This is a genomic window from Enterobacter cloacae complex sp. 394F7 (assembly GCF_057320385.1).
Genome location: NZ_JBXWCS010000017.1, coordinates 55,664 through 100,470 on the forward strand (window position 1 = coordinate 55,664; position 44,807 = coordinate 100,470).

Annotated in this window: 45 protein-coding genes (1 of these 45 cut by a window edge); 24 read left to right on the forward strand and 21 right to left on the reverse strand. The window is 55.3% G+C overall.

Annotation, left to right across the window (positions count from 1 at the left end):
• From AC2FAK_RS20665 to AC2FAK_RS20680, 4 genes are all read right to left on the reverse strand, one after another.
• Positions 1-78, reverse strand: the 5' portion of a protein-coding gene (locus tag AC2FAK_RS20665) for an efflux transporter outer membrane subunit (RefSeq protein WP_095455667.1). 1,287 nt of this gene lie to the left of the window's left edge; the window shows 78 of its 1,365 coding nt (coding positions 1-78); the start codon lies at positions 76-78; the stop codon falls past the left edge of the window.
• Positions 78-3,188: an efflux RND transporter permease subunit gene (locus AC2FAK_RS20670; RefSeq protein WP_095455668.1), complete on the reverse strand. Its 3,111-nt coding sequence runs from the start codon at positions 3,186-3,188 to the stop codon at positions 78-80. The genes AC2FAK_RS20665 and AC2FAK_RS20670 overlap by 1 nt, the downstream gene beginning before the upstream one ends.
• Positions 3,188-4,309 (reverse strand): efflux RND transporter periplasmic adaptor subunit, encoded by a 1,122-nt coding sequence (locus AC2FAK_RS20675; protein WP_095455669.1) that lies wholly within the window; start codon positions 4,307-4,309, stop codon positions 3,188-3,190. Before AC2FAK_RS20675 ends, AC2FAK_RS20670 begins: the two co-directional genes overlap by 1 nt.
• Positions 4,310-4,457: 148 nt before the next feature.
• Entirely contained in the window at positions 4,458-5,027 is a 570-nt protein-coding gene (locus AC2FAK_RS20680) for a TetR/AcrR family transcriptional regulator (RefSeq protein WP_013094828.1), read from the reverse strand.
• Positions 5,028-5,214: 187 nt separating this feature from the next.
• Between AC2FAK_RS20680 and AC2FAK_RS20685 the strand changes: the two genes are divergently transcribed.
• From AC2FAK_RS20685 to nlpA, 4 genes are all read left to right on the forward strand, one after another.
• Positions 5,215-5,634, forward strand: coding sequence for a GNAT family N-acetyltransferase (locus AC2FAK_RS20685; RefSeq protein WP_020686446.1), 420 nt, complete (start codon positions 5,215-5,217; stop codon positions 5,632-5,634).
• Positions 5,635-5,761: 127 nt separating this feature from the next.
• The gene (locus tag AC2FAK_RS20690) at positions 5,762-6,022 is read left to right on the forward strand and encodes an antitoxin (protein WP_020686447.1); all 261 of its coding nucleotides are present in this window, start codon (positions 5,762-5,764) and stop codon (positions 6,020-6,022) included.
• 3 nt (positions 6,023-6,025) lie between these two features.
• Positions 6,026-6,424: a type II toxin-antitoxin system VapC family toxin gene (locus AC2FAK_RS20695; protein WP_020686448.1), complete on the forward strand. Its 399-nt coding sequence runs from the start codon at positions 6,026-6,028 to the stop codon at positions 6,422-6,424.
• Between the two features lie 140 nt (positions 6,425-6,564).
• Complete coding sequence (gene nlpA / locus AC2FAK_RS20700) at positions 6,565-7,365, forward strand: lipoprotein NlpA (RefSeq protein ID WP_029881865.1); 801 nt, start codon at positions 6,565-6,567, stop codon at positions 7,363-7,365.
• Between the two features lie 12 nt (positions 7,366-7,377).
• Here the strand turns inward: nlpA and AC2FAK_RS20705 are convergent, their stop codons facing one another.
• Complete coding sequence (locus tag AC2FAK_RS20705) at positions 7,378-8,058, reverse strand: EAL domain-containing protein (RefSeq protein WP_058650563.1); 681 nt, start codon at positions 8,056-8,058, stop codon at positions 7,378-7,380.
• A gap of 69 nt (positions 8,059-8,127) precedes the next feature.
• A complete protein-coding gene (locus AC2FAK_RS20710) occupies positions 8,128-8,739 on the reverse strand; it encodes a helix-turn-helix transcriptional regulator (protein ID WP_013094832.1) in 612 nt (203 codons plus the stop codon).
• A 417-nt stretch (positions 8,740-9,156) separates the two neighbouring features.
• Between AC2FAK_RS20710 and AC2FAK_RS20715 the strand changes: the two genes are divergently transcribed.
• Positions 9,157-9,822 carry a LuxR C-terminal-related transcriptional regulator gene (locus AC2FAK_RS20715; protein ID WP_020686451.1) on the forward strand — a complete coding sequence of 222 codons (666 nt, stop codon included), beginning with the start codon at positions 9,157-9,159 and terminating at the stop codon, positions 9,820-9,822.
• A 41-nt stretch (positions 9,823-9,863) separates the two neighbouring features.
• Here the strand turns inward: AC2FAK_RS20715 and AC2FAK_RS20720 are convergent, their stop codons facing one another.
• The 4 genes from AC2FAK_RS20720 to AC2FAK_RS20735 are packed head-to-tail and all read right to left on the reverse strand — an operon-like array spanning position 9,864 to position 14,781.
• Positions 9,864-10,928, reverse strand: coding sequence for a fimbrial protein (locus AC2FAK_RS20720; RefSeq protein WP_020686452.1), 1,065 nt, complete (start codon positions 10,926-10,928; stop codon positions 9,864-9,866).
• 12 nt (positions 10,929-10,940) lie between these two features.
• On the reverse strand, positions 10,941-13,436 hold the full coding sequence (locus AC2FAK_RS20725) for a fimbria/pilus outer membrane usher protein (protein ID WP_095455670.1): 2,496 nt from the start codon (positions 13,434-13,436) through the stop codon (positions 10,941-10,943).
• Between the two features lie 15 nt (positions 13,437-13,451).
• Positions 13,452-14,144 carry a fimbrial biogenesis chaperone gene (locus AC2FAK_RS20730; RefSeq protein WP_013094837.1) on the reverse strand — a complete coding sequence of 231 codons (693 nt, stop codon included), beginning with the start codon at positions 14,142-14,144 and terminating at the stop codon, positions 13,452-13,454.
• 52 nt (positions 14,145-14,196) lie between these two features.
• On the reverse strand, positions 14,197-14,781 hold the full coding sequence (locus tag AC2FAK_RS20735; RefSeq protein ID WP_013094838.1) for a fimbrial protein: 585 nt from the start codon (positions 14,779-14,781) through the stop codon (positions 14,197-14,199).
• Between the two features lie 374 nt (positions 14,782-15,155).
• Between AC2FAK_RS20735 and AC2FAK_RS20740 the strand changes: the two genes are divergently transcribed.
• The 14 genes from AC2FAK_RS20740 to AC2FAK_RS20805 all read left to right on the forward strand — a co-directional run bounded on the left by AC2FAK_RS20740 (position 15,156) and on the right by AC2FAK_RS20805 (position 29,370).
• Complete coding sequence (locus AC2FAK_RS20740) at positions 15,156-15,956, forward strand: winged helix-turn-helix domain-containing protein (protein ID WP_023620608.1); 801 nt, start codon at positions 15,156-15,158, stop codon at positions 15,954-15,956.
• Positions 15,957-15,960: 4 nt separating this feature from the next.
• Positions 15,961-16,446 carry a hypothetical protein gene (locus AC2FAK_RS20745; protein WP_013094840.1) on the forward strand — a complete coding sequence of 162 codons (486 nt, stop codon included), beginning with the start codon at positions 15,961-15,963 and terminating at the stop codon, positions 16,444-16,446.
• A gap of 229 nt (positions 16,447-16,675) precedes the next feature.
• Positions 16,676-17,299, forward strand: coding sequence for a common pilus major fimbrillin subunit EcpA (locus AC2FAK_RS20750; protein WP_013094841.1), 624 nt, complete (start codon positions 16,676-16,678; stop codon positions 17,297-17,299).
• Between the two features lie 45 nt (positions 17,300-17,344).
• Positions 17,345-18,022, forward strand: a complete 678-nt coding sequence (locus AC2FAK_RS20755; protein ID WP_045293126.1) for an EcpB family pilus assembly chaperone — start codon at positions 17,345-17,347, stop codon at positions 18,020-18,022.
• A gap of 6 nt (positions 18,023-18,028) precedes the next feature.
• Complete coding sequence (locus AC2FAK_RS20760) at positions 18,029-20,623, forward strand: CS1-pili formation C-terminal domain-containing protein (RefSeq protein ID WP_095455671.1); 2,595 nt, start codon at positions 18,029-18,031, stop codon at positions 20,621-20,623.
• The gene (locus tag AC2FAK_RS20765) at positions 20,601-22,199 is read left to right on the forward strand and encodes a receptor (RefSeq protein WP_095455672.1); all 1,599 of its coding nucleotides are present in this window, start codon (positions 20,601-20,603) and stop codon (positions 22,197-22,199) included. Before AC2FAK_RS20760 ends, AC2FAK_RS20765 begins: the two co-directional genes overlap by 23 nt.
• A 6-nt stretch (positions 22,200-22,205) precedes the next feature.
• A complete protein-coding gene (locus AC2FAK_RS20770) occupies positions 22,206-22,859 on the forward strand; it encodes a hypothetical protein (protein ID WP_013094845.1) in 654 nt (217 codons plus the stop codon).
• A 72-nt stretch (positions 22,860-22,931) separates the two neighbouring features.
• On the forward strand, positions 22,932-23,126 hold the full coding sequence (locus AC2FAK_RS20775) for a hypothetical protein (RefSeq protein WP_013094846.1): 195 nt from the start codon (positions 22,932-22,934) through the stop codon (positions 23,124-23,126).
• A gap of 22 nt (positions 23,127-23,148) precedes the next feature.
• On the forward strand, positions 23,149-23,334 hold the full coding sequence (locus AC2FAK_RS20780) for a hypothetical protein (protein ID WP_013094847.1): 186 nt from the start codon (positions 23,149-23,151) through the stop codon (positions 23,332-23,334).
• A gap of 64 nt (positions 23,335-23,398) precedes the next feature.
• The gene (locus AC2FAK_RS20785) at positions 23,399-25,495 is read left to right on the forward strand and encodes a peptidase domain-containing ABC transporter (RefSeq protein ID WP_020686461.1); all 2,097 of its coding nucleotides are present in this window, start codon (positions 23,399-23,401) and stop codon (positions 25,493-25,495) included.
• Positions 25,492-26,241 (forward strand): hypothetical protein, encoded by a 750-nt coding sequence (locus AC2FAK_RS20790; protein WP_014830094.1) that lies wholly within the window; start codon positions 25,492-25,494, stop codon positions 26,239-26,241. The genes AC2FAK_RS20785 and AC2FAK_RS20790 overlap by 4 nt, the downstream gene beginning before the upstream one ends.
• Positions 26,242-26,247: 6 nt before the next feature.
• On the forward strand, positions 26,248-27,498 hold the full coding sequence (locus tag AC2FAK_RS20795; RefSeq protein ID WP_095455673.1) for an HlyD family secretion protein: 1,251 nt from the start codon (positions 26,248-26,250) through the stop codon (positions 27,496-27,498).
• An 89-nt stretch (positions 27,499-27,587) separates the two neighbouring features.
• Positions 27,588-28,367, forward strand: a complete 780-nt coding sequence (locus tag AC2FAK_RS20800; RefSeq protein WP_023621567.1) for an MBL fold metallo-hydrolase — start codon at positions 27,588-27,590, stop codon at positions 28,365-28,367.
• Between the two features lie 25 nt (positions 28,368-28,392).
• Positions 28,393-29,370, forward strand: coding sequence for a GlxA family transcriptional regulator (locus AC2FAK_RS20805; RefSeq protein ID WP_058683022.1), 978 nt, complete (start codon positions 28,393-28,395; stop codon positions 29,368-29,370).
• A gap of 60 nt (positions 29,371-29,430) precedes the next feature.
• Here the strand turns inward: AC2FAK_RS20805 and AC2FAK_RS20810 are convergent, their stop codons facing one another.
• From AC2FAK_RS20810 to AC2FAK_RS20830, 5 genes are all read right to left on the reverse strand, one after another.
• Entirely contained in the window at positions 29,431-30,162 is a 732-nt protein-coding gene (locus tag AC2FAK_RS20810) for a carbonic anhydrase (RefSeq protein ID WP_013094853.1), read from the reverse strand.
• Positions 30,163-30,277: 115 nt separating this feature from the next.
• Entirely contained in the window at positions 30,278-31,366 is a 1,089-nt protein-coding gene (locus tag AC2FAK_RS20815; protein ID WP_013094854.1) for an AAA family ATPase, read from the reverse strand.
• Positions 31,367-31,511: 145 nt separating this feature from the next.
• Positions 31,512-32,471, reverse strand: a complete 960-nt coding sequence (locus tag AC2FAK_RS20820) for a YbgA family protein (protein WP_029881877.1) — start codon at positions 32,469-32,471, stop codon at positions 31,512-31,514.
• A gap of 102 nt (positions 32,472-32,573) precedes the next feature.
• Positions 32,574-32,984: a hydroxyisourate hydrolase gene (gene uraH / locus AC2FAK_RS20825; protein WP_013094857.1), complete on the reverse strand. Its 411-nt coding sequence runs from the start codon at positions 32,982-32,984 to the stop codon at positions 32,574-32,576.
• A 99-nt stretch (positions 32,985-33,083) separates the two neighbouring features.
• The gene (locus AC2FAK_RS20830) at positions 33,084-33,809 is read right to left on the reverse strand and encodes a MerR family transcriptional regulator (RefSeq protein ID WP_095455674.1); all 726 of its coding nucleotides are present in this window, start codon (positions 33,807-33,809) and stop codon (positions 33,084-33,086) included.
• A 117-nt stretch (positions 33,810-33,926) separates the two neighbouring features.
• On the opposite strand from AC2FAK_RS20830, the gene AC2FAK_RS20835 reads away from it, so the two are divergent.
• Positions 33,927-34,451 (forward strand): lipocalin family protein, encoded by a 525-nt coding sequence (locus AC2FAK_RS20835; protein WP_029881878.1) that lies wholly within the window; start codon positions 33,927-33,929, stop codon positions 34,449-34,451.
• Positions 34,452-34,454: 3 nt separating this feature from the next.
• Here the strand turns inward: AC2FAK_RS20835 and AC2FAK_RS20840 are convergent, their stop codons facing one another.
• Genes AC2FAK_RS20840 through AC2FAK_RS20865 form a run of 6 tightly spaced genes read right to left on the reverse strand, consistent with a single transcriptional unit; the run spans position 34,455 to position 40,487 of the window.
• Positions 34,455-35,465 (reverse strand): fimbrial protein, encoded by a 1,011-nt coding sequence (locus tag AC2FAK_RS20840; RefSeq protein WP_095455679.1) that lies wholly within the window; start codon positions 35,463-35,465, stop codon positions 34,455-34,457.
• The gene (locus AC2FAK_RS20845; protein WP_048972227.1) at positions 35,465-35,980 is read right to left on the reverse strand and encodes a fimbrial protein; all 516 of its coding nucleotides are present in this window, start codon (positions 35,978-35,980) and stop codon (positions 35,465-35,467) included. The genes AC2FAK_RS20840 and AC2FAK_RS20845 overlap by 1 nt, the downstream gene beginning before the upstream one ends.
• The gene (locus tag AC2FAK_RS20850; protein ID WP_095455675.1) at positions 35,971-38,493 is read right to left on the reverse strand and encodes a fimbria/pilus outer membrane usher protein; all 2,523 of its coding nucleotides are present in this window, start codon (positions 38,491-38,493) and stop codon (positions 35,971-35,973) included. The genes AC2FAK_RS20845 and AC2FAK_RS20850 overlap by 10 nt, the downstream gene beginning before the upstream one ends.
• 23 nt (positions 38,494-38,516) lie before the next feature.
• A complete protein-coding gene (locus AC2FAK_RS20855) occupies positions 38,517-39,194 on the reverse strand; it encodes a fimbrial biogenesis chaperone (RefSeq protein WP_023621016.1) in 678 nt (225 codons plus the stop codon).
• Positions 39,195-39,247: 53 nt separating this feature from the next.
• Positions 39,248-39,832, reverse strand: a complete 585-nt coding sequence (locus AC2FAK_RS20860) for a fimbrial protein (protein WP_013094864.1) — start codon at positions 39,830-39,832, stop codon at positions 39,248-39,250.
• 52 nt (positions 39,833-39,884) lie between these two features.
• Complete coding sequence (locus AC2FAK_RS20865) at positions 39,885-40,487, reverse strand: LuxR C-terminal-related transcriptional regulator (protein ID WP_095455676.1); 603 nt, start codon at positions 40,485-40,487, stop codon at positions 39,885-39,887.
• 710 nt (positions 40,488-41,197) lie between these two features.
• Between AC2FAK_RS20865 and AC2FAK_RS20870 the strand changes: the two genes are divergently transcribed.
• From AC2FAK_RS20870 to AC2FAK_RS20885, 4 genes are all read left to right on the forward strand, one after another.
• Positions 41,198-41,989, forward strand: a complete 792-nt coding sequence (locus AC2FAK_RS20870; RefSeq protein ID WP_095455677.1) for a winged helix-turn-helix domain-containing protein — start codon at positions 41,198-41,200, stop codon at positions 41,987-41,989.
• A 1-nt stretch (position 41,990) separates the two neighbouring features.
• The gene (locus tag AC2FAK_RS20875) at positions 41,991-42,473 is read left to right on the forward strand and encodes a hypothetical protein (protein ID WP_013094867.1); all 483 of its coding nucleotides are present in this window, start codon (positions 41,991-41,993) and stop codon (positions 42,471-42,473) included.
• A gap of 238 nt (positions 42,474-42,711) precedes the next feature.
• Complete coding sequence (locus tag AC2FAK_RS20880; protein WP_040021051.1) at positions 42,712-43,599, forward strand: GlxA family transcriptional regulator; 888 nt, start codon at positions 42,712-42,714, stop codon at positions 43,597-43,599.
• Positions 43,600-43,684: 85 nt separating this feature from the next.
• Complete coding sequence (locus tag AC2FAK_RS20885; protein WP_095455678.1) at positions 43,685-44,683, forward strand: class I SAM-dependent methyltransferase; 999 nt, start codon at positions 43,685-43,687, stop codon at positions 44,681-44,683.
• The last annotated feature ends 124 nt before the right edge of the window (positions 44,684-44,807 follow it).

Consider the following 44,807-nt stretch of genomic DNA (forward strand, 5'->3'; position numbering starts at 1 on the left):
CGGGCGCTGATACGTGGGATCTAAAGAGACGCAGCCCGCGCTCATCAGCGCTAACACAAAAACAGATAAACGAAACATTATGACCTCCGGTTGCTGTGTTTACCGGAGAACAGACGTTTCACCAGTACAAAGAATAACGGAACGAAGAAGATCGCCAGCAGCGTGGCGGCCAGCGTCCCACCAATAATGCCGGTACCGATCGCCACCCGGCTGTTGGCCCCTGCACCGGTGGCAATCGCCAGCGGCGTCACGCCTGCAATAAACGCCAGCGAGGTCATGATGATGGGGCGCAGACGCGTCTGGGCAGCACGCAGCGCCGCACGTGTCAGGGAGTAGCCTTCGGCGACTTTCGCCTCGGCAAATTCAACAATCAGAATGGCGTTCTTCGACGACAGGCCGATGGTGGTCAGCAGTGCCACCTGGAAGTAGACATCATTGTTCAGGCCGCGCAGGGAGGCGGCAATCGCCGCGCCCAGCACCCCAAGCGGGATCACCAGGATGACGGAAATCGGTACCGACCAGCTCTCATACAGCGCCGCCAGACACAGGAACACCACCAGGATCGAGAGGGCATACAGGCTCATGGCCTGGCCGCTCGCCAGTTTTTCCTGTAAGGACAACCCGCTCCACGCCCAGGTGCTGCCGGACGGCAAATTATTCGCCAGCTGCTCCATTTTGCTCATCGCCGTACCGGAACTGGCGCCACTGGCGTTCTCGCCCTGAATTTCATACGCCGCCGAGCCGTTGTAGCGCACCAGGCTTTCCGGGCCATACTCCCAGCGGGTGGTGGCAAAGGCGGAGAACGGGGTCATGGTGCTGTCGCTACCGCGCACATACCATTTGTTGAGATCGGACGGCACGGCGCGATAGTCGCTGTCGCCCTGGATATAGACCTTCTTCACGCGGCCGCGATCGATAAAGTCGTTCACATAGGTGCCGCCCCATGCGCTGGAGAGGGTGTCGGTAACGTCGCTCAGGGAGAGCCCCAGCGACACGGCTTTATTGTTGTCGATATCCACCTGAAGCTGCGGCATCTGCGGCAGATCGTTGGCGCGCACCGCGTGCAGGGAGGCATCCTGATTCGCCTCGCCAATCAGCTGGTTACGCAGCTTGAGCAGCGTGTCGCGGTCGGTGCCGCCGCTCGCCATCAGCTCAAAAGTAAAGCCATTGCTCTGGCCCAGGCCGTCCACCGCCGGTGGCGTCATGGCAAAGATGGTCGCATCGCGGAGGGTGCTCAGCTCCTGCGTGGCGCGCAGGGCAATGGCCTGAGCGGTGTTTTCATCCCCCTTACGTTCGGACCAGTTTTTCAGGGAGACAAACGCCATCCCGGCGTTCTGGCCGCTGCCGCTAAAGCTGAAGCCCTCAATGGTGAAGATAACGTTGGTGTTGGCTTTCTCTTTGGTGAGGAACCACTCGCGCACCTGGCGGCTGACTTCGGCAGTACGGACCGTCGTCGCGCCTGCTGGCAGGGTGTACTGCACCATGATTTCGCCCTGGTCTTCCGTCGGCAGGAAGCTGCCCGGCAGTTTCAGCATCGCGAACCCCATCGCGCCGCAGAGCAGGACGTAGATGACCAGCATGCCGCCGGAGCGGCGCAGCGCGCGCAATACCTTGTTCTGGTAACCCTGCTCGGTCTTGCTGTAGAAGCGGTTAAACGCGCCGAAAAAGCCCTTCTTATGTGGGGCGGTGTGGCTCAGAATCGAGCCGCACAGCGCAGGCGTCAGGGTTAATGCCACCACCACGGAAAGGAGCATCGCCGAGATAATGGTGACCGAGAACTGACGGTAAATCACCCCGGTGGACCCGCCAAAGAAGGCCATCGGCAGGAACACCGCAGAGAGCACCAGGGCAATCGCTACCAGCGCACCGGAGATTTCGCCCATCGATTTTTCCGTGGCTTCCCGGGCGGGCAGCCCTTCGTCGCGCATAATACGTTCGACGTTTTCCACCACCACGATGGCATCATCCACCAGCAGCCCTATCGCCAGCACCATCGCAAACAGGGTCAGGGTGTTGATGGAGTAGCCGAACAGCGCCAGTACGCCAAAGGTGCCCAGCAGAACCACCGGAACGGCCAGCGCCGGGATCAGCGTGGCGCGGATGTTTTGCAGGAACAGGTACATCACCACGACCACGAGGATAATGGCTTCGAACAGAGTCTGAATGACATCCTCAACGGAGATTTTGATGAACTCGGTGCTGTCTTTCGGGTAGGCCACGTCGTAGCCTTCCGGCATCGACTTTTTGAACTCGGCGATTTTCTCTTTCACCGCCGTGGCGGTATTGAGCGCGTTAGCGCCCGGTGAAAGCATCACCGCCATCCCCGCGGCCGGGTGGCCGTTCAGCTTCGCGGTGGAGGTGTAATCTTCGCTGCCCATCTCCACGCGTGCAACATCGCTGATGTGTACCACCGCGCCGTTAGACTGGCTCTTGACGATGATATTTTTGAACTGATCGACCGTCTGCAGGCGCGACTGGGCGCGCACGGTGGCGGTCAGCTGCTGGGCGTTCGACGAAGGCAGCGCGCCGATTTTACCGGCGGAAACCTGCACGTTCTGCGCTTCAATCGCACTTTGCACATCTGACGGCATCAGCGAGTAGGACGCCAGCTTCGCCGGGTCGAGCCAGATACGCATCGCGTATTCCGCGCCAAACACCTGCAGACTCCCGACGCCATCCACGCGCGCCAGCGGATCCTGCATATTACTGACCAGCCAGTCGGCGATATCCGAGCTGCTGGCGGTGTCGGTTTTGTCGTACACCCCCATGATCAGCAGGAAGTTGCTCTGCGATTTCTCGACGGTGATCCCGGACTGCTGTACTTCAGTCGGCAGGCGTGATTCCGCCTGCTGGACTTTGTTCTGCACCTGGACCTGCGCGGTGTCCGGGTCGGTCCCCTGTTCAAAGGTGACAGTAATGCTCACCGAACCGTCCGAACTGCTGGTGGAGGTGAAGTAGAGCAGGTTATCCAGCCCGGTGAGCTGCTGCTCGATCACCTGCGTCACGCTGTTTTCCAGCGTCTGCGCGGAGGCACCGGTGTAGGTGGCGGAGATCTTGATCGACGGCGGGGCGACGTCCGGGTACTGCGCAACCGGCAGCGTGCGGATCGCCAGTATCCCGGCGAGCATTATGAGGATGGCGATCACCCAGGCAAAGACCGGGCGACGCACGAAGAAACGGGAAAACATCAGGCATTCCCTCCGCTGGATTTCATCTCTTCGGCCTTCACCTGTTGGCCGGCGGTGACTTTGTCGGTGCCTTCCACAATCAGCCTGTCACCCGCCTTCAGACCGCTCAGCACCAGCCATTTATCGCCGTAGGTGTCACCCGTTTCCAGCTGGCGTTGCTCCACCTTGTTGCTGGCGTTCACCACCAGCGCGGTGGCTTTGCCTTTGGCATCGCGGGTAATGCCCTGCTGAGGAGCCAGGATCGCGTCATTCATGATGCCCTCGTCCACGCTGGCGCGGACAAACATTCCCGGCAAAAGCTGATGCTGTGGGTTCGGGAAGACGGCGCGCAGGGTGACCGAGCCGGTCGATTCATCCACCGCCACTTCGGTCAGCGCCAGACGACCCTTTTCGCTGTAGGTGCTGCCGTCTTCTAGGATTAACGACACGCTTAGCGTATCGCTATTGGTGGCAAGGGTTTGCTTGCGTAATCGCAGCAGATCGGCACTCGAACGCGTTAAGTCGACATACATGGTGTCCAGCCCGCGAATGGTGGCTAGCGCGGTGTCCTGCTGAGCGGTCACCAGCGCGCCGGGCGTGACGGAGGAGATGCCGATGCGTCCGGCAATCGGCGCGGTGACGGTAGTCCAGTTGAGGTTAATGCGCGCGCTCTCCTGCGCGGCTTTCTTTGACTCGACGCTGGCCTTGTCCTGCGCGCAGGTGGATTTCGCGTCTTCCGCATCCTGGCGCGACACGCCGTCGTCTTTCACCAGCTGCGCATAGCGCCGGGCTTTCTGGCAGTCGGCCTGCACCAGCGCTTGCGCCTGTTTCAGCGCCGCGGCGGCTTCATCAAACGCGGCGCGGTAGCTGGAGGGATCGATCTGATACAGCGCTTGTCCGGCTTTCACGGTATCGCCTTCGGTGAACAGCCGCTTCTGAATAATGCCGCCCACCTGTGGGCGAACTTCGGCGCTCATTGCGGCGGTGGTACGCCCGGTCAGTTCACTGACGACGGACACCGGCTGGCTCATGAGTGTGACAATCCCCACTTCCGGAAGAGGACGTTGGGGAGCAGATGTTTGCGCATTATCACACCCTGTCAGGAGGAGTAATGCGGCGATGGAGGTTGTTATCTTTTTCATCATCTTTTTCCAGGGTGAACGATGCCCGCCCTGTTAATGGCTTAACAAGGAGGAGGGCGTTTTAAAGGCACAGCGATACCGTATCTCTGGCAGAACCAGAAATGGTAAACCGGGAAATTACCTGTTCCCGTTAATTATTCACATGCGATTACTTCGCAGTGAAAAGCATATTTAAAATATTCTGATAAATCGGCTCTAATTGTTCTGACGGCACGTTTAAAGGCGTAAGTCGACGGTAAATTGTGCCTTCGATCATCACGGCGGTAATCTCCACGCAGCAGCGAATATGTTCATCACTTAAATGAGGAAACTGCTTTTTCAGGTGCGCACAGGCGTTGCTAAACATGCGGGCCTCGGCTGCGGTTAACATGGCGGCCACCTGTGGATTACGCGTCGCCTCGGCGGACATTTCGAGCATCAGCGCATCGTCGTCTTCGTTAATCGTCTGACGCCAGGCGAGCGCCTGCGGCATGCCTTCCACCACCGTTTTGTCCTGCATTCCCTCGATACGGGAATCGATAATCCGGCGGATCATCTCTTCAATAATCGCGTCTTTGTTACTGAAATAACGGTAAATTTGCCCGACGCTGAGTTTCGCCTCGCTGGCGATTTGCGACATACTGGCCGCATGAAATCCACTGGCGCGAAAGCAGCGGCGCGCGGCGGTGATGATCTCGTCCTGACGTTGTTTCTGCCGTTCTTCCAGTTTTGTGCTCATCGTCGATTACCGGGTAAAAAGTGAGAATGATCGTTCTCATTATACGTTTTGGGTGCGTATTGGAAAGGCTTTTTTTATTTACATATTGAATGAATATTTCAGGATTTAAAAAATGGAGGAAATAAGGAGTTTTTATGAAGGTTAACCTGTGAGATATTCAGATTGCGTGGAAAATAAGGAGAAAAATATGCACCTGAGCATAACAGAAAAAGTCACACCCGCAGAAAAAGAAGAGTTATTTGTGGGATTAAGAGCTTACAACGCCCAGTTTTTAGATATGACGAACTTCAGTGGTGATATTGGCGTTTACATGCGAGACGAAAAGGGCGTCATGCTGGGTGGATTAATCGGCGTGCGAAAAGGTGAATGGCTGAATATTGATTATCTCTGGGTGAGCGATACCGTGCGGGGAACCGGCGTGGGCAGCCAGCTTATCAAAACGGCGGAAGAAGAAGCCAGACGTAAAGGCTGTACACATGCCCTGGTCGACACGGTCAGCTTCCAGGCGCGTCCGTTTTATGAAAAACAAGGGTACCAGCTGCAGATGTCTTTGCAGGATTACCCGTACCCAGGCATGCAGCGTCATTATCTGACGAAAGCGCTTTAGGCCCGGTTCTGCATTAGTCATTCCGCTATTTATTGCGAGTCGCTTTCTGAAATTGACGCGTCTCGCTTGCCTCCCTTGAGGGCGATGGCACATGCTTCGGACTGGTCATTCAACCAGGGAGATAGCAATGAAACGTACAGCAAAACTCTTCAAAAAGGGGCGACGTCAGGCAGTGATGTTGCCTGCTGACTTCATGTTTGATACGGAGAGTGTTTACATCCGACGAGATGAGGAAGGGAACGTCATCTTGACTGCGAGATCGGAAAAGGAGCGTCACAGAGATAATTTTTTACGTTTACTGAAGCAGACTGATGTTCCTGATTCTTTCCTGAGCAAAGAGGAACGCAATCAGAGCTATACAACAAGAGATCCATTTGAAGGGTTCTAGAAAATGCTGCATATGTTGGATACAAACATAGTAAGCCACCTCGTCAGGCAACATCCCGGGGTGATAAAGCACTATTCTCGCACCCCAATAGAAAAAATGTGTATTTCAAGCGTGACGGAGGCTGAACTGCTTTATGGAATAGCCAAAAAGCAAAGTGACAGATTACAAAAAACAATACTTGAGTTCCTTAAAACCATCACTATTTGCGACTGGGACAGTGAAGCCGCAGCAACGTACGGTGAACTCCGCGCAGAAATGGAGAAGAGAGGGAGAGTGATGGGCGATCTCGATCAACTGATCGCTGCGCATGCTCTTAGTCGGGGTACAACAATAGTGACCAACGATCATGCATTCAGAATGGTGCAGGCGCTTGCCGTTGAGGACTGGACAACAGCGTCGTGATCGCCGATGCCTGGTGGCGCAGCGTCACCCGGCAATAGACCGCATATAACCTATCCTTCTTATTGATTCCTTTTCGGTTTTTATTTCACCGCCTCGTTGCCGATATAGTCACTGAAACGTTCATCAAAAGGATAGGTCTTGTGAAACTTCGATTGGGTGCTCTGGTTCTCGCGGGTCTGCTGCTGGCAGGATGCGATCAAAGTGGCAGCGATGCCAAACACATTAAAGTCGGCGTAATCAACGGCGCGGAGCAGGATGTGGCTGAAGTCGCCAAAAAAGTGGCAAAAGAGAAATACGGTCTGGATGTGGAGCTGGTCGGGTTTAGCGGTTCGCTGCTGCCCAACGATGCCACCAACCAGGGAGAACTGGATGCTAACGTCTTCCAGCATCGTCCGTTCCTTGCAGAAGATAACAAGGCGCATAACTACAAACTGGTTGCCGTAGCGAATACCTTCGTCTTCCCGATGGCCGGTTATTCCCGCAAAATCAAATCCGTGTCTGACCTGAAAGACGGGGCGACCATTGCCATCCCTAATGACCCCACCAACCTCGGTCGCGCGCTGCTCCTGCTGCAAAAAGAGAAGCTGATTACCCTGAAACCGGACGTGGGCCTGCTGCCAACTGCGCTGGATATCACCGCTAACCCGAAAAAACTGAACATTATGGAGCTGGAAGGGGCGCAACTGCCGCGCGTGCTGGATGACCCGAAAGTGGATGTTGCCATTATCAGCACCACCTATATCCAGCAAACCGGGCTTTCCCCGGTGCATGACAGCGTCTTTATTGAAGATAAAAACTCGCCGTACGTGAACATCGTGGTGACGCGCGAAGACAATAAAGACGCAGAGAACGTAAAGGAATTTATCCAGTCCTATCAGTCACCGGAGGTGGCGAAGGCGGCGGAGACCATTTTTAACGGCGGAGCGGTGCCGGGCTGGTAATGCCCGCGGGATTTACACCGTCACGCTGGCATCTATCCGGCTTTCCGGCCAGAGGAAACCCTGGCCAAACCGTGCTCCTGAGACGCAGGCTCGCTGTAAGTCCTGCGCGGTTTCAATGCCTTCGACGACAACAGCCCGGGCAATCTTCTCTCTGACGAAGTGAACCAGTGCGTCAAAGCGGGCGGGAGAGCTCAGCTCTGAGCGGTCCAGCTTGATGCCATCTACCGGCAGAGCAAGACGCGCATAGTCGTCTGCCAGTTCCTGAGTCAGATCATCCAGCCAGATTTTCCAGCCCGCCGCCTTAAGCTGAAGCAGGGCGTGATGGATGCCGCGTTGCTCTGCGGCACTCATGCGGGTCACGGTTAACGGATCCTGAATTTCTATCGTTAAGCGCTGCTGGTGACGTAGCGCAAGCAACAGGTCGATGGCTTTAGCATCAAGCAGCTGGTCTGCCGGGAGATTAAGCCAGTACTGACCTTTGTCCGGCATCTGCAGCAGCGTATTGGCCTGCCAGAAAAAAATTTGCAGCGCGCTGCGGGTGGGCAGTGAAGCGAAGAGTGCGTCAAGATTCACGTTGTGGATCTCCACCAGAACCTCATGCGCCACCGCCTGGCCGGAATGCAAATCGACTAAAGGCTGAAACCGCAATCCGGTGATGGCATGCAGCAGGGGAGAGGGAAGCACGGTGTACATGACAAGACCTGCAGAAAAAAAGGTTCCCGCGGACACGGGAACAAAGGCAAACGACACACGGTCGGGAAGTTAATTCAGGATCCAGCGAATGCTCTGATAGAACGAGGGGCCCCGCACGGCCTTCAGCTTATTCATGGCATTGTTTTTGTAGAAATAAACCAGCCTGACGTTGCAGCCGAGCTGACGGGCAATTTGCTTGGTTTTCAGGTTACATGAGTAGCCCCGCAGCACGCTCGCTTCCTCGTTGGAGAGCCTTGCAGGGCGCTGCCGCGTCGTAATGCTCACGTTGTAATGGTTTAACGCTTTTGGCGTCTGGCTCATCAGGATTTGCCACATCGCCTTGATATCCCCCAGCGACACGCGCTTATTGATGACCCCATCCACATGCTTAAATTTCAGAAAACCGACGGATAACGAATAGATATAGATCCTCGCCGCTGGCTGTTTTTCTTTAATGCGCAGAATATCTTCATTGGGCGTAATCATAAAACTGCCGATATTCAGTGGATCATAAATGACGATGTCCCAGGTTCGTTCGCTGAGGAGAAAATCTTCAATATTGCTGAACCCATGGAAAATAACATCCCGATGCGCGTCAGGTTCACGGTTGCCAAGATATTGCAGGCCAATCATTGTGAACTCACAACTATCAATAACGGCCACATGTATTGTTTCTTTCATGGTCATTCTCCTTTAGTTGGGCACCCGGTCCGTGTAAGAGAAACAGTGTCGCGAGACATGGCATAAAATGTATGCCAGGGGAATGTATTGCGTAAAGCCAATCCCTTTTATTATCGAAAGATAAAATTCAAAAAATATTTTAAGGTGAGAACTAATATTTTTAATCTTCTTATAATATTAGAGATAGATTTTTATCCTGAGAAATGGCGTTTGTTAAGGTTTGATATGGATAACACGCTCTTTTTATGAGGTTTTTAGGCGGGATTTTAGCACGTTTTGGGTGTTGATTCGCCACTTGTATTGCTTCGCCAGGAATTTTAGCCTCCCGGGCGTTAAAATCCTGGTGGGAATAAGTTGTGAGCATGGGCTTATTACACTACTATCAGTCTCCTTTTATCGTGTTAATAATGAAATAATATGATTTTTTCTGAATTCACTCTCAGGATTATTGTGTTTTATCGGGTCAATATTCTGCAGGAGATGATAAGCGATGCGCTGCGTAAATTACTGCCTGAATATTCTCTGCAAATATCAATAGTGGAATCAACAGAACAGCTCTTTGATGCCATTAGCGACGGTCAGGTCGATATTGTTATGGCCGAGTTCAGTTATCTGTTTAACCATAAATCGTGGAGCGTACAGACCAGTAACCGGCTCAATATGTTATGTCATACGCACCACGTTAAGCGTGTACTTTTTGTGCCTGAATTACAGTACGGATTATTAAAAAGGGTGCTGGAGATGAAATACGAGCTGACCCTTTCCTTGCAGGACGAGCCCGGCGAGCTGAAAAGAGAATTACAGGCGCTGCTCAGAGCAGAAGAGGCCAGGCCGCGTGTCTCATCGTATCTGAAGGGAATGATGCGCGCTGGCGCGCGCTCGCGTTCGGTGCTTTCCGCCCGGGAGTGGGAGGTGCTGCATCTTCTGGTGGAAGGCTACACCGTGACCGAAATTGCCCAGCTGCGAAGCCGCTCGGCCAGTACCATCGCCACCCAAAAGCACAATGCGATGAAAAAACTCAACCTCACCAACCACAGCGAACTCATCAAATACCTGCAGATGGCGGGCCGGATCGGGAGTTAAGCGTCGATTCGCCGGAACGACAGCGTCCCGGCAGATGCGCATCAGGGGTAGATAATATTCAGCGTCGCCGTCGTATTGAGTTTGCCCTGACTGACCTTCGCCGGTGCCCAGACATAATAGGACGCCGCCATGGGCAGGGTGAACGTCTTGCTCAATGCCCCGCCCGCCGCCACGTTGAACAGCAGCGTGGCATTTCCGCGGCTGGTGGTAGAGGTCGAGAAGACGACCGGCTGTTGCGGGTTATTCCGCTGAATCAGCCGCAGCCCCACGCCCTGTGCAGCACCGCTGCTGGTGTCGACCAGTACGGAACTGTCGGTCGACAGCAGCTGCGTGCTGGAGAGGAACATCTCAATCGCCCGGTCAGACGTCCCGTTTGTCCCCAGATTCTGACAGCTCATATTGAGCGTAAAGGGCGTCAGCCCTGGCTGGGCAGAGGCACTCAACTGTGGGATACCCAACGTAGGTAAATGAACCGTCAGCCCCGCGTTGTCGAAAGAGCAGGTAGTCAGCTTCGGCGCATATTTGATGGTCATCGGCTGGCCAAACATATCCCGGTTATCGTATGGCCACTTAAAGCCGTTAAACAGCCACTGCACGATTTTCACCAGCTGATTGATCGGCCAGGTAATGATCTCCCAGAACGACATGCCGCTCATATCGCTGACGAACAAGACATCGCTCATGGTCGCCGTGTCCCCCGAGAGGGTCGTACCACTCTGATCAACCAGCGTAAAGCGCACGGTAAACGGCGTGTTCAGTTCAGAAGCCGTATGGTTACCGCTCGCGCTCAGCGTCTTGTTGGGATGCGTGCTGGTGATCTCCGCCCGCACCCTGTATTTGTCATTGCTGAAGCCCAGAATGGTGGCGTACTTACTGTCGGTCGAGAGGATCGGCGTGTAAGAAAACTCGCTGTTGCCGGTTGAGCAGTTAAACGAGCCGCTGTACTGGGTGCTGAAGCTCCCGGTCCAGGTCGGCGTGGCGGGCGTCAGCTTATCCGACAGATCGACGCTGATCGGCGGGCCATAGGAAATACTGCCCCCGGAACAGGTGGCATAGCTTGCCCCGCTGACGCAGGCGAGAAACAGAAAGGTCAGTAACCGTATCATGTTGATGTTCCGTTAGTAATGGCAAACAGAGGACGGGCTTTCCAGTCCCCACGCCGGTGCGGCGATAGTGCAATTTCCGCCACGCAAATGAACGCTAAGCTCACGTGGTGGTTGTTCCGCGCGAATGTAGAGCACGCTGGCCTGGCCGACATAACCCACCGACTCGCCGCGCTCGTTCAGCACTTCGGTACCAAACGGCAACGGTGCCCCGTCCGGGCGGGTGGCGCGCAGCATCCAGGACTGGCGTTGGTCGGTATCGAAGCGGATATAGTTCACCGCGCCATCGTAAGGGGCGACGTTAGCGATGTTGCCCAGCACTTCTGCCCCGCGGCTGTTCGCCGTTTCGGACAGGGTGATGGCATTTTTACGGTACGGCGTGGCGTAAGGCACCAGCGCCACGCCATCACGGTTGGTCACGATACTTTCGTCGCCGTTAACCATCAGCCCTTCCGCCTGCGGCGCATCGACAATGGTCATGGTGGAGCCGGTTTCGTTGGAGGCAAGCAGATGCCACGGCACGGCCACCAGGCTGCCGCGCCCGTTCAGCCCCATCTGGCGGTAGTCGGAAGATTCACTGTAGGAGCCACCAAGCGTCGCGAAGTTTGCCCGGTATGCGGTGTTCACGCTGGCGGTGTTGTTCCCGCCCCGCGCATTGCTGCCGGAGAGCGTATAGCTCAGGCGGTTCGACGCCAGCGCGTTGCCGCTCATGCTGATATTGCTCTGTTCATAATGCGAGTCGCTGGCCGTCAGGCTGGAGGTGACCCACGCGTTGTTATCAAACAGCGAGAAGGGTAGGCTGAGGGAGAGGTAAAAACGCGTCTCTTCTTCACGCTCGCTGTTGCGCACCCGGCTGGCGGAGACGGTATAGCTTGCCCGGCCGATGGCGTTGGAGTAGCCGGTCTGATATTCGCGCGAGGTTTGGCGGGAATTCCAGTAGTCGCGCTGTGTACCCGAGATAAACACCGTGCCCCAGTTGTCGGGCAGACGCTGGTTCAGGTTAAGCGTGAAGGTGTTTTTAGGCTGTGCGGCGCGCAGGGCATCCCAGGTGCTCATCGTCATCTCCGGGGCGACCCCGAAGCGATCTTCATACTCGTCATACTGTGCTTTCAGGCGTTGATACCCTTCCCGGGAGTAAAGCGCGTCGCTAAAGCTGTAATACCCTTTCGTGGAGTAGCGGTAGGCCGCCAGCGTGAAGTTGGTGGCTGTGGTATCGATAAATTTACTGTACGACACGCGAAAGCTTTGGCCGCTGTCGGTTCTGTCCTGCAGCGTGGTTTTGGCGTGGGTGACATCCACGGATACCGCGCCAAAGGGCAAATTCCAGCCGGTGCCGATAAGCCCCGCCTGATAATTATCGCTCATGATCGTGCCCGTATAGCCGGTCATCAGGTTATTAAAGCCATAGCGCAGCGTGGCCTGCAGGAACGCCGGGTCCGCCTCAAGGGTGTTTTGATGAACCTTCCCCGCCACCACGCTGTACTCGCTCACACCCTCTTTGAGCATGCCGGGCACGGCAGAGAAAGGCACCGTGAATGATTGCTGGGAACCGTCCGCTTCGCGCACGACCACCAGCAGGTCGCCCGCTGAACCGGTCGGCTGAATGCTGTCGAGGGTGAACTGGCCCGGCGGAACGTTCTCCTGATAGATGACGTTACCGTTCTGCATTACCTTCACCAGGGCGTTAGTGCGCGCCACGCCGTGCACTACCGGTGAAAAGCCCTGCTGCGAGTTAGGGCGCATTTTCATATCGGACGCCAGCGACACGCCGCGCACACGAAGGGAATCAAACAGATCGCCGGGAATATAAAAGTCGCCCAGCGTCAGGTTGGATTTCAGCGCCGCCAGCGGGCGGCGCAGGTAGCGGGTGTTATTCTGCCAGCTGCTGTCACCGCTGGCGGATTTGCGCCAGGTACTGCTGTCGCGAAACTGCCAGCCGAGCAGGTTGGCACCGGAATCCAGCCCGGCGTAAAAATCATCGTTGGTCTCTTTGGCGGAACCTTTCGTTCGCGTGTTGTACCAGGTGGTGTTCCAGGAGAGCATCAGCGCCGGGATCCCTTCGTCCCAGAACTGAGGGGCAACATAGCCCTCTTCGGTACGTAAGACGGCCGCCTGTGGCACGGTGAGTGCCAGACTCAGCGTGCTGGTGTCCGTTTTTACCTCGCCGCCCTGAACCAGATCGTGCAGCTGCACCTGGCCGTCAGTAATGGCGGGGGCCGGAATCGCTTTGGTGTTGATCCCCAGCATAAGCGCGTCTTTCCAGGCAAGGCGAACGTCATCCTGTTGCTCGCCGTAGGTCACCGTATAGCGCCCCTTCCAGTCTCCGTTGACGTAAATATCCATCTCCTGGGGACCGGCTGGCATGGCGTTGTTTTCGTAAAAGCGTGACAGATCGGACTCACCGGATGCGCCAGCAAGCAGGGAGGTATCAAACGTTACCGCACCTGATTTATGCGAAAGCAGAAGCGAGCAGACAGCCAGCATGCAGAGCCTGTTTTGTTTCATTTTCATGGTGAGTCTTTCCGATCACTGGCTGGTGAGCGTGCGGGTTTTATACGCACCCAAATCATCCACATACATCAGCTGGTAGGTTTGGCCGCGTTTCACCGCGTTTTTTGTTGCGACGGTGAGTTGACCAAATGGCGCGACCATCGGTGATTCCTGCAGTAATTTGGTTTTGCCCTCGGAAATATTGGCAACCGTAATATGGAAAGGGCTGTCATTAACGATGCGGAACTGTTTACCGCTGGCAATCAACGTCAGTTTTCCCGTTGCGTTATCCAGCGTGCCGGTTAACGAGGCCGGGCGATAAAACATTTTGATGCGTGATTTAATCGCCAGCTGAACGGTATTCTGGTTTTGTATATTTTCCGGCTTTGGCGGAATGTCGAGCACGTTCAGGAAAAAGACCGATTCGCGATCGCCCGGTAAATTCGCTGGCAACTTTTTTATCCGCAATTGCTGACCATTATGTTCGCTGACCTTCACTACCGGTGGCGATAACAAAAAAGGAACGTTTGCCGTTTCCGGGGTGGAGTTAATATCGCCGTCATCAATCCAGGATTGCACCAGCGCAGGGGCATCACCCGTATTGATTAACTGAACAATGACCTCTTTGTTATTCTCAGGATAAAGAACACGCGTGCCATTAATCACAATATTGGCCCATGCGTTGCCCGCGCTGAGCAGCAGAGATGCCAGCATAATAATCTTACGCATATTGGTAACCTTAAATACAGGCTTCGCCGGGACGAAGCCTGATTAACTGAAATTACAGGTAGGAAATGGTGTAGGTCACGTTAGAGCTCAACGCACCGACCGTTGCAGCAGCGGCGTTGGTTTTATAGTAATAAACGTCCAGCGTCAGCGTTTCTGAATCTGGCGCCGCTGAGGTACCCATAATGCTGGTGGTGTAAGCCTGGTTCAGCGTAACCGGTGTAGATTTACCTGGTTCAACTAAGGCGAAACCGACATTACGCGCCACGCTGGCGTCGTTTTCATTAACGCTGTTATTCAGCAGGTATTTGCCGTCGGTAGAAATATTATCGGCGCTGGAGAAATACACTTTCAGCGGCGTACCGGTCGTACCTGCTGCTGGCGTACAGCCAGAGAAGGTTAACGAAATGGATTTTTTATTTTTTGTAATCAGGCCAACCGTTGTTCCGGCATCCTTAACCGAAATGGGGGAGAGGGCGACGGTCATATCCGCGCTTTTCCCGCCATTAATCGTACAGGTGGTATCGGTAATAGCACCGGTAAAGTTAATTACGCCACCCGCTGAGTTATCTGCGGCAATGGCGTGAGTAGAGGCAATGGCTGCGCCAAGCACAGATACGGTCATGATCGTTTTGAACATGATAAACTCCATAATATTTTGTTTTATCTAAGAAAGAATGTTTCCCGGCTGCGCAACACACTGTGACAGGCTTACGCGCATCGCGACCTGAGTACGAGCCTTGACGATATTATGTTGCATCAAAAAGATACATAACAAAACATTATTCCGTTAAGATTAAAATAATGAGATTATAATCTTGCTATAACGTTCTTTTAAGGATCATAACCTAAATGCCTTCATTCGAAGGTCTTAATTAATGAATTAATAATTGTTAATTTATGAAGTTTTCTATGCGGCGTGCTCAAATAATATTTGATGACTTGACCACACCCTCTTTAGACCTATTATTGCGAGGGAAATACAGTCGTTTATAACAGTGGTGTAACAATCATATGAAGTATCTTATTGATCTCGCAATGCTTTATGAAGTGGACTCCGGTGTGATCATGATAAATGGAGAAGAGGAATCTTCCATTAAGTTATCAAATCAGGCGGCACGTTTGTTATATGAACTCATCATTAATAATGGTAAAACCCTCGACAGGGACGACCTGATTAAGAAAGTCTGGGAAGACCGGGGTTTTTCCGGCTCCTCGGTCAGTCTTAATGTTGCCATAAGTGAAATTAGAAAAGCGTTTCGGAGTTTAGGACGTGACCCGCTACTGATTAAGACCATTCGTGGAAAAGGTTTTAGTCTGGCCGCGCATATTGAACATCACACTGTCAGGCCGCCCGTGGCCGCTCCGGAAAAAATGGTGGCGGAAACCGTCGATATTGTGACGCAGCAGCGAGACCCGCCTGAAGGTTTGCGTCGTCGGGACAGCGGCTTTACCACCCTGTTCGTGATGGCGCTGGTGGCAATAATGGGTATTGCCGCGCTGCTGTTCTATCAAAATATGCGCGTCGCCGATCGTCCGAAGGAGTCCGATATCTATCGGCTGGGCAAAATTGACCGCTGTACGGTTTATCTTATCGATAAGAACATGTATCAGCCGCTGCAGGTCTATCTTAACCGCGCTAAAGAGGCGATCGCCCGTCAACATATCGACTGCGAACATCAGGCTGCTGATGCCTATTATTCAAAATTTAAAAAATCACAGCTGGAAAATGATTTTTTGGCCGTCTGTTATCTGCAGGATGGCGCCGATAGCTATAAAAATTGCATCTCTTACAGAAGCCTGACAGGGAGTTAAGATCATGTCGAAGAGACAGATGGGTATATTATTGGGCGTGGTACTGCTGCTTTCCGTTATCGTCATTGCCGTGCTTTACCCGAAAAGAACTCAGGAAGTGGGATTTGGCTGTCAGTCTGATACGGTTTCCAGGAAAAACTATTCCACGGGAGAGTCGACCGCCCTGTCGTTAACCACGCTGTTTCTGTTTAATGGCAGCGATATTGTCACGGTGATCCATAAAGGGGTATTCACCCGCGGCGACAAACGTTATTTGATTGACCGAAACTATGTCCTTAACGTTGAGAAAGTTGCTGGCAGTGATATTTACTATATTAAAGGAAAAAAACTGCAGAAATCTGATGATGACATTGCCCCGGATGGAATTGTCAATGAGCTGCTAATGGACAGTATCGACTTCTTTTATGTTACCCGGGTTAAAGGTCATGCCTGGCTAATTAAAGGGCTGGTATTACCAATAATGATGTGCGTGGCTGTACCCACATCCTGATATTCTGCAGAATGACCAGAATAGATGTTTATCTATTCATCAAAGAGTCTCAATTTTATTCATTATGTAACAACAAGATGCAAAAGCAGGCGGATATTTTTCATCTTTTGCTTTAAAGGGAATGAAATTTTCTGTATTGCCTCGTTATTTTTCGGGTGACTATACTTCGCCCCGAAAAAGGGGCTCCCCTTTTTTAAACATCTGGATTCTTTTTTGAAGGACTAAATAAATGAATAAACTGAACGCTATCGTTCTGGGCTCACTGCTGTCTCTTTCTGCCCTGAGCGTTGCTCATGCAGCGGAAACTACTGCTTCTGCAACCTGGCAAGCTTCTGCAACGAAAGACAGCGATTCCGATCTGGTTGTCACCCCAACACGCGCACTGAATTTCGTTTATAGCGCAAACACGAAAGCCTTTAACACCGACACCGGTCTGTTTGATGTGGCTATTCGTGGCGATCACTCTTCTGCAACCAGCTTCAAACTGGAAGCTATCGTTGATGACTCTGACAACACCCTGTTCAGCGTTGGCGGCGAAGCAACCAAACTGAAAGTGGGCGCGCGCTTTGGCGGGACCGATCTGGGCTCCATCGGTGGCACAGTGGGTACGAAGTCAACGGCATGGACTACCCTGGTTGACTCTTCAAACAACACCGGCGTCTCTTCTGGCCTGTGGAACCTGACCACCAGCGCAGGCGCGACGGCAAACACCGAAGTGACCGGCCAGGACAAGTTTGTGTTCTACGTCGATTCTGCACAGGACAGCACCGGTGCGGCGAAAGAGTTCAAAGACCTGACCAACAGCCTGTGGGAAGGTACTGTCTCCGTTGCGTTCCGCGCAACCTGGGGCTAAGAGCTGACAGTTACAGGGGCGTAAGCCCCTGTTTAGGGAAATATCATGTTTAGCCTCAAACCCATCTTCTTCTCTTTATTATTTATTTCCTCCTCCGCGCTGGCGATTAATGTTGGCAAAGTCACCACCATTATTCCTGCCGATGTGGATTCCACCGCCAAGGAATTAAAAAACGAAGCGGACAGCGTGCGCATTATTTCCATCAGCGCCCAGCGTATCAGCAGCCCGATGGATGAAGGCGTGGTGATTAATCCAGAGCAAACCGACGAGCTGCTGCTGACGCCCACGCGCATGGTCATGCCCGCCGGAACCAGCAATATCGTCAAATTTTACTATCACGGTAAGGCCGACGATCGGGAGCGCTATTACCGCATTACCTTCATTGATGAAGGGGTCAGCGAAGATCTCGACAACGGCACGCAAAAGAATGGCAAAGGGATGACCCGCGCCGTGGTGAGCACCATTCTGGTGGTCCAGCCCCGCAAGAAGAACGTCGATTTCGTCTACGTGGCCGGGAAGATCACCAATAAGGGCAATACCGCGTTTCGCGTGAACGCGAGCGGAACTTGCCTGAAACCCAACCCGGAATCGCCGACCACGCCGTGCGTCAAAAACTTTTACCTGATGCCGGGCACCTCCCGCGCGATCGACGATATCAACGTAACGGACAGCCATTTTCATCTCGGAATTTGGGACCTGAAACAGTTCATTCCTGTTAAGTAAGGATGCATGGTGAAAAATAAATTAGTGTTGCCGGTGATGATGGCGTGCACATCCGGCCTCTTGCCCGCGTATGCGCATGCGGCCTCCAGCTCCGTGGTTATCGCTAATTACCGTTTTCCCGACTCGCTCTATGCCCTGCTGGAGCAGGGGATCAAAATCCCCGTTTATCTGGTCAATACCCGCCCGGGTGCAGTGCAACAGGCGGGCAGCACCGGTGACGTGAGCGAGTATGTCCGTATTGGCGACGTAACGATCTACGCAGAAGACCGGCAGCTCGGGCTGCGCGATGTCCAGGTCCAGGAGTCAGACAACGGTATTCGCCTGTCAAAAGAGATGCGGACGCTGCTGCAAAGCATCAACGGCAAGCAGTTTGACGACCATATGCGTATTCCGGTGAGCGCCGGGTCGGCGTTCGAGTTGGATCAGAAAAAAATGCGCCTGCTGCTGAACCTCTCCCAACGTGACTACGGGGTCAATATTCGTCCGCGTGAGGTGGATATCGATGCCCCTGAATCAGACGATCTGAGCGGCACGCTCTCCTATAACCTGGGGGCGTATCACACCGAGAGCGGCTACGGCGACAGCTGGTCATCCGGCTATCTCAACGCCAAAAGCTGGGTCTCGATGGGGGTCGATCACCTGCTGGTCGATGGCTCGGGCTACGTTAACGAGAACAGCAGCGACACCCAGATGAACGCGGTGATGTGGGAACGTGACTATCAGGGCATGCGCTACGCCGCCGGGATGTTGAACGGCTGGGCGATGCAGTCTCTCGCCAGCGTCAGCGGGATCTCCGGCGGAGAGGTGTACGGCGTCTCCGTGGGGAACCAGGCCAACTCGCGTAAGCGGGACAATACCCTCTCCCTGACGCCGATCGTGGTTTATTTCCCGACCGCCGGAGAAGCCCGCATTCGTCGTGACGGCCAGCTTATTGGTATTCAGCGCTTTGACGTGGGTAACCACGAAATCGACACCAGCGCGCTGCCCTACGGGATTTACAGCGTGGAAGTCGAGGTGGTCAGCGGCAGCCGCACCGTGTCACGGAGCATGTACACCGTGAACAAACCTTTCACTAACAACGTGTCGGAATCGCTGCGCTGGCAGACGTGGGGCGGGATTTATAGCCGCGACAAATCCGTCGTCAACTATAAGAAGTACGCCAAACGGAAAAACGAGCAGGACAACAGCTACTACTACGATTACGACACCAAACATAAAGACACCATGTCGCTGGTCGGCGCCTCCTTCAGCAAGCGCAGCGGGATGGTCGACTGGAACGCCTCCGGCTATATGATGCGCGAACACGTGGTCAGTGAACTGTGGGCCTCCCTGAACCTGACCGGGTACTTCTCGGTGAATACCCAGACGATGGCCGCCTCTGACGGAACGTACCGCGCCAACTACGGGGCTAACGTCAGCCTGCCGTGGAATATCGGTTCGGTCTGGTACTCGCATGAGCAGCTCTCCAGCGGCAAGTTCCTTGATATCTATGAAAACAAAGGCAACACGTGGGGGGCATCGTTCAGCCTGCCGTCGTTTGGCCTGCCGTCCGCCGGCAACCTGAGCCTGATGCGACAGGAAGACGACGTATACCGCTATAAACGCTATCAGGTTGACTACTCCCAGGGGCTGTATGCCGGTCGTTATGGTACGGCGCGCCTGCGGGTGGGGATGTCGCGCAATAAATACGAAGGCTATTACGAAGAGAAAGACCGCTACGTGATGCTCGATTTCTCGATCCCGCTGGGTAACACCGTCTCGGTGGGCGTTTCCCATAACCGCGATACCGGCACGGCGCTTAACGTCAGCGCCAGCCGCCAGTTCGAAGGGGATTACCTGAAGTCGGTTACCGCCAACGTTTCACGTGCCTTCAGCAGCAACCAGGATCGCACCGTGAGCGGCGGGGGCAGCGTGAGCTTCGACACGCCGTGGAACAGCAACATTCTGAGCGTGCAGAGCGGCACCAGCAAAGGCTGGAACTCCACGCTGACCAGCGACGGCAGCGTGGGCTGGTCGAAAGAGGCGGTTGCGGCCGGTAAAGGCACCCACAGCGCAGGGGTGATCGTCAGTACCGGGCTTAAGTCCGACGAGTCGCTCACGCTGAAGCTCAACGGCCGCACGGAGCGCATCAAGGGCGATAAAACCTGGCTGTCGTTACCGGCCTATCAGGCCTATGACCTGGAGGTCATGAACAGTGAAACCGGCACCGAAAGCTATGACGTTGGCGCAAACGCCCGTCGTCATATCACGGTTTACCCGGGGAACACGGTGGTGATGAAGCCGCAGGTGAAAAAAATCGTCACCCTGTTTGGCCGCCTTGTTGATGCCAACGGTAATCCGGTGAGCGCCACGCAAATCAAAAACCACGTGGGTCTGACCCGCACCGAAAACGACGGTCGCTTCGTGATTGACGTGGACAAGAACAATCCGGTGCTCAGCATTGCCACGCCGGACGACAGCGTCTGCGAGGTGCGTCTGGATATTGCGTCCAACCGTGGCGCGCTGTGGCTTGGGGACATCTCCTGCGATAAAGGCGATTTCGTCTGGCAGGAAGCAAAAGGAACACGGGAACGTGACGATGAAAAAGATATTCGCTCTTAATCTGCTGCTGCTAAGCGCGGCGGCGCAGGCGCAGCAGATGCCCTATTTCGCGATCAACAACCCGGACAACAACGGGACGGGCAACACGGCGGCGCTGTTCAGTCTGAACAGCACCTCCACCGCGTTTTTACACGGCTCGCGGGAGTGGCCCACCCTGAGTGCGAAAACCAACAACGGGATTGCCACCTATATTCCGGACAACAGTTTTAACGGCCCGGCAGGCAGCCCGCTGACCATCAACTTCAGCGTCACAGGCTCCAGCGCCTCGCCGTTCTTTAAGGGCACCGCGTGTTCGTCAAGCTGTGGTACCACGGGCTATACCGCGACGACCAGCTATTCCGACACGTCCATGGTGGTGAAACCGCCGGTCATTGAGCCGGGCACCGCTTATGGCCGCTGGGTGCTGGGGGATCCGTTCTTTGATTATCTGCTCAATGCTGCACCTGGTAACGAGGTGACGATTACTTCCACGCCGCAGATCTCCTCTATCGGCAAGGTCACCACCACCAACACGCTGCATAAGGTCGGCACATTGACCATGACCAACTCGCGGGCGCTGGATCTGGGCATTGACCCGATCAGCGGCGAGGTGACCATTGTGGATGGTTCAACCGGGGCGACGTGTACTAAATACACCCGCAATACGGTGTCGGGTGTGCTTTGCGAACTGCTGGAATACACCTTTGTCGGGGAAGATATCACTGGCTACAACCCGGGGCTGGCGCTGACCTCGTCCCGCGTGAACGGCGTGCTGCAATCGCACATGAACGGGGGGACGGGGCTGGCGGCGGAAATCACCTTCGATGAGAGCAACTGGTACAGCATCTCCGGCGGCATCCTGAGCGACACTCGCGTGCTGGCGAATACCTTCCTCGCGGCGCCGCAAAAAAACGGCGGCAAGGCGTACCTGAAAATCTTCCTCCCGAAGGCGCTGATTTTGAGCGTGGCGCAGGCGGGGGATGGTAACAACATCGGCAATATCGTCAGCCTGTGCCTGACGCCGGGTAACAGCTCGCTGGCGGCGGATTTCTGCTTCCAGCCGGGGGGCGGGCTGGTGATTGACCCTATCCAGCCAGGCCTTGCGATCGTGCCGGATAACCCGGATTACACGCTCGACCCTAACGGCCTGGGCGGTTCCGGGAAAGGCACGATTGGCGAGGGGCCGATAGAGATCCCCTACACCATTACCTACAGCGGCGCGCAAAAAGATGCCGCGATTGCGGTCACGGTGAAGGTCACCGGGCCGACGCAGAGTCTGAACGGCGTGGACTACTGTGCCTTTAGCGGTAACGGCTTCACGGTGCCTGTCCCCGGTAACGTGCTGCTGGGCAAAAGCCAAACGCTGAAGACGCATAACTGCAAAGGCGAGGCGCTGTCCATTCCCGCACCCGCCACCCATGCGGAAGAGTGGGACAAGATAAGCTCAGGCGTGACGGACATGTGGCTGTGGAAAACCCCGCTGGTATTGCAGTTTGTGATGAATAACCCGGTATCGAAAACCACCTATGACGGTAATACGTGGTTTGGTGAAGTGACGGCTCAGGGTCGAATTGATGTCAGTGCATCCTGGAATTAAACGTGTATGACTGGAAAATTCCTGGCTATTTTCGCAATAAATTGCTTCATTTCCGCAAGCGCAAATGCTTTAATTATTGAAAATCTAAATATTGATTTTCTACCTGAAAAAGAAGTTGTTTTTCAGCCAATAAAAAACGATACCAGCGTACGACAGAATTATACTGTTTCGCTTATTCAGGTTGATGTCCCAAAAGAACACGGGAAAGAGACTGAAATAAAAGATGGCGAGGTGATGTTCTCGCCAAAACAGTTAACTCTGGAGAGCGGCGAGCGGGCCGGGTTTAAGTTTTATTATACCGGCCCGCACGACAGCAAAGAACGCTATTATCGCGTTAAATTCACCGAGACGCCGCTTCAGGCGCGGGTTGTGATGAGCAAAGGCCAACGCATTCAGTCGGATGTGGTGGTTTCGCTTGAGGCTATTTTAATTGTCCGACCATGGACAAGGCATTTTGATTATACGTTTAGTAACGGGGTGGTGAGTAATACCGGGAATACCTGGTTTAAATATGTCTCTTCTCAGGGATGTAGCTCACAATATAATGACTCAAAATATCTTCCACCGGGTCAACGGCTGGAAATAGATAATTACGCGCAGCCCGCAAGGCGGATGATTATTTATGGAAATAAAATCATCCCGCTTACGCGCTGCCCGTAACAACCGCTTTCCTTCATAAAAGGAAATTATCCTTTGGCGCAAGCTGAAGATTTACAACTACAGGAGAATAAAATGAAAGCGATTTCATTCGTAGAAGCGAAAGATATTATCGGTGGTGCATTAAACCCATTCGCTGGCCTCGTTAAAGGTGCACAGCTGGGTTATGACACCGGTGCAAGCATCATGGGCATGGTAGGCGGCGTGGTTGGCGGAATTCTGGGTGGCGCAATGGGCTTCCTGGGTGCGCTGGTTGGCAGCTACAACTAATTCAACGAACAGGATGACAATCATGCAAGTTATCGATTTCAAAAAAGCACAGGCCATCATCGGTGGCTGGGATCCGTTTGCTGCTGCCCTTCAGGGTGCGAGCGCAGGCTATAACGCAGGCAGCCAGATGTTAGGCGCGCTGGGCGGCACCATCGGTGGTGTGTTTGGCCTGGTGGGCGGCTTCATCGGCGGCTTCTTCAGCGCATAAGTTATCGACCTATGCTTATGGCCCGCTTTGCCGGGCCATTTTTTTATTTCAGCCACGGATAATTATGTTTTCGCTTTTTCAGTATAAAAAAAAGGGTAAGACACCCGTTATTCGCCAGCATGAATATACCGAATGTGGGCTGGCCTGCCTGGCGATGGTGCTGGGGCACTATGAACACCACGTCTCCGTCAGCCAGCTGCGCAGGGAGCTTACCGTCTCTGCCGACGCGGGCACCTCGATGGCGGAACTCATGACCCTCGCCAGCGATAAAAATATGACGGGCCGGGTGCTCAAGGGCGAAATCACTGAAATTGAAAGTGCCGAACTGCCGCTCATCGCCTTCTGGCGCGGCAATCATTTCGTGGTGATCGTGAAGGTTGACGGGCGCAGCGTAACGGTCCACGACCCGGCCAGCGGCGTGCGTCGCTACAGCCTCAAGGAGGCGCAAAAACTCTTTTCCGGCTACGTGCTGGAGCTGAAGCCGACGCCGCGCTTCGACAAAAAATCCCCTGACGAGACGCTCACGCTGGGGCGGCTGGCCAATAAATCCCCGAGCTTGTTTCAGCGGCAGGTGCTGCTGTTTGTGCTCTCGATTTTTACCCTCATCACCATGCTGGCCAGCCCCACTTACGTGCAGCTGATCATGGATGAGGCCATCTCGCGCAACGACAACGATCTGGTGATCTTACTCACCGCCATTTTCGCTATCGTCTTTATTTTTGAAGTCATAGGTAAGTTCCTCAAGCAACTGCTTGAGATCCTGATGCGTAACATCGCCTATGACGACCTCAGCCAGTCGGTTCGCCGCTATATGCTGCGTACCCAGACCGGCTGGTTCCGCAGCCGTCCGCCGGGCATTGTGCTGGCGATTGAAAAATCGCTCCATGCCTGTGCGGAGTTCATCAGCAATGGCTATGTGCAGATCCTCTTTTCCAGCCTGATCGCCTTCACCAGCCTGCTGTTTATGCTGCTGTATAACGTGAAAATCGCCGTGCTGACGATGCTGCTGATGGGGGTGTTCTTCCTGATCCGCTTTTCGCTGATCGGCCCTTACCAGCGCGCGGTGGACGACTCCATCGAGCGCACCGCAAAGTATGAATCGCTGCTGGTGGAGACGCAGAAGGGGATCATCACCCTGAAGGCCAACAACATGGAGCAGGCCCGGGACGCGGTGATGGACAAATCCCAGCGTGAGCATATAGCCGGGCTGATGCGCAAAGAGCGCCTGCTGGCCCGCTTTGATGTTGCCTCGCTGCTGGTGATCAACGCCGAGCAGCTGCTGGTGGTCTGCTTCGGCGCGTGGCTTATCCTGGAAGGGCAGATGAGTATCGGGATGCTCTACGCCTACATCAGCTACAAACGCTATTTCTCCGACGCGATGGTACAGGTGGCGCAAAAGCTGCTGGACAAAAATGCGCTGAAAGGGCCGCTGGATCGCGTGGGCGACCTGCTGTTTGCCCCCTCTGAAGCCAGCCAGTTTGGCCGGAAGATTGTGACTTCACCCGTCAGTCTGGCCTTTGAGGATGTCTCTTTTGCTTATCCGGGACGTGAGGCGACCCTGCAGCACATCAACATGACGCTGAAGCAGGGCGAAGAGGCGGTGATTGTCGGCCAGAGCGGCTCCGGGAAAACCACGCTGCTGCGTCTGATCTCCGGGATGTTGCTCTCCACATCGGGCAGTTTGCGGATCAATGCGATCCCGATCACCGAGTGCGATCTCTCCTCTTTGCGCCAGCATATTCGCATTGTGCATGCGGACGATATTCTCTTTACCGGCTCCATTCTGGATAACCTCTCCTGCTTTGATAGCGCGCCGGACAAAGAGCGGGTGATTGCTGCCTGCCGGCTGGCGGAGATTGACCACGTGGTTGCGCGTCTGCCGCACGGATACGAAACGGAGCTGCTGCCGGGAAATACCTTTTTCTCCGCCGGCGAGATGCAGCGTCTGGTGCTGGCGCGCGCCCTGTACAGCCAGCCGAAGCTGCTGCTGTGCGATGAAGTGACGGCAAACCTCGATAAAACCACGGCACAGAAGGTGCTGGCGAACCTGCGTGGTCTGGGGATTGGCCTGGTGTTTGTCACCCACTCGCCGGAGGTGGTGGGCTGTCACGGACGGCTCTACACCATGGAAAACGGCACGCTGAGGGAGAGTGAGCAATGATGTTTCTGCCCCGTCTCTACGCCCGACTTTGCGCCCGGCAGGCCGGACGCACGCTGCTCGCAAGCCGGATCACGCAAAACTACAGCCAGTTTATGCGCTGCCCGGAGGCTGACGTCCCGCCCGATTTTCTGCGCCAGAATGCCCTGGAGATGAGCGGCTTTCATTTTGTCGAGCAGATCTTCCCGCCCGCGCTGTGGCGGCGCAACGTGCGTTTCGATCTCCACGCCCGGGTGGCGGCATTTACCCGCGAGCAGGATTTCTATTCTCAGCCCCGCACCCTGCTGCTGGGCATGCGCTGGGCCGGGTTTGGCCTGATCGCGGATGCGCTGCTCGCCACCGCGCCAGACGACGTGCGCTTTCAGTTTGTTACCCGCCTTCCCGCGCTGCACAAGCTGATGGCGGCGCACGAGGAGCGGCGGGCAGGGGCGTTTTTCGCCCCGCACCGGCTGGTGACCGTGCTGCTGGTGGATGAGCGCCTCCCGGATGCGCCGCTGTTCATGACCCAGGCGGGCGACCAGAAAGCGTGGTTAACGGACGTGTCGACACGCTTTTTAACGCGCTACGGATACGTGATTCGTACGCTGCTGCCCGGCTGTTCGCTGCACTCGGCGGAATTTGCGCTGGAGAGCCAGACCTATGCCCCTGCGGAGTACCGTCAGGCCGCCACCGCCACGCTGAACGCGTTGCGTAAAACCCCCACGCTCTGGAGTGCATGGGACGATCTTTCAGTGATTTATCATGGATGACATGTCGTGAAATTAAGAAACCGAAACCGACAACGTCGGGCGCTGATCCCGCACCATTTTTCAAAGAGCTACGAGATCAACGCCCCGCGGCTGAAAGGCGTGTTAACGCTGTTTATCTCCTTTTTTCTCTGTCTGCTGGTCTTTTCGATCGTCTTTAACTTTTCGGAAACCACGCTGGCGCGCGGGGTGCTGATCCCGGCCCAGGGGGATGTGGAAGTGCGTGCCAGAGAGTCCGGCACCATCGTGGATTTTGCCGTACGTCCAGGCCAGTACGTGAAAGAGAATGACCCGCTTTTTACCGTGTCGCAGGACTACGGCGGCAAGCAGGGCTCGGTGGTGCAGTTCGATCGCCAGCAGATGGAGGCGGAGAAAAAGCGCAGCGAGCAGCGCGTGCAGACCATTGAAGATTCTATCGCTACGTACCGGAAAAACCTGGCGCAGCAGCTGGATATTGCCGACCGGCAGATTGTGGTATCCCGCGACAAAGTGAAAAAGCTGCGTGCGTTGCTCAAAAACAGCACCGATACCTATGAGGCGTGGAAAGCGATATCCGGGAAAGGCTATGTGTCGAAGGTCGATCTGGATAAAAGCCACAACGACGTGCTCAACGCGCAGCTTAACCTGACGCTGGAGGAGAGCAGTATCCTCGATCTGGAGGCGCGCAAAACCAGCCTGACCGACAGCACTCAGTCGCAAATCGACTCCCTGAGCCAGGAGCTGCTGTACGTGAAAAACCGGATCAGCGAAATTGACCGCAACCTCTCCAGCCGGGGCAGCTCTACGATGGCCATGCTGGCCCCTGCCGATGGCTACGTGGTGGCGATCAACTTCCCGCCGGGCCGGGCCATTACGCAAAACAGCGAGGTGGTGGTGGTGATCCGTAAAAACACCGCCGCGTCGATGGAGGGGTACCTCTATGTGCCAGCCACCGGCGTGGGCCGGGTGGCGAAAGGGGATAAGGTGAAGCTGCGCTTTGACTCCTGGCCAGTGGATAAATATGGCTCGGTGGAGGCCACCCTGTCTGATTTTTACGAGGTGAATATTGATGCGCATTCGGCGCTTATCCCGCTCCAGGAGGGGCAGAACTACTATCTTGCCAAGGTGCGGGTGCCTTCCTGGTTTACCGATCCGGACAACCAAAAGCGTCTGCTGATGGGCGGGATGACGGTTAACGCCGATATCGTTATCGATCGCAAACCGCTTATCAATCTGCTGATTGCGCCGCTGGAGCGGGTGCGTAAACGGTTTATCGATTGACCCGATTTCATCGTTCATCGCCCATTAGCCCACAGGCTAACGCCGGGTCGCGGGCTATTCTCCTTATCACACGCACAGGAGAATAGCCCATGAACATCACTCATATTCGCAATGCTACCCAACTGATCACGTATGCCGGTAAACGCTTTTTGATCGACCCGATGCTGGCCGCAAAAGACGCTTACCCCGGTTTCCCCGGCACGGCGCGGGCCGAGATCCGTAACCCAATGGTTGAACTGCCCGTTGACGTCAGCACGCTGCTGGACGCCGATGCGGTGATCGTCACCCACACCCATGACGATCACTGGGATCGCGCGGCGGTGGAACTGATCGCCAAAGACAAACCGATCTATGTGCAAAACGATCGTGATGCCGCGCTGCTGCGAAGCCAGGGTTTTCATAACCTGACGGTTATGACCGACGAGTCCACCTTTGGTGATATCCGCATCGCGAAAACCCACGGCGGCCAGCATGGTACCGATCGCGCGTACGCGGTGCCGGAGCTGGCAGAGCGTCTGGGCGAAGCCTGCGGTGTGGTTCTGCGCCACCCCGACGAGAAAACGCTCTACATCGCGGGCGATACCGTCTGGCGTGATGCGGTGGCGGCCGATCTGCAAAAACACCAGCCGGATGTGGTGGTGCTTAATGCCGGATACGCGCATGTGATCGGTTTCGGGCCCATCATTATGGGGGAACAGGATCTGCTCAACGTTCACTTCCTGCTGCCGCAGGCAAAAATTGTGGCGGTCCATATGGAAGCCATTAACCACTGCCTGCTGAGCCGCCGCGCGCTGCGGGAATACGTGGAAGCGAACCAGATCGGTGATGCGGTGAGCATTCCCCAGGACGGCGAAACCGTTATATTCTGAGCACCAAAAAGGGAAGGAGAGACAGATGCCACTTATCAACGTCGCGATTGTCGCGGTGGACGGGTTTAGCCCGTTCCACTACTCCGTTCCCTGTATTCTGTTTGGCGACGCGGTCTCCGGCGAAAAGCGCTTTAACGTGACGATCTGCGCCGAAAAACCCGGCGTTCTCACCTCAAAAGAGGGCTTTGCCCTCAACGCGACGCAGGATTTTTCAGCCATCGCGCAGGCGGATATTGTGGTGGTGCCCTACTGGCAGCACGTGCTGGATCGCCCGCCTCAGGCGCTGCTCGACAGCCTGGTGCAGGCAAGAAACAACGGCGCGGAAATCGTTGGGCTGTGTCTGGGGTCGTTTGTGCTGGCGTATGCGGGCATTCTCGACGGCAAGCGCGCGGCCACCCACTGGGAGTTTGAACATCACTTCCAGTCGCTTTTTCCGCGCGTCCAGCTTGATATCAACGCCCTCTATGTGGATGACGACAATATTATTACCTCCGCCGGGACCGCCGCCGCGCTGGACTGCTGCCTGTATATCATCCGTCAGCGCTTTGGCAGCGTGGTTGCCAACCAGATCGCCCGTCGGATGATTGTGCCGCCGCACCGCGAAGGCGGTCAGGCGCAGTTTATTGCCCAGCCGGTGCCGAAGGACACCCGCGACGCGCGGATTAACTGCCTGATTGACTACCTGCAGCAACACATTACCGAGCCGCATAATCTCGACTCGCTGGCAAAGGTGGTTTCGATGAGCCGCCGCACGCTGACCCGCCATTTTGTCAACGCCACCGGCATGACCGTGGCCGACTGGCTCACCGCCGAGCGCCTGCGGCGCAGCCAGATCTTACTGGAAGCCGGCAATATGCCGGTTGAACGCGTGGCCGAGCTGGTGGGGTTTAACTCTGCGGTGACCTGGCGACAACAGTTTAAGGCGCGTTTTGGCGTCAGCCCGACGGAGTGGCGCAAGACGTTTCGTATTCAGCCGTCTGTAGCCAGGCATGATGCGACATGAAGTAACACCGTCTTTTAGGCCGGGAGACCCGGCCTGCGGATGCTTTTAACTCACAACACCTTACTGAACAATCACGCGGCCGTTCAGAGGCTGAAGCGGACGGTTATTGCTGTGCTCAAGCGCTTGCTTAAACATCTCCAGCTGCTTTTCTGACAGGGTGACGGTATTTTTCATCACCAGCCAGCGCAGCCCTTCGGTGCACGGTGGGGTGGTCAGCGAGCCGCTGAAGCGATAATAGTGCAGGTCAGCCGGGAACAGCGGACGAAGATCGAGGTGTTTATCAATCGAGATTTCGTGGTCCTTTTCCTTCGGAAGGCGCGCCAGCAGCGGGTTGAGTGCGCTGTTTTCCGGGCCGACCTCAAACATAACGGCAAGCACTGCGACGTCGCCCTCTTTGCTGGCATGAACAAAGTGCGCTTCCAGCGGGAAGGATTTGCCGTTGATCCGGTTTTCGCTCGGGGTGTGGAAATGGTACTGGCGCAGGGTAAAGATCTGATCGTCCAGACGGAATTCATCTTCGTCGCTGGCGGTCACCTGCAGGGTGTGGCCGTTGTTCACCAGCTTTTCGGCGGCGGTATGGAAATTCATCTCCAGTGGCGGCAGCGTGGCGTTATAGGCGTTACGGATATCGATGGGCGACTGGAATTTCCCGGTCTTGCAGGTGGCAAACTCGTCGCTGAGCTCGCCCCAGTTTTCCGGACCACTCTTGCCTTCATACGTCCAGTGTGGGGCAGACCCCGCAAAGACAGAGGCAGATAAGGCGAATAAGGATGCGGTCAGAATGTGTTTCATGTTGTGTCTCTCAGAATAAGAAATGCGCGTTAATATACTGATGGCATTGTACTCTTTTCCAAAAGACCCGTCTTATATTGTGGTTATTTGCGTTAAAGAAAATGAAAGCCCCTTCTTACCCCAGCTTCTCCATCTTCGTCTCTCCCTCCGTCATTGACAGCTGATACAGCGAAAACGATCGGTGCTTCTCAATCAATGTCGCCAGCTCCGGCGAGTGGCTGGTAAGCCAGATCTGCGAGTAGCGGCTGGCCTCGGCAATCAGGCTTGCCAGCGCGGGCAGCATCTGCGGATGCAGGCTGTTTTCCGGTTCGTTGAGGGCGATAAACGCCGGTGGGCGCGGGCTTAACAGTGCCACCGCCAGGCATAAAAAGCGCAGCGTGCCGTCTGAGAACTCCGCCGGTTCCAGCGGGCGGCTTAAGCCCTCGCGCTGCATCATCATGCGAAAACGTCCGCCAGTGTTGTCGCTGTAAAACACGCAGCCGGGGAAAGCCTGGTCAAGAATGCGCATCAGCAGCAGTTCATCGCCAATCTCGACAATGGTCTGAAACGCCGCCGCGAGGTTGGCGCCGTCGCTCGCCAGCACAGGAGAGCGGAAACCCACCTGCGGGGCACGCATCATGGAGCCGCTTGCAACGGAAAACTCATGATAAAATCGCCAGTTACGCAGGGACTCGCGCATCTGCGACACTTCCGGGTAAAGGTGCGGTTCGCCGAGCTGGCCGAACACCGATTCGTTCTCGTACAGCGTGCCGCTGTGGGTCACTTTCTCGTGGTGGACGTTATTCAGGAAAACCGCCTGATTTCTGCGCTTCATCAGCTGTGCCGACGGGCGGCGGTGCTGGCCGCTCAGCCAGAGCGACTCTTCTTTGATCACCGGATCGAGCTGAAACTGCGAGGGATAGGGCAGCTTCTCAACAAAGCCTACCTGCAGCTCGTATTCGTAGGTTTCGGTTTCTACCGCCAGGTTCATCCGTCGCAGCTGGTCGCTGCGGGTTTTACCCGCCCAGAACACTTTCAAAATCCCGCCTTCATTCGCCAGAGCCTGAGAAAACTGCCCCTGCGCGGCGCTGTGCATCAGGTGGATCGCCTTGTAAATATTTGATTTTCCGGTGCCATTCGGGCCGAAGACAATGTTGAGCTGTTCCAGCTCCAGCGACATATCGCGAATTGAGCGGTAGTTTTGAATGTGCAGGGTGTTAATCACAGGCCGATCCCTTTTTTGCGTTATGACCTGTATATATTTACAGCCTTTCAGGCGAAATGCAAAAAAGAGACGACAGTGAGGATGTCGTCTAAACGGGCTACTGCTTCGGGCCCCTGAGGGTCAATGGGGGCCTTCGCCTTATTGATTATTTAACGGCCAGACGCAGACCCAAATCATCAGGATAGGGATCAAAGTAATTTTGCGTCATCAGATACTGATCCGGGTATTCAGCCAGGTAATGTTTTAGCAGCGTGATCGGCGCAAGAATGGGCAGAAGTCCTTCTCGGTAATGCAGGATCACGTCACGAAGCTCACCCCGCTGGCGGCTGTTAAGCTGGTTACGGAAATAGCCCTGAATATGCATCAGCACGTTGGTGTGATTTTTCCGCGAGGCGGGCTTTTTCAGGATGGTCATCAGTTTTTCGCGGTACGCCTCGAAGAACGCGTCCAGATCGTCCCATTCATGCAGCGAGGCGACAAATGGGCCAATCTCACGGTAACCCGCCTGATGGTGTGCCAGCAGCTGCAGTTTGTAGCGGCTGTGAAAATCCAGTAGCGCGCGGCGCGTCAGGCCGTTTTTACGCAGCGTGTTCAGTTCGTGCAGCGCAAAAACGCGCTCGACGAAGTTTTCCCGCAGCACCGGGTCGTGCAGACGGCCATCCTCTTCTACGGGCAGCCACGGCCAGGTTTCAAGGAGCGCGGCGGTGAACAGCCCGACGCCCTCCTTGCGGCCCCGGTTGCCGTTTTCATCGTACACGCGCACGCGTTCCATGCCGCAGCTCGGGGATTTTGCACAGACGATAAACCCGGCGAGATCGCCGATCTTTGGCAGATAACTGGCCGTAAAGTCGGCCATTTTCTGCGTGACGTCATCATGCGGCGGATGGCTAAAACGCATCTGCGTGTCGCCGCCGGTCGTCATGATCAAACGCAGCGCAGGGCGTGGTGTAGGCAGGCCGATGGCCATTTCGGGGCAAACGGGTCGGAAATTCACCCACTGGGCCAGCTCATCCATGACGAAACCCATACGCTTATGCCCGCCGTCAAAGCGAACGGCGGACCCGGTCAAGCAGCCGCTAATACCCAGCACAGGTTTCGTTGTCATGGTATGTTCCTCCAGAGCCAATACTTAAAACTTACACAATCTTGCTTATTTGTCCAAGTATTGGCGGAGGTATTTTTTATTGCCGTTTAAAATCAACAGGTTTTAACTGCCCTTGTAGGTTGAATAACCGTACTGACTCAGCAGAAGTGGAATGTGCAGTTTCTCGTTGGTCCGGGTGACGGTAAACAGCACCGGTACTTCCGGGAAGAATGTCTCCAGCTTTTTAGCGTGGAAATAGTCTGCGGTTTTGAAGGTCACTTTATACACGCCAGGCTGCATGTCCTGTTCCTGGGGATAGAGCGATTTGATACGTCCGTCATGGTCGGTTTTGCCGCTGGCAACCGGGATCCATTTGTCCTGCTGCTGCTTTTCCAGGGTAACGGTGACATCCGAAGGCGGCATGCCGGTTTGCTGGTCGAGAACGTGTACGCTCAGCGTGCCGGCAGGGGCACTGAAGGCGGCAGGGGCAAAAGCCATGGAGGCCAGGATCAGCAGAGGGGCAGTTTTTTTCATGTTGTTTTCCTGTGAAGTTGTCAGTCACAGGAAAACGTTAGCATCTGCGGCGCGGAAAAATATTCAACTTTTCGTGAAGATTCCCGCAGGAGAAAATCATTAGAGGATAATGACCTCAAGGGAAAGCTGCTGCTGCCACTGCGCCACCTGTTTTTTCCGCGCGGCGGTCAGTTTACCGCTGGTGACCAGCAACCATTTGCGATCGGGAAATATCTCCGGTGCCAGCGTGGCAGGGGGCGTGGGTAATACGTCGATGCGGTGACCCTGACCGGTCCGCGACAAGGCTTCGAGCCAGATTTCACCCGAGTCGTTCAGGTACCAGCCGCTGAGCAGAATGTTATCGCCCGGCGCTTTTTTATCGCCTTCGAGGCAAAACGAGGTGTAGGCGATGAGGATGCCGTCGAGGATCGCGCGCAGGGTCATGGCGGCGGCGACGTTGGCGGACACCTGGCTGCGCAGCGGACGCAGCACGTTGGTCACCAGCTCAGGTCTGGGGTATTCGCGGCCCGCGTCGTAAATCATCTGGCGCAGGGACTCGATTTTGCCCCCCTGCAGGCGTTCCAGCATGTTCTGCTGTAGCGTTTGCCAGTTGTTGGTCCGGCGGGGTACAGGGCGCTCAAGCAGGGGTTTTACCTGGCCAATGGGCACGCCTTTTTTCACCCAGTCGAGGATTTTCAGCGCCTGCTGAACGTCTTCATCGCTGTACTGGCGGTGGCCGCCCTCCGTGCGCTGTGGCTTGAGTAAACCATAACGACGCTGCCACGCCCGCAGCGTGGTGGCGGTGATGCCGCTAAGTCTGGCGAATTCGCCGATGGAGTAAGCCATGTCCATGTCCAGAGTGGAGGAATACTCTCAATATACTACGAATTTTTCAGAACGGGATGAAGCGCCGAAAGGGTGCACTACACTTAACATCCAACCGTGCAAATGAAAGGAATTCTCATGAAGCTATGGCCTGTTGTCACCGGGGTTGCCATTGCGCTGACCCTTGTAGCCTGTAAATCCCCCACGCCGCCGAAAGGCGTGCAGCCTATTTCCGGTTTTGATGCCAGCCGCTATCTCGGCAAGTGGTATGAAGTCGCCCGCCTGGAGAACCGCTTTGAACGCGGGCTGGAGCAGGTGACGGCCACCTACGGCCAACGGAGCGATGGCGGAATCAGCGTGCTTAACCGGGGTTACGACCCGGTGAAGAACAAATGGAACGAGAGTGAAGGCAAAGCGTACTTTACCGGCGCGCCAACCACCGCCGCGCTGAAGGTTTCGTTCTTCGGCCCGTTCTACGGCGGCTATAACGTCATCAAGCTGGACGATAAGTACCAGTACGCGCTGGTCAGCGGCCCGAACCGCGACTACCTGTGGATTTTGTCGCGCACGCCAACCGTGCCGGACGCGGTGAAGCAGGATTACCTGAACACCGCGCGCAGTCTGGGCTTCCGGGTCGATCAGCTGGTGTGGGTAAAACATTAACCCCTACTGGTACGAGAACGTAATGCTTGCCAGCGCGTTCGCCGAGCCGGGGACCAGTTCGCCGGTTCGGATGTATTGCGCCTGGAACGGCAGCGACAGGGTTTGTGCCGCAGTGGTGCTCTGGATAAAGAACTGATTGGTTGTGCCCGCCGCCGAGCTGTCCGGCCCCATCATCAGCGGGCCGGTGCCGTTATAGAAAAACTGCACCCCTACGCCGGACGCGGTGGAGTCGCCGGTCAGCGTCACCATCGACGAGGTGTTTGACGGCGTGGTCTGATCGGTCATCACCGCGCTCACCGCGACGTTCGCGTCACAGGTCAGGCTGACGTTAAACGCACCCGAAGGCGATGTACTGCCCACGGTGGTCAACGTGCGGATATCGATCGTACCCAGATCGACGTTCGCGCTTTTGGTGCCCACCGTACAGCCGCTCGCCGTCACGGTGATGGTGGTGGGGTTAATGATGACCTTTGCCGTTTTGACCTCGTTGTTATAGGCGGTTAGCACCGCGGCGTTGATAGTCGGAATTTGATACACGCCGGATTTCAGGGCGACACCGGTTTTTATGAAGGTGACCTTTGCCGACCACCCCAGATCCTGGGTGCTTGTACTGGTGCCTTCTGCCGGATAGCTCTGCGTCACACCGGTTTGCAGGGGAATGTATTTCGTCCCATTAAAATCCTTCAGCCCGATGATATAACCCACGCCTGGAACGCCGGTTTCAAAAATGGTGTAGTTCACCCCGTCGACGGTGACCGTCATCCCGCTTGAGATCGCGCTGCTGCTCGGCTCCAGCGTGCTTTTAGTGCAGTGAAAAACAAACCCACACCAGAACACCTGTTGTACGCTGACGGAGGCGCTCCAGGTGGAGCCGATAATGCTCCCCGGCACCACCGAATCTGCCGGGCCGCTGTAGGTCATCGGCTGCGGGGAGAGGGTGATATCTGATTTCCATTCCATCGCCTGTGCGCTGGCGCAGAGCAGTAATCCGCTAATAAACAAGAATAAACGCATCATTGATACTCCGTGGTCCAGGTGGCAAAAGCGGAGACGTCTCCGGCATTCACCGGCGCGCCCGTGGCGGCCAGCCGAGCGTAGAAGGTCATCTCTACGCTGTCATCGCCCGGCGTGCCCCGGGCGGTGGTTTGCGTGTCGAGGGGGATCAACCCGCCGTCTTTATCGAGGATCTGCACCGCCACGCCGGTGGCGCCGCCGTCGGCAATTTTCACCAGCTGCGGGTTGTCGTTATCCGGCGTGCCGCTGAAGCGGATTTTGACCCCGGCAAAGGTTGGCCCGCACGCTTCAAGCCTGATCGTGAAGGGCGTTTTGATATTGCTGACCGAGCCTGCACGGGGGAATTGTTTAATCCCGATGGTACCCAGCGGAACGTCCTGCTCTTTAGAGTCCGCCGCGACAACGCAGGTGTTGCCGATCAAATTCCCGGTGACGGAAACCAGCACGTCATAGCCGCGAACCGGGAACGTGAAGATCAGCAAAGCGATGCTGAACGTCCGAAGCGTTACTGACATACCACCTCCTGTGAATAGAGCCCGGTGCGGGCGTTATAGCTCTGCTTGTTCAACGCGTAGTTGATGGTGCAGCGCTGGTCGCTGTTGCGCCCCCATACGGCACTCAACGTGCCCTGCTCGGTTAACCCCGACAGATACAGGCTGCCGCCGTCGCCGACGATGCCGCTGGTTTTGTCATCGTTCAGTGAGACCAGCGTGCCGAAGGGCAGCACGTCGTTGCCGCGGCGCACGACAAACATCGCTTTTTTCCCCTGGCGTGTGACAAGGGTGGCGCGAACCAGCGCGCCGTCGGTCGGCGTTTTGTTGACGATGGCATTCTCCAGCTCCACGTCATTACCTGCGGTTGTGACATCCAGCGCGACCTGGTTCACGCGGTACGGCGTGGCGTAGGGGATCACCGCGTAGCCCCGGCTGTCGGTTTTGATACCCTTGTGGTTAAGCACGGCAACGTCGCTGGCGCCCGGGGCTTTCACCAGAATGTTGGTGTTGCCGAGCGGCTGGCTCAGCGTCAGACCATCTTCATGCAGCACCGCGCCGCCGCTCATCCCGTAGCTGAGGTTGCGGGAATCGCGGGTGTAGCTGTAGCCCAGGTTGTAGTCTCCTTTTGCGCCTTCGTATTGCAGCGTGGCGTCGCCGCCGTAGTGCTGCTGTGCGCTATAGCGCTGGTTGACGCTGTAAAACAGGTTCTCCTGGCCCGGCAGATAACCGCTCACGCCGGTACTGGCCGTAGTGCCGGTAGAATCCGCATGGGTGGTGGTAAAGCGGGCGCGGGTCGACAGCGCCGGGTTGCCCAGCGGCACCGAAAGTGACATCGCCAGCACGTTATCTTTTTTGTCGTCATACAGGCTGGCGCTGCGCTGAACGCTGACGCCAAGCGACACGTTACGAAACGTGGCGTTCCACGCGAACTGCAAACTTTGCGTGGTTTTCGACGTGTTCCAGTAGGTTTGCTGATCCCACGACAGCGACAGCGAACCGTATTGCCCCATCGGCTGTGACAGCAGCAGCTGGTTTTTGGCCTTACGCGACATGCGCAAGTTATATACCGTGTCGTAGTGGGTGGTGACGGTGCCATCGTCTTCCACAATCTGCTTTGGGGATCCGCCCGCCATGCCCTTGTACGTGGTATCGCTCAGGGTATAAAACCCTTTCGTTGAGTAGCGCAGCGAGAAAAAATTAACCCGCGTGCCGATATCATTCAGCAGCTTGCTGTAACGCAGGCGCACGGAATCGCCGGTGTAGTGCTGGTCGTCCGCCAGCTGGCTGCGGGCGTGGGTCAGGTCGATGGAATACGCGCCAAAGCGCCCCAGGTTCTGCCCAATCCCGAAGGCCAGACCGTTATAGCGATCGGCAAACTGCGCCCCACCGTAAAACGTCAGGCCATAACGCCAGCCGAAGAACAGCTCGCCCTGCGCGAAAGAGGGCGCATCCTGATGGCCCATCGGACGATATTTCCCTGCTCCCAGGGCATATTTCAGCTGTCCGTTACGCACCAGGTTTGGCACGCTGGCATACGGAAGCGTGTACTGCGTCTGGCTGCCGTCGTTCTCCTGGATCGTGACCGCGAGATCGCCCCCGGAAGAGGTCGGGTAGAGATCTTTCAGCACAAACGCCCCCGGCGGCACTGAGGTTTGATAAATGATGTTGCCGTTCTGGCGAACCGTCACCGTGGCGTTGCTGCGGGCGATGCCGCGCACTTCCGGCGCATAGCCGCTCAGGCTGGCAGGCAGCATATTGTCATCGGTTTTCAGGGCAATGCCGCGCAGGCCCACGGCGTCGAACACCTGGGCGGAGGTATACGTTTCCCCGGCGTAAACCTGCGCGTTCAGGGCGGGAATATCCCGCTGCAGCCAGGTCTGCACGTGGGTGAGTTCGTTAGTATCTTTGGTCCACGTGGTGAAATCACGCAGCCGCCACGCGCCGAGATTGATGCCGCTGTTCAGGCTCGCAAACAGCTGCTGGTCGCGCGTGCGCGTCTCGCCCTGATAGTCATTGTTCGAGCCGTTTACCACATAGTTCAGCCACGCGGCAGGAATGCCCGCTTCCCAGCTTTCCGGGCTGACATACCCGCGCGGCAAATTGCGCATCGCGCTCTGCGGTACGGTGAAGCTGAGGGAGAGCGTCTGCTGGTCAAAATCAAACCGGGTATCGGCAAACGCCTCCGTCAGAAAAATGCAGCGCTGCGCGAGCGGCAGTGCGCCGCCTTTCGCCTGCTGGCTGTTGATGCCCAGCGCCGCGATCTGTTCAGGCGTGAGGCATGGCAGGGCTTCCCCTGTATTTTCAGCGGTACGGAACGTGACATTGCCGGTGAACGCATAGTTGTTATTGATATACACGTTGAGGTTGTGATCGCCCGGCGGCAATGCGCTCCCGGCGTTGACCCAGGCGAGATCGGCGCTGTTGGCGCTCTCACCGTTGAGGAACGCAGGGTTAAATTGCAACGCGCTTTCAGCCGCCATGGCCTGCCGAATTACCAGGGAGATCACCGTGGCACACAGGATTTTTCTTTTCACGTGGTCACGCCTCACAGTCGGGATTATTGGGACAATGCCGCGCGTGTCGCGGGCGTCCATGCGCCATAATCGTTAATGGTCTGGTAGCTCACGCTGCTGGCGTGGCTGAAGGTTTCGCCCAGCGTTACGCTGGATTTCGGCGGCACCATCACCGGCTGTACCGGCATGCCATCGATTTTCAGGTTGATGGTGGTGAGGTAGTACGGCGTTGGGTTGCTGAGTGTGACCTTTCCGCCGCGATAGGCTCCGGTCAGGCTTTTCCAGGCGTCCCCTGCGCCTTGCCCAAGGCTCTCCGGGCGATAAAACACCTTGATGCGGTTTGCCGAAGCAAACTGCAGCGAATTGCCGGAACCGCTTTTGGTCTGCTGTGGAATGGCTTTCACCGTCATCCAGTAGAGCGTTTCGCGATCCTCTGGCAGGGCTTTACCGTTAAACATGATTTTCACCGCGCTTTCGCTGGCCGGTTTCATGACGAACAGTGGCGGCGTAATAACGAAGTCGTTGGTTTTTTGCCCTTTTTCGTTTTCCATCCATGACTGGATCAGGAACGTGGCGTCGGGATGCGTGTTCCTGACCTGCAGCATGGACTGGTTGGTAGTGCTGGAGTAAACCATTCGCGTGGCGCCCAGCCCTACGCCGCCTGCATATGCGGCGGATGAACATAATGAAATAGCCAGACAGATCCCTGCTTTTGCGCGCATGGTGCGTCTCCTTAAAGCTAAGTCAGGCCCGGCCAGCGAACCGGGCCTGAAAATTACGAGTAGGTAACGGTGTAGGTTGCAACCGCGCTGGCATCACCCGCCGTGGCGTTGCCCTGCGGTGAGTAATATTTCGCGCTGAAGTTCAGGGTGTTGGCCCCCGCACGCAGAGGAATGGCGGCGGCAGGTTCACCCAGCTTCACCACTTTGCCCTGCTCGTCGTACAGGCGAATCGCAACGTGCTGCGCCGAGTTAGCGCCGCCGTTTGCGCCAACGGCCAGGCTGTTGGCATCGGCCGCATCCGGCGTACCGGTGAAGGTCACGGCCACGGTGGTGGCGGCAATCGGATTGTCTTCCGTTGAGGCGGAGGTATCGGCGATTTCGCAATCTTCCAGGGTGATGGAGAAGGCTTTCGCGGTGCTGGCTTCACTGCCTGCCGCGGCCAGCGTGGCGGTACGCACTTCGCCCATGTCGACATCAATGTTGGCGCTGCCAGCACTGATGGCGCAGGCCGAGGTCACCACCTTGCCACTGAAGTTCACCGTGCCGCCGCTGGTGGTTGCAGCGAACGCCGACCCTGCTGGCAGTACTGCCGCAACGGCGACGGCAAGCAGTGTTTTCGTTTTAAATTGAGCTTTCATTGTCCTGATTCCATGTTGTCGTTATGTCGGGTTGTGCTCTTGGTCGACAGATCTAACTGGTTAAAAAGACCAGCAAATCTGTCTTATTTCTGAGCCCAAGTTTTCTTATCGCTGAGCTTTTTAACGCGCTGACGCGGCGGTAAGAAAGCTGCTCTGTTTCGGCGATATAACGCATATCCAGACCTTTTCGCAGATCCTTCAATACTCGCCATTCGCCCGGCGTCAGCGATAACGCCGTGGGTTTCTTTTTTGGGCGATATCGGCTATCGACCATTTTTAATAAGCTGGCTCGCCAGTGATAAAGTGGCTCCTGCAGCGAGATATAGGCATCTATATCGCCGCGTATCCACAGCCAGGAATTGGCTGGCGCGGAATACATACAAATAAGGACGTCAGGCTGGCGGGATTTGATGTTTTTTATATATTTCAGGCAATCAAATCCCGCGTGATATTTTTCCGTGTCGGATAAAAAAATGACATCAACGGGGGTGGTTAAACACACGGTTTCCATTAATGAATAATCATCGCTTGATGCTATTACCTGCATTTCAGGAACCATGTTTTTTAATACCGCGGCGATCCCCTGACGTGAAAAGTGATCGCCTCCCAACAGTGCGGTTGTTAAATGACGTTTATTTCCGGTTTTATTCGCCATGTTATTCCCTCGATTTATAATTGTAATGAGGCTCGCCCGTCTGGCAGAACGATGCCTGTATTTTCGAAGCAATTAAGCATTGCACGGTATGGAGTCACTATACGGATAGTGCGAAACAGGTAATCTGAATTAATCTTAATTTGTATTAAGTTGAGCTAAACGGATTTCTTCATTATCTCCCTGCCGTACCGGCTGCCTCATATTTGCCTGTAATTAATCATACCGACACTTTTTAATGAAAAGTTGGCTTTACTAAATGTTTTGTAAGGAAATTGTCTGGTGATGTCAGTTATTCCGCCTTGTTACTTACTTCTGATAACAATTTCAGGGTGAAACTGTTAATTATGACGGGGCTTTTAGACGAGTTTGAGATGACTGAAATTGCCCACAGGCCGCGTCTTGTCAGGTTTCCTCGGAAAAAGTGAATAAAGGTCTCTGAATAATTCAGACACGGATGGCCGAAGCGTTCAATTCGCCGTTTTGTCGAGTTTTGTCAGTGTCAAGTCCGCGTGGGGAAAGGTAGCATGAGGCATTTTCAGGTGCTTTGCCAGATCTCATATGGCCAAAAAGGCGGTTAAGAGAACTTCAGATAAGCGGTTAAGAAAAAATAAAAATAAGATTTTTCGCCAGGCGCCAGGATATACAGACGCGGGTTTATCGGTCACATTAATCCTTAAACCGGCGTTTACAGGAGGTATTTAACGAGTCTTATGCATAAGTATTATATCATTAATGGCATCGTCGAGTTTCATCCTGCGGCCAGCACATTACGCGACCTCAATAATCCTGAACAGGTGGTGGTATTAAACTCGCCTGCCGGACGTTGTTTGCTGTTATTGATTGAAAGAGCCGGGAGTATTGTCACTCAACAGGAGTGTATGGACATTGTCTGGCAACGTCGGGGAATGATGGTGTCGCCGAATACCTATTACCAGAATATCTCTATTCTGCGTAAGGGGCTGAAAAAAGCCGGGTTTGAAACCGATCCAATCGTCACGATCCCCCGTATTGGCCTGACGCTGGCAAGCGATACGCAAATTACGATTAAAGAGGCGCAGTTGCCCTCGGCAGAGCCAGAAGCACCGGTCCAGACCGTTCAGGAAGAGGATGGCGTGCCGCAGCTCATGGCTCCTGTCACTCCCGTTGCTCCGGTTGCGAAACGACGCTTCTGGCTGGGGGGCGCACTGCTGGCGCTGCTGTTAATCATTAGCGTGAGCGTCATCAGCTATAGCCGGCCGCATGACAACTATTTTGTGGACGGTTACCGCTTCACGACAATGATGGGAGAGTGTCGGCTCTATTTTGCCCGCGATATCGAGACGCCGCAGGACAGGGAAAAAGCGCTGGCCTATGCTGCGCCATTTAAAGATGAATGCAGCAGCTATCCCTGGATCTATATCAGTGGATATAGCCTGTTGCCGCGTGCTTCGGTGATCCGCTGCGACCGGGCAATGACGGAACCAAACCGTTGTATGTCAGATTACTTTATTCAGGATCATTAATATGGCTCGTTACCGTCAAACGCTGTTAACGCTCTGTTTGTGCCTGCTGGTGGGGGCGTTAGCCGCTGGTTATTATCTGTGGCAGCGTTATTACATTCACCCTTTTGCCTGTCAGGTGAACTTTATTCAGCACCATCCTGAAGAGACACTGACCCTGTGGCTAAATTATACGGTGGACGGTAACAACGGCACGCTCAGCATGAACGGTCGGGTGAAGAGCGATCCGGGTAAGACCTTTAATCGTAAAATATTCTTTCAGGTAGAGCGCAAAGATAATGTCTATTACATGCGATCTGTCCGCAATATCAAATTCCCCGATGATGACGTGAGCGACAGCTGGCTGGAGAAGTACGAACCGTTATTTTTCATCTACCCCAACGAGAGTATTTATATGCGAATTAAGAAACAGCAGAATGATAATTATTTATTCATTCTGGGGACGTTACCGACCTATGTGTGCCACCCCTCAAAAACGGAGGGCTGAACGGGAAAAGCGTTGCTGTTTTGTGGTCATCATTTATACTTTATTGAACCGCTAAGAAATATCTTAGAGTAATATAAGAGCAACACAATATGTTGCGATAATGTAATTAATATTTTTTGGCAAGGTAATGAAAACTTTAACTGATGACTCATGCAGGCGTGGTTCTGCACGAAATAAACCCCTGCATATCGGTTTATTTCTGTGGCCCCATTTTTCGTTATTAGCCCTATCGGGGTTAATGGAGGCGTTACGTACGGCGTCCTGTGTACAAAAAACCAGACAGAAAATCGCGTTCAAACTCAGTCTGATAAGCACCCGGGCGGAATTGCCCATCACCAGCAGCGCCGGTATTAGCGTGCAGCCTGAAGCCGCACATCTTACTCCGGGGGAATACGACTATATTGCCGTGATTGGCGGAAGCCTGGAGGATCTGGATAAGGGGCTCCAGGACGACCGGGCATTTCTTGCAGAGGCGCATCACAACGCCATTCCGCTGATCGGTATTGGCACCGGGAGCTTTATCCTGGCGGAAGAGGAGATCCTCAATGAACGGCGCGCCTCGATCCATCCTTATCATCATGACGTCTTCACGCAACGGTTTCCGCAGGTTTATGCCGAGCAGGGGCTGGATTTTATCGATGAAGGCGATGTGCTGACCTGCCCGGGCGGGATCTCGACGCTGACGCTAACCACGGCGCTAATTCGCGCCCATGCGGGCGACGATATTGCCGCCACCACGTCACGGCGTTTATCGCTCTCACCGCACGCTGTTACTACCCCGCGGCCTGCCAATATTGCGCTGATCCCGGACTCGCGGCTGCGCAGAGCGGTCATGATCATCGAACAGTACCTGACACGCCCGCTTAGCGCCGCCGGGCTGGCCCAGGACGTCAAGCTGAGCGAGCGTCAGCTTAATCGCCTGTTTCATGCTGAGTTTGGTAAAACGGCACGTGAATTTATCCGCAGCGCCAGACTGCGCTATGCCTGCTGGCTGTTGAAGAACTCGCAGCAAAGCGTCACGGACATTGCGCGGCGGATGGGCTTTAGCGACTGCGCCCATTTTATCCGTCATTTCCAGCTTGAGTACGGCTGTACGCCTGGGGTGTGGCGCACGTCGCAGAGCTAATGCCCCGATTTCGTGCTTTCTTCGTAGGGTATTACTGGTTTGCCTGGATACACTTCCGTTAAAAGCCCAACGGGGGGACGATGACATGAACTGGCAGCCTTTTCGCGGCAGCGTACCGGGAAATATGACCATTTTCAGCGCCTCATTTCCTGATGTCAGCGACCAGTGGCCGATGAAAGACGAGACTGCCCGGGAGATCAACGCGCTTAACCAGGCGCTGAAAGCCGACCCGGCGCTTCGCCCTCCGCTGATTGAATACGAAGAGGGCGGGCAGGCGGTGCTTGTCCCGCAGAACCGTTACTCCGAACAGGCTTTTCGCAACCGGCCTGCGCTTCTCGCGTGGCGCGCCCGGCTGGTTCCCACCGCGCTGGCGCTGTTTGTGGTGCAAAATCCGCTGGAGGACCGCCTCCCCGAAGGCACGAAAATGGACAGCGACAGCCGCCAGTGGTTTATTCACGCTAACGACGCCATCGGCGTGCGCTCCCGCGCAAAAGTGCTGGCTGCGCTGGTAGAGAAGTACATCCATAACGAGAGCGAGAACAACTGGGTGAGCCTGGCCAGCGGGGCGGCCATTCCCGTGCTGGAGGCGCTGCGCAACGCAAAGCTCGACGGCCAACAGGTGTACCTGACGCTGGTAGATAAAGACCCCGTCGCGCTGAGCTGGGCCGAGACCATGGCCGCGCAGGAGGGGCTGGTTGTGGGCGAACAGCTGACGCTGCTCAGGCGCAACCTGCTACATACGCTGGTGCGTAACGACGATTTACTGCTGGAGCTGGGCGAGCATCAGGCCGAACTGGTCGACGCGCTGGGCATATTTGAGTACTTCAACGATACCGATGCGGTGACTTTCCTGCAGCGCGCGCTGCGGCTGGTGAAGCCCGGCGGGGTGGTGATTGTGTCGAATATGCTGACCAGCAGCCCGCAGATCGACTTTGTGCTGCGCGGTATTGGCTGGGAGGACATTCACCCCAGGTCGTTGCAGCAGTTGCAGGATATCCACCTCGCGGCGGGCGTGCCGGTGGAGAATGTCACCGTGGTGGTGCCAAAGGATGGGGTGTACGCGGTGATGGAGGTGAAGGTTTAGCGCGATCGGTTCTCTCTCCCTGTGGGCTGAGGGTTCCCCAGAAAAATGAAAAGCACGATGAAGTGTGATCTACTGGTTGCGCTAACAAATCAGAAGAGACCTCATCGTGCCTTTACAGACAGTC

What these genes read in the sequence shown, in the direction of transcription:
- AC2FAK_RS20865 (WP_095455676.1), bottom strand. Translation starts at nt 40,487, where the DNA reads ATGGCGAATAAAACCGGAAATAAACGTCATTTAACAACCGCACTGTTG.
- AC2FAK_RS20680 (WP_013094828.1), bottom strand. Translation starts at nt 5,027, where the DNA reads ATGAGCACAAAACTGGAAGAACGGCAGAAACAACGTCAGGACGAGATC.
- AC2FAK_RS20855 (WP_023621016.1), bottom strand. Translation starts at nt 39,194, where the DNA reads ATGCGCGCAAAAGCAGGGATCTGTCTGGCTATTTCATTATGTTCATCC.
- AC2FAK_RS20720 (WP_020686452.1), bottom strand. Translation starts at nt 10,928, where the DNA reads ATGATACGGTTACTGACCTTTCTGTTTCTCGCCTGCGTCAGCGGGGCA.
- AC2FAK_RS20745 (WP_013094840.1), top strand. Translation starts at nt 15,961, where the DNA reads ATGTCGAAGAGACAGATGGGTATATTATTGGGCGTGGTACTGCTGCTT.
- AC2FAK_RS20835 (WP_029881878.1), top strand. Translation starts at nt 33,927, where the DNA reads ATGAAGCTATGGCCTGTTGTCACCGGGGTTGCCATTGCGCTGACCCTT.
- AC2FAK_RS20885 (WP_095455678.1), top strand. Translation starts at nt 43,685, where the DNA reads ATGAACTGGCAGCCTTTTCGCGGCAGCGTACCGGGAAATATGACCATT.
- AC2FAK_RS20730 (WP_013094837.1), bottom strand. Translation starts at nt 14,144, where the DNA reads ATGCGTAAGATTATTATGCTGGCATCTCTGCTGCTCAGCGCGGGCAAC.
- AC2FAK_RS20770 (WP_013094845.1), top strand. Translation starts at nt 22,206, where the DNA reads ATGACTGGAAAATTCCTGGCTATTTTCGCAATAAATTGCTTCATTTCC.
- AC2FAK_RS20830 (WP_095455674.1), bottom strand. Translation starts at nt 33,809, where the DNA reads ATGGCTTACTCCATCGGCGAATTCGCCAGACTTAGCGGCATCACCGCC.
- AC2FAK_RS20840 (WP_095455679.1), bottom strand. Translation starts at nt 35,465, where the DNA reads ATGCGTTTATTCTTGTTTATTAGCGGATTACTGCTCTGCGCCAGCGCA.
- AC2FAK_RS20695 (WP_020686448.1), top strand. Translation starts at nt 6,026, where the DNA reads ATGCTGCATATGTTGGATACAAACATAGTAAGCCACCTCGTCAGGCAA.
- AC2FAK_RS20785 (WP_020686461.1), top strand. Translation starts at nt 23,399, where the DNA reads ATGTTTTCGCTTTTTCAGTATAAAAAAAAGGGTAAGACACCCGTTATT.
- AC2FAK_RS20725 (WP_095455670.1), bottom strand. Translation starts at nt 13,436, where the DNA reads ATGAAAATGAAACAAAACAGGCTCTGCATGCTGGCTGTCTGCTCGCTT.
- AC2FAK_RS20880 (WP_040021051.1), top strand. Translation starts at nt 42,712, where the DNA reads ATGGAGGCGTTACGTACGGCGTCCTGTGTACAAAAAACCAGACAGAAA.
- AC2FAK_RS20765 (WP_095455672.1), top strand. Translation starts at nt 20,601, where the DNA reads ATGAAAAAGATATTCGCTCTTAATCTGCTGCTGCTAAGCGCGGCGGCG.
- AC2FAK_RS20800 (WP_023621567.1), top strand. Translation starts at nt 27,588, where the DNA reads ATGAACATCACTCATATTCGCAATGCTACCCAACTGATCACGTATGCC.
- AC2FAK_RS20705 (WP_058650563.1), bottom strand. Translation starts at nt 8,058, where the DNA reads ATGTACACCGTGCTTCCCTCTCCCCTGCTGCATGCCATCACCGGATTG.
- AC2FAK_RS20675 (WP_095455669.1), bottom strand. Translation starts at nt 4,309, where the DNA reads ATGAAAAAGATAACAACCTCCATCGCCGCATTACTCCTCCTGACAGGG.
- AC2FAK_RS20870 (WP_095455677.1), top strand. Translation starts at nt 41,198, where the DNA reads ATGCATAAGTATTATATCATTAATGGCATCGTCGAGTTTCATCCTGCG.
- AC2FAK_RS20860 (WP_013094864.1), bottom strand. Translation starts at nt 39,832, where the DNA reads ATGAAAGCTCAATTTAAAACGAAAACACTGCTTGCCGTCGCCGTTGCG.
- AC2FAK_RS20685 (WP_020686446.1), top strand. Translation starts at nt 5,215, where the DNA reads ATGCACCTGAGCATAACAGAAAAAGTCACACCCGCAGAAAAAGAAGAG.
- AC2FAK_RS20875 (WP_013094867.1), top strand. Translation starts at nt 41,991, where the DNA reads ATGGCTCGTTACCGTCAAACGCTGTTAACGCTCTGTTTGTGCCTGCTG.
- AC2FAK_RS20845 (WP_048972227.1), bottom strand. Translation starts at nt 35,980, where the DNA reads ATGTCAGTAACGCTTCGGACGTTCAGCATCGCTTTGCTGATCTTCACG.
- AC2FAK_RS20715 (WP_020686451.1), top strand. Translation starts at nt 9,157, where the DNA reads ATGATTTTTTCTGAATTCACTCTCAGGATTATTGTGTTTTATCGGGTC.
- AC2FAK_RS20710 (WP_013094832.1), bottom strand. Translation starts at nt 8,739, where the DNA reads ATGAAAGAAACAATACATGTGGCCGTTATTGATAGTTGTGAGTTCACA.
- AC2FAK_RS20810 (WP_013094853.1), bottom strand. Translation starts at nt 30,162, where the DNA reads ATGAAACACATTCTGACCGCATCCTTATTCGCCTTATCTGCCTCTGTC.
- AC2FAK_RS20805 (WP_058683022.1), top strand. Translation starts at nt 28,393, where the DNA reads ATGCCACTTATCAACGTCGCGATTGTCGCGGTGGACGGGTTTAGCCCG.
- AC2FAK_RS20740 (WP_023620608.1), top strand. Translation starts at nt 15,156, where the DNA reads ATGAAGTATCTTATTGATCTCGCAATGCTTTATGAAGTGGACTCCGGT.
- AC2FAK_RS20670 (WP_095455668.1), bottom strand. Translation starts at nt 3,188, where the DNA reads ATGTTTTCCCGTTTCTTCGTGCGTCGCCCGGTCTTTGCCTGGGTGATC.
- AC2FAK_RS20775 (WP_013094846.1), top strand. Translation starts at nt 22,932, where the DNA reads ATGAAAGCGATTTCATTCGTAGAAGCGAAAGATATTATCGGTGGTGCA.
- AC2FAK_RS20790 (WP_014830094.1), top strand. Translation starts at nt 25,492, where the DNA reads ATGATGTTTCTGCCCCGTCTCTACGCCCGACTTTGCGCCCGGCAGGCC.
- AC2FAK_RS20690 (WP_020686447.1), top strand. Translation starts at nt 5,762, where the DNA reads ATGAAACGTACAGCAAAACTCTTCAAAAAGGGGCGACGTCAGGCAGTG.
- AC2FAK_RS20755 (WP_045293126.1), top strand. Translation starts at nt 17,345, where the DNA reads ATGTTTAGCCTCAAACCCATCTTCTTCTCTTTATTATTTATTTCCTCC.
- AC2FAK_RS20780 (WP_013094847.1), top strand. Translation starts at nt 23,149, where the DNA reads ATGCAAGTTATCGATTTCAAAAAAGCACAGGCCATCATCGGTGGCTGG.
- AC2FAK_RS20760 (WP_095455671.1), top strand. Translation starts at nt 18,029, where the DNA reads ATGGTGAAAAATAAATTAGTGTTGCCGGTGATGATGGCGTGCACATCC.
- AC2FAK_RS20750 (WP_013094841.1), top strand. Translation starts at nt 16,676, where the DNA reads ATGAATAAACTGAACGCTATCGTTCTGGGCTCACTGCTGTCTCTTTCT.
- AC2FAK_RS20820 (WP_029881877.1), bottom strand. Translation starts at nt 32,471, where the DNA reads ATGACAACGAAACCTGTGCTGGGTATTAGCGGCTGCTTGACCGGGTCC.
- AC2FAK_RS20735 (WP_013094838.1), bottom strand. Translation starts at nt 14,781, where the DNA reads ATGTTCAAAACGATCATGACCGTATCTGTGCTTGGCGCAGCCATTGCC.
- uraH (WP_013094857.1), bottom strand. Translation starts at nt 32,984, where the DNA reads ATGAAAAAAACTGCCCCTCTGCTGATCCTGGCCTCCATGGCTTTTGCC.